This window comes from Pseudomonas nitroreducens, assembly GCF_024170165.1.
Lineage (GTDB): Bacteria > Pseudomonadota > Gammaproteobacteria > Pseudomonadales > Pseudomonadaceae > Pseudomonas > Pseudomonas nitroreducens_C.
Window position 1 is genome coordinate 226157 of the sequence record NZ_JALJXP010000009.1, and the last position, 57671, is coordinate 283827.

Consider the following 57671-nt stretch of genomic DNA (forward strand, 5'->3'; position numbering starts at 1 on the left):
TGCAGCAGCGGGATCACTGCCTGCTTGCACGGGAAGGTGATGTTCAGCCCGGTGTAGCCCATGCGTTCCGCGGCGGCGAGCAGGTCGGGCAGGGCACCGGCATCGACACCCAGTGTGTCCAGGTCGATCAGCCGGTAGAGATAGCGCAGCCCCTGGGCGTCGCCCTCGTGCTCGTGCAGGGCTGGGGTGCGCGAAGCCTGGATGCCGGCACCGATGAGCCCGGCCAGCACGGTGCGGTATTCGTTCATGGCCTTCACCCCTTCAACAGCTTGGCGAAGTGCTGGATGCCGGCGCGATAGCCGTCGCTGCCGAGCCCGGCGATGACGCCCACGGCGATCGCAGAGACGAACGAGTGATGACGGAACTCCTCGCGCCGGTGCACATTGGACAGGTGCACTTCGATTACCGGCAGCTCCACGGCGGCGAGCGCGTCGCGGATGGCTACCGAGGTGTGGGTCCAGGCGGCCGGGTTGATCAGGATGCCGGCGCAGCGGCCGCGGGCCTGGTGAATCCAGTCGAGCAGCTGGCCTTCTCGGTTGGTCTGGCGGAATTCGATGTCCAGACCGTTCTCGGAACCGGTGCGCTGGCAGAGCGCGGCGATGTCGTCGAGGGTCTCGTGGCCGTAGGTGGCGGGCTCACGGGTGCCGAGCAGGTTCAGGTTCGGCCCGTTGAGCACGAGCAGGGTATGAGGCATGAAGGGAGGCTCCGTTGTTTTTGTATGGCCGTGCGGGAAAGGCCTGCAGGAGCAAAATGTACCAAATGGTTAATTTGGTCAATGCCACCGGAGGTTGGTGGTTTTTGTTGAGATATGCTGACTTAAATCGACCTGAGTGGCCGTTTTTGCGCCGATCTTGCGATTACGTGCATGTGGCCGCGAGCGGGAGAAAAACGACAATCCGTGCGGTGATCGACCACCCTGCGTAGGAGCGGACTCCGTCCGTGATCGGTTCGACGCGGCAGTGGGCCCGAAGGCGGACGTTGCCCGCGACCCGCCCAGTGCTGAACCTGCCGGCAAAAAAAGACCCGCCAAGTGGCGGGTCAGAGGGGGAAGCCTGGAAGCCAGGCCAGTTGGAGAGAACCGGTTTCAGACGTGCAAGGCATGTCCCAGCGCACGCAGCGCAGCTTCCTGCACCGCTTCGCCGAGGGTCGGGTGGGCGTGGATGGTGCCAGCGATGTCTTCCAGGCAGGCGGCCATTTCCAGCGACTGCACGAAGGCCGTGGACAGCTCCGACACCGCCTTGCCCACGGCCTGCCAGCCGAGGATCAGGTGGTTGTCCTTGCGCGCCACCACACGAACGAAGCCGTCGCTGGATTCCTGGGTCATGGCGCGGCCGTTGGCGGCGAACGGGAAGCTCGCGGTCAGCACCTCATGGCCGGCGGCCTGGGCCTGTTCCGGCGACAGCCCGACCACCACCACTTCCGGATCGGTGAAGCACACCGCCGGGATCGCCGTGGGGGTGAAGGCGCGGCGCTTGCCGGCGATGATCTCGGCGACCATCTCGCCCTGGGCCATGGCGCGGTGGGCCAGCATGGGCTCGCCGGCGATGTCGCCGATGGCCCAGACATCGCGCATGGAGGTGCGGCATTGCTCGTCGACCTGCACGGCGCGGCCGTTCATGTCCAGGCGCAGGGTGTCGAGGCCCCAGCCGGCGGTGTTGGGGTGGCGGCCGACGGCGACCAGCACCTGGTCGGTCTCGATCACCCGCTGCGAACCGGCGCCATCCTGCACGCGCAGGCCTTTGCCGTCCGGCTCCAGGCCCATCACGCTGTGGCCCAGATACAGCTCGATGCCCAGCTTGCGCAGGGAATTGGCCACCGGTTTGGTCAGCTCCTCGTCATAGGTCGGCAGGATGCGCGGCTGCGCTTCCACCACCGTGACTTCGACGCCGAGCTTGCGGTACGCGGTGCCCAGTTCCAGGCCGATATAGCCGCCGCCCACCACCGCCAGGCGCTTGGGCAGGGTCTTCGGTGCCAGCGCCTCGGTGGACGAGATGACATTGCCGCCCACCGGCAGGAAGGGCAGCTCCACGGATTTCGAACCGGCCGCCAGCAGCAGGTGCTCGGTGTGGATGTGCTGGGTGCCGCCTTCGGCAAGCTCGACCTCGACGGTCTTGCCGTCGACGATCTTCGCCCAGCCGTTCACCACGGTGACGCCGTGCTTCTTCAACAGCGCGGCGACGCCGGTGGTCAGGCGGTCGACGATGCCGTCCTTCCATTCCACGGTGCGCTGGATGTCGATGCTCGGCGCCTGCACGCTGATGCCCAGCGGCGACTTGCCGGCGAACTCGCGGGCCTTGAGGTATTCCTCGGCGGCGTGGATCAGCGCCTTGGAGGGGATGCAGCCGATGTTCAGGCAGGTGCCGCCCAGGGAGGCGCCTTCCACCAGCACGGTGCGGATGCCCAGCTGGCCGGCGCGGATCGCCGCGACATAGCCGCCGGGGCCGCCACCGATCACCAGCAGGGTGGTTTCGAGAGTCTGGTTCTGTTTCACGTGTAGGGCTCCAGTCAATCGATGAACAGGGTGGCGGGGTGTTCGAGCAGGGCGCGCACGGCCTGGATGAAGGCCGCCGCGTCCATGCCGTCGACCACCCGGTGATCGAAGGACGAGGACAGGTTCATCATCTTGCGCACGACCACCTGGCCGTTGACCACCATGGGCCGCTCGACCATGCGGTTGACGCCGACTATGGCCACTTCCGGGTAGTTGATCACCGGCGTGCTGACGATGCCGCCCAGGGCGCCGAGGCTGCTCAGGGTGATGGTCGAGCCGGACAGTTCCTCGCGGCTGGCCTTGCCATGGCGCGCGGCTTCGGCGAGGCGCGCCACTTCCGCGGCGTTGCCCCACAGGTCGCGGGACTCGGAATTGCGCAGCACCGGCACCATCAGGCCATTGTCGCTCTGGGTGGCGACGCCCAGGTGCACCGCGCCGTAGCGGGTGATCACGTCGGCTTCGTCGTCATAGCGCGCGTTGAGCTGCGGGAAGTCGCGCAGGGCGACGACCATGGCACGGGCAATGAACGGCAGCAGGGTCAGTTTGCCGCGTGCCGCCGCGTGCTTGGCATTGAGATGCACGCGCAGCGCTTCGAGATCGGTGACGTCGATCTCCTCGACGTAGCTGAAGTGCGGGATGCGCCGTTTGGCCTCGGCCATCTTCTGCGCGATCTTGCGGCGCAGGCCGATCACCGGGATCTGGTGCTCGTCGTGGCGTGCGGCATAGCCGGAGGCGATGGTCGCGCCGCCGTGTTCCAGGAAGTGTTCCAGGTCTTCGCGCAGGATGCGCCCGGCCGGGCCGCTGCCCTGGACGAACTGCAGTTCCACGCCCAGGTCGCGGGCACGCTGGCGCACCGCCGGCGAGGCCAGTGGCTTCTCGCCCGGCGCGCGGCGCGGCGCCGGTGACGGGGCAGGGCGCGCGGCCGGGGCGACCGGCTTGCTCTCGACGCGCGGCGCAGGCTTGGGCGCTTCGGCGACGGGGGCCGGTTTGCTTTCCGGCTTGGCTGCCGGTACCTCTTCATGGGGGTTGGCTTGCGCGACTTCGCGGTGGTTGCCGTGGCCTTCCACTTCCAGGCGGATCAGCTCGCCGCCCACAGCCATCACCTGGCCGGGCACGCCGCCCAGGGCGATGATCTTGCCGGCCACCGGCGAGGGGATTTCCACGGTGGCCTTGTCGGTCATGACTTCCGCCAGCAGCTGGTCCTCATGGACCTCGTCGCCGACCTGGACATGCCACTCCACCAGCTCGACTTCGGCGATACCTTCGCCGATGTCCGGCATCTTGATGACGTGAGTGCCCATTCAGACCTCCATGGCGCGCTTGAAGGCCGCGCCGACGCGCGCGGGCCCCGGGAAGTAGTCCCATTCCTGGGCGTGCGGGTAGGGGGTGTCCCAGCCGGTCACGCGCGCAATGGGGGCTTCGAGGTGGTGGAAGCAGTTTTCCTGGACCAGCGACATCAGCTCGGCACCGTAGCCGCAGGTGCGGGTGGCCTCGTGGACGATGACGCAGCGGCCGGTCTTCTTCACCGATTCGACGATGGTGTCCAGGTCCAGCGGCCAGAGGCTGCGCAGGTCGATGATCTCGGCATCGATGCCGGTTTCCTCGGCTGCGGTCTGAGCCACGTAGACGGTGGTGCCGTAGGTCAGCACGGTCAGTTCGGAACCCGGGCGGGCGATGGCGGCCTTGTCCAGCGGCACGCTGTAGTAACCCTCCGGCACCTGGCTGGCCGGGTGCTTGGACCAGGGCGTCACCGGGCGGTCGTGGTGGCCGTCGAAGGGGCCGTTATACAGGCGCTTGGGTTCGAGGAAGATCACCGGATCGTCGTTCTCGATGCAGGCGATCAGCAGGCCCTTGGCGTCGTAGGGGTTGGACGGCATGACAGTACGCAGGCCGCAGACCTGGGTGAACATCGCCTCCGGGCTCTGGCTGTGGGTCTGCCCGCCGTAGATGCCGCCGCCGCAAGGCATGCGCACCACCATCGGCACGGTGAAGTCGTTGACCGAGCGGTAGCGGATGCGCGCGGCTTCCGAGACCAGCTGGTCGGTGGCTGGGTAGACGTAGTCGGCGAACTGGATTTCCACCACCGGGCGCAGGCCGTAGGCGCCCATGCCGACGGCGGCGCCGATGATGCCGCTCTCGGAGATCGGCGCGTCGAACACCCGCGAGGTGCCGTATTTCTTCTGCAGGCCCTCGGTGCAGCGGAACACGCCGCCGAAGTAGCCGACGTCCTGGCCGAACACCACGACGTTGTCGTCGCGTTCGAGCATCACGTCCATGGCCGAGCGCAGCGCCTGGATCATGGTCATGCTGGTGACCGCCTGGGCGTTCTCGTGTTGCTGGTTCATGGCATTCATACCCCGAGCTCCTGGCGCTGCCGGCGCAGGTGTTCCGGCAGGTCCTTGTAGACGTCGTCGAACAGGTTGGCGGCGCTGAACACATGGCCGTCCACCAGCGAGCCGTGGCGTTCGGCCTCTTTCTGCGCGGCGATCACTTCGGCTTCCAGTTCCTTCTTCAGCGCTTCATGCTGCTCTTCGGACCAGATGCCGAGGCCGATCAGGTGCTGCTTGAGGCGGGCGATGGGGTCGCCCAGCGGGAAATTGGTCCAGTCATCGGCGGGGCGGTATTTGGACGGGTCGTCCGAGGTGGAGTGCGGGCCCGCGCGGTAGGTGACCCACTCGATCAGGCTCGGCCCATGGCCGCGACGGGCGCGCTCGGCGGCCCATTGCGAGGCGGCGTACACGGCGAGGAAGTCGTTGCCGTCCACTCGCAGCGAGGCGATGCCGCAACCCACGCCGCGGTTGGCGAAGGTGGTGCCTTCACCGCCGGCAATGGCCTGGAAGGTGGAGATCGCCCACTGGTTGTTGACCACGTTGAGGATCACCGGCGCGCGGTAGACGTGGGCGAAGGTGAGGGCGGTGTGGAAGTCGGATTCGGCAGTGGCGCCGTCGCCGATCCAGGCGGATGAGATCCTGGTGTCGCCCTTGATCGCCGAGGCCATGCCCCAGCCGACGGCCTGGATGAACTGGGTGGCGAGGTTGCCGGAGATGGAGAAGAAACCCTTCTCGCGGCTGGAGTACATGATCGGCAGCTGGCGGCCCTTGAGCGGGTCCTGCTCGTTGGAGAGCAGCTGGCAGATCATGTCCTTGAGCGGGTAATCGCGAGTGATCAGGATGCCTTGCTGACGGTAGGTCGGGAAGGTCATGTCGCCGTCGCGCAGGGCCATGGTGTGGGCGGTGGCGATGGCTTCTTCACCCAGGCACTGCATGTAGAAGGACATCTTCTTCTGGCGCTGGGCGGTGAGCATGCGCGCGTCGAAGAGGCGCGTCTTGAGCATCAGGCGCATGCCGCGCAGCAGCTGTTCGTGGCTCAGGTCCGGGGCCCAGGGGCCGACGGCGTTGCCGTCTTCATCGAGTACGCGCACCAGGCTGAAGGCCAGGTCGGTGGTCTGCGCGGGTTCCACGTCGATGTCGGGCTTGCGCACCTCGCCGGCGGGCGACAGGTGCAGGTAGGAGAAGTCGGTCTTGCAGCCCGGACGCCCGGTGGGCTCGGGGACGTGCAGGCGAAGCGGAGCGTAGTCAGTCATGGTCGGTCTCCAGTTGTGATCGTGGGTGTGGATCAGCAGACGGAAGCGGCCATGCCTGGCGGGCGCACCCGGCCGGGTAAGGCTACGGTGCGGGTGCCGCGCGGGGTCGCGTGGCGGGGGGTGACATCACTCATGGTGAGGTCCTCGGTTGTTGTAGTTGTGGTTTCAGTATAGGTGTGACCGATTGGTTTTTTGCTCCAAATTGACTAGCTGTAAGCTTCAGGATTAGTGTGTTTGAACTATAAAAACAGCTCTGGGTAGTACGACGAAAAATGGCTGATCTCGACCGCACCGACCTGAAAATCCTCCGCGCCCTGGCCGACGATGGCCGCCTGTCCTGGCGCGATCTGGCGCAGAACATCGGCCTGTCGCTGACCCCGACCCTGCGCCGGGTGCGCCGCCTGGAGGAGGAGCAGTACATCCAGGGCTACTTCGCTCGCCTCGACGAGGAGCGCCTGTCCGGCGGCATGAGCGTGTTCGTCTCGGTGTCCCTGGAAAAACAGACCGGCGACTACCTCGCGCGGTTCGAAGAACGCATCGTCCAGGCACCGCAGGTGATGAGCTGCTTCCAGATGACCGGCGACGCCGACTACATGCTGCGGGTGGTGGTGAAGGACCTGTCGGCCTACCAGCTGTTCCTGACCAATACGCTGACGCAGATTCCCGGCGTGGCCGGGATCAAGTCGGCGTTCGCGCTGAAGTCGGTGATGCTGCGCTCGGCGCCGCCGATCTGAGCGGGGCCATGGCGCGGGAGCAGTGATTTCGCGGACAAGGTCCGCTAATCCACCCGGCCCATTGCGGACGATCCGGCTGGATTGTAGGAGCGAGCTTGCTCGCGAACCTGCGGCCTGGCGTGGCGCCGACCCAATCGCGGATGAATCCGCTCCTACCGCAGCCGGCACCTGTCTCGCCTGGGCGTAGAAGCGGACTCCGTCCGCGATAGCTATCCGACCATGCGGGAACATCGGCAGAGTGCGGTTCGCGAGCAAGCTCGCTCCTACGAAAAACAAGTCAACCCTCGCGGCGGAACTGCTCGCGGTACTGCGTCGGCGTCACCCCCAGGCGCTGGGAGAACACCAGGCGCATGCGCGCCGCGCTGCCGAAGCCACAGCGCCAGGCGATCATCTTCAGGGCCTGGTCGCTGCCTTCCAGCAACCCGCGCGCCGCGTCGATGCGGGCGCGCTGGACGAATTCCGCGGGCGTCACCCCCGCTTCACGGACGAACACCCGGGCAAAGCTGCGCGGGCTCATCGCCACCTCGGCCGCCAGGTGCGGCACGCCCAGCGGCTGGTCGAGGTGCTCCTGCACGTAGCGCTGGATGCGCGCCACCGGTGAGCCTTCGTCGGCCGGCGCCTGCAGGAAGGGGCTGAACTGCGATTGCCCGCCCTGACGCTGCGCCACCACCAGCAGTCGCTTCGCCACTGACAGCGCTACTGCTGCGCCGTGGTCCTCGGCAACCAGTGCCAGCGCCAGGTCTATACCGGCCGTCACGCCCGCCGAAGTCACCAGCGCGCCATCGCGCACATGAATCCGATCCGGCTCTACCAGTGCCCGCGGGAACAGTTCGGCCAGCCGCCGCGCGTCACTCCAGTGAGTCGTCACACGCTTGCCGTCCAGCAACCCGGCATGGCCGAGCAGGAAGGCCCCGGTGCAGATCGAGCCGTAACGCGGGGCCCGGGCACAGGCCGCGCGTAGCCAGCCGAGCAACTCGGGCGCGGGCGTCCCTTCCGGCAATTGCGGCCCGCCTGGCACCAGCAGGATGTCGGCGGCGCCGTCACCTTGATCGAGACTGAAGTCGGCGCCGAGCAGTTGGCCGTTGGAAGCGCGCAGAGGGCAGGGCGGCGCGGCCAGGGTGACGACCTGGTAGCCCTGGCCCGCAGGGACGAAGGCATTGGCCTCGGCGAACACGTCCAGCGGCCCGGAAACATCCAGCGCCTGCACGCCGGGGAACAGCAGCATGGCTACGCGCTTCATGGCGTCTCCCGATCCGATCGATGGTGTTCATTCTTGCGGGAGAAAATGCTGGCCGCAAACGCTACGTGGGTTCGAATGCTGCCAATCAGCCAACAGTCGGCGTGACAATCGAAAGATGGAATGGCCAGCAGTACGCCTTTGTTGCGTTATCTGCAGTAATGCATTGTCGAAGTCGAGCTGTGTAGGAAAGATCCGGTCAGCTAGATTTATGGCAGTGGGCCACGATCGACGCGACCCGCGTGATCCTGAGGTTCCTGTCATGAAATCCGCGTATAGCGCGCTCTTCGCCATCCCCGCCCTGCTGCTGTCCTTCAGCGCCTTCGCCGACGATGCGGCCGTGTACCACTACGGCATGCCGCTGGACGTGGCCAAGGTGCTGAGCATTTCGCAACCCAACGACCGCTGTGAAGTCAGCCAGGCGACCATGGTCTACCTGGATTCCCAGGGCCGGCAGCACACCGTCAAGTACCTGCGCCAGACCCCGCGCTGCAGCGACATCTGAGTCAGGCGCGGAACTGATCCACCAATCCCTGCTGCCGGCTGGCCAGGTCGTTCAGTGAACGACTGGCGCTGGCGGCCTGCTGTGCCTGATCGGAAATGGTCTGGGTGACGTCGCGGATGCCGGCGATGTTGCGGTTGATCTCCTCGGCGACGCTGCTCTGTTCCTCCGCGGCGCTGGCGATCTGCAGGTTCATCTCGCTGATCAGGTTCACCGCTTCGCCGATCCGACGCAGGGCGTCGATGGCCTGGCGCGCCTGATCGACGTTGCCCTGGGCCTGGGCGAAGCTGCCCTGCATCGCGCTGGTCACTGACTGGCCGCGCGCCTGCAGGTTCTCGATCACTTCGCGAATCTCCTCCACCGACTCCTGGGTACGCCGGGCCAATCCGCGCACTTCGTCCGCGACCACGGCGAAACCGCGCCCGGCATCGCCTGCGCGTGCCGCTTCGATGGCGGCATTGAGCGCCAGCAGGTTGGTCTGCGCGGCGATGCCGCAGATGACTTCGAGGATCGAGCCGATCTGCTCGTTGCTCGCCGCCAGTTGCTGCAACTCGGCCATGGCCTGGTTCATCCCGGCGGCCAGCAGGTCGATGCCGCTGTTGGTGGCGTCGAGGGTGCGGAAGCCGTCGTCGCAGGCCTGTTCCGCGGTGCGTGCGGCATCGGCGGCGCGGGCGGCGCTGCGGGCCGAGTCCTGGGCGGTGGCGGACATTTCCTGGAGCGCCGTGGCGACCATGTCGATCTCGCGGAACTGCTGCTGCATGCCGTCGCTGGTCTGCCGGGCGATCTGCGCCGAGCGGTCGGCGGTGGAGTGCGCCTCGCGGGTCGCCGACTGCACGGCGGCGATGCTCGGCTGCAGCTTGTCGAGGAAACGGTTGAAGGCGGTGGCCAGGCGGCCCAGTTCGTCGCGGCGCGGGTAGTCGAGGCGGCGGGTGAGGTCGCCTTCGCCGTCGGCGATGTCTTCCAGCATCCGCGCCAGGCGCAGGATCGGCCGGCTGATACCGAGCGCGGTGAGCGCCACCAGCAGCATGCCGAGCAGCCCGGCGGCAATGCCGACGCCGGTTTCCAGCGCGGTGCTCTTCCAGCGCAGGTCGTCCAGCGTGCCTTTGAGTCGTTCCGCCGGGGCGAGCATCACTGCGCGGGGAACACTGAGCAGGATGCCCCAGGGCGCGGCGTCCGGCACTGGCGCGAGGCTGTGCAGCACGCTGATGGATTCGCCGTCGTCGGTGGATTGCGAGCGGCCGGCGGCGATTTCGCCAAGCACGCTCTTGTCGTCGAACTTTTGCCCCAGCTTCGAGGCGTCGCCACTGTCGCTGGCAATCAGGCCGTTGGGGCTGAGGATACGGATGCGGCCCTGGCCGTCGAACAGGCTGCGGCTGCCTTCCGCGCTGCTCTGCTGCAGCGCCGCCAGGTCGATGTCGAAGCCCACGGCGGCGATGGCCTTGCCGTTCTCCAGCAGCGGCAGGGTGACGCTGGTGACCAGCCGGCGCTGGCCCGAGGCGTCGTCGAAATACGGGTCGAGCACGCAGGGGCGGGCGTGCCCGGTGGAGCAGGTGAAGAAGGCGTTGTAGGGCTGGCCGCTGGGGCCGGGGGTGGTGTCGCCGAGGACCTGCTCGGTGCCGATCACCCGCTGGGTGTCCTTGCCGTTCTGCAGCAGGTAGAGGGCGAAGCGGCCGGTCTCGTTGCTGCCCAGGTCTTCGCGGGCGGCGAACTGGCTGTCGGCGGCGTCCAGCGCATCGGGCTGGAACACCAGGAACAGGCCGAGCAGTTCCGGGTGTGCGGCGAGGGTGTCGGCCATCGACTGATTGAGCGCGTTGCGCAGCGCGGCGGCGTCGAGGACGCCCTGGTGCTGCTGCGCGCGCAGGGTCTGCACGCTGCGCAGCAGGCCTTCGCCGAGCAGCAGGTTGTTCTGCAGGCGTTCGCGGATCAGCAGGGCCTGCACCTGGCCCTGGGTCTCCAGGTTGTGCCGCGCGGCAACGGCGAACAGTTCGCCGCTGTCGTGCTGGATGGTGCGGCTGTCCTGTCGCGCCTGGTACAGCGAGAGGCCGATCAGGACGCTGGCGACGAGGATCAGGCAGAGGCCCGCCAGCCAGGTGATGCGACCCTGGATGGAGGTCAGGAGGCTGGGCATGGCGGGCATCTTCCCTGGGCTTTAGAACGTGGTGGAGAACATCAGCTGGCTGTAGAGGTTGCTGTTGTCGTTGCCGATCTGGGTGCCGCCTTCGGCCGCGCTTTTCTTCGGCTGGTACAGGCCCACCAGCGGGATGATCATCAGGTGATCGTTGACCGCCCACTCGGCGTAGAGGTCCAGTTCGTTGGCGTCGGTGTTGCCCAGGTCGGTGTCCAGGGTGTGGAAGTCGAACCACTGCAGGCCGACGTTGACGTTCTCCAGCGGGCTGACCTTGGCGCCGATGTTGTTCACGCGGGTGTTGCTGTTGAACGGGCCGGAGTAGTTGCCTGCCACCTCGCCCTGGAACCAGGTGCCGAAGCCGCGGCTGAAGCCGTAGAACAGCGGGTCGTAGCCTTCGGAGAAGCGGCTGAAGCGGTAGCTGACGTAGGGCTTCCAGGCGACGTCGGAGAAGGTCCAGCCGGCTTCCAGGTACCAGGCGTTCTCGTTGTCGGTGTGGCGCTTGTCCTGCCAGGCGTACTCGCCGGAGAGGAACAGGTTCTCCACGCCGGCATTGCCGGTGCCGCGCAGGCTGTAGGTCTTCATGTCCTTGCGGTCGAGTTGGGCGGGCGATGCGTATTGTTCATCGATGTCGTTCACGTCGATGTAGGTCAGGCCGAAGGTAGCTTCCTGGGCGACGTGTTCGAGGGTGGCGACGTACAGCTCGGACTTGGCCTGGGCACGGTTGTCGGACTTCAGGCTCATCAGGTCGCCACGCCAGCCTTCCTTGCCGCCGACGCGCAGCACGGCGGTTTCGTCGAAGTCGCGGCGGCCGGCCAGGTAGTAGGCGCCGCCACGGTTGTACTCGCCGTCAGCCAGGCCGTTACCCATGTTCAGGGCGTCGCCGTCGATCAGGAAGCCATCGCCGACCACGATGTTCTGGCAACCGAAGGACAGGTCGATACCGTCCTCGCCGAGCACCGGGAACAGGCCGCCCGAGCGCCAGCCGGCGTAGGCGTCTTCGATCTTGGTGGTGCGCTCGGAACCGTCGCTGAAGCCGGCGGCGTCGCCGTCGCCCCAGGTCGCGGAGCTGAGCAGGTTGAACGCGCCGTAGGCGGTGCCCGCGTCGCCGAGCTTCTGGTCGCCGCTCAGGCCGTACTTGATGAAACCTTCCTGCCAGGAGGACGAGCCTTCATCCAGGGTGCCGGTCATGTTGTAGCGCTCCTGGCTGTGGAACAGCCCGAAGGTCGCGGAGAGATCGGCGTTCAGGTGCGTATCGTCGGTGGCGTACAGCTGGTAGGCGCTGGCGGAACTGGCCCCGGCGATGAGCAGGGCGAGCAGGGTGGGGCGCAGCACGGCGGCGTGGGTCATGGTGAAGGCATCCGTTTCGTTATTGTCGATTGAGGGGATGTGACTTCTGCCGATGCTAAGTAAGGGCTGGCCCTGTGCCGTTGCTCCTGTCTGCCAAGTGATTGGGTGTGGTTGCCAGATCGGTGGGAGGAGGTTGTCGAGATCCGTGCGGGCTGAAAAACCCTCTCCCCAGCCCTCTCCCTGAAGGGAGAGGGAGCCGAATGTGCCGGCTGATGATCTGGTTTAATCCTGCTCCGATCAGTCCCCTCTCCCTTCAGGGAGAGGGAGAGGGCGTGAGAGCGTCTTCCAGTAGCCTCAACGCGCTCTTGAAATCACCGACGGCTGCTCCGCATACAGGCGCTTGTAGAGGGCCGAGAAATGACTGGAACTGGCAAACCCCAGGTCCAGCGCCAGGTGGGTGATGCTCTGCTGCGGCTCCTGCTTGAGCCGGCGGCGCGCCTCGGCCAGGCGCAGGCTGAGGAAGAACTGTTGCGGCGTGCTCTGGCAGATCTGCCGGAAGCAGTACTGCAGGGTGCGCTGGCTGGTGTTCAGGCTCTGGCTCAGTTCCAGCAGCGACAAGGGTTCGGAGAGATCCGCCTGCATGCGTTCGATAGCCGCCAGCACCAGCCGGCGATGCTGTTGCAGCGAGCGCGGCGTGCCTTCGCGGTCATGGCCCGGGAGGATTTCTTCCAGCGCCTGCAGCACGTGGCTGAGCACCAGCGCGACGGCATGCCCGGCCTGCTGCGGATTGTCCACTCGCCACGGCTCGCTTTCGAAACCGGCGAGGGCATCGCACAGGCTGCGGCGCAGATCGCCCGCACCGGTGGGTGAAAGTTGCAGGCGACGTTGCTGCAGCGCCCGTTCGAACAGTTCGCGCTCTTCGGCACCGAGCAGGCGTTCCAGCTGCGCCTGGCTGAAGGTCAGGCCGAGCATGTGGATTTCCCCTGCGGCGCAGATTTCCAGCTCGCGGCCGCCTTCGAGCACCAGCAGGGTGTCGTCGTGCAGGGCCTGGCCGTTGAAGCGCGAATCGGCACTGGCGCGCAGGGGAATGCCGATCACCAGGTGGCCGGCGGGCGGCGCCATGTTCTCGTGCAGGTGCAGGTTGGAGTGTTCGTAGATCAGCGAGGCGTCGGGCAACTGCACATGCAGCAGCTCCGCCTGCAGGCGGCCGTGGCCGAGCTGGGTGTAGTCCTGGCTCCAGCCGGCGAGGGCGCAGGCCAGTTCATCGGAGTCGGTTGCCTGGTGGCGGGCTATGCCGGTCATGGCGGTTCACCTCGGTTGTGCGCCGAGTATCGGCCAGCGCTGGCGCGCAGGCTTGTGCCTGCGCGCCAGGGTGTTGCGGCGCTCTGCCAGTTTCAGCGACCGGCGAGGTAGGCGGCGGCCAGTGTACAGGCGCGTTCGATCAGCATGGGCGCCAGTTCCCGCGCGGTCTCGCTGTTGCGCCGGGTATGCACCCAACCCAGGTAGGTGGTGCCGCGCAGGGCGAGGAACAGCGGCAGAGCGGCGCGATCGGCGGCGGACAGCGGCTTGACCGAGTCGTAGCCGGCCAGCAGCGCCGCCTGGATCTGCGCCAGGCGCGGGTCGTCGAGGCAGAAGTACAGCGCGGTGGCCAGCTCGAACATGTGCCAGCCGAAGCCGGCATCGTCGAAGTCGATCAGCTGCAGTTCACCGCCTTCGAGCAGCAGGTTCTCCGGCACCAGGTCGGCGTGGATCATGCCGAAGTTGCCCAGGCTGCGGCCGTACTGGCGCAGGTCCAGACGCGCTTCCTGGCGCGCCCGCTGGAGCAGTTCGTGCTGTTCGGCGCTGAGCAGGTCCAGCTCCCAGAAGCGCCCCCAGAACGGGTTGGCGCCGACCAGGCCTTCCTCGTCCCAGGCGTGCCGGGTGAACTCGTTGGGCTGACGCCACTGCGCCGAATTCAGGTGGATACGCGCGGCCACCGCGCCGGCCTGATGAAACAGCGCCTCGATGTCGCCAGCGGCGCTCAGGCCCTGTTCGGCGGAGCCCAGGGTGCTGCCGGAGAGCCAGCCGAGCATGTCGACGAAGCGCGATTCCTCCAGGGCGGCGCTGCGTACCTCGGCCAGGTGCTCGCCGCTGCGGGTGCGGATGATGCTCGGCACGCCGATGCCGCCGGCGGCCAGTTGCTCCATCCAGGTCAGCTCCGAGCGCAGCGCCGCTTCGCTGTGGTAGCCGCCGCGGTGCACGCGCAGGGCGCTGCGTGTGCCGTCGCTGCGGGTGGCGCAGAACACCGCGTTCTCGCGGTACTTGAGCAGTTCCAGGCCGACGAAATCGCCGTCCCAGTGGTGCAGGGCGTCCAGCGCCAGGTCGCGCAGGCAGGCGATCTGCTGGTCGTGATCAAGCTCTGCGAAACAAGCCTTGGCAAAGTCGTTCATGGTGGCTCCTCAGAGTTCGCTCAGGACCTGGTTCAGGGTGTCGATGAAGTGCTCGCCGTGCTCGGCCTCGAACACCAGTGGCGGGCGGATCTTGAGGATGTTGTCGTCGCCACCGATCTTGCTGATCAGCACGCCACGCTGGCGCATGGCGTTGACGATGCGCCGCGCTTCGAGGCCGGCCGGTTCGCGGCTGGCACGGTCGCGCACCAGTTCCACGGCGAAGAACAGGCCCTGGCCGCGCACGTCACCGATGATCGAGTGGCGCTCGGCGAGGCGGTGCAGTTCGGCACTGAGCTTTGCGCCCTGGCGCCGGGCGTTGCCTTGCAGGTCCTCTTCGGCGATCACATCCAGCACCGCCTGGCCGACGGCCGCCGCCACCGGCGAGCCGCCGAAGGTGTTGAAGTACATGTTGCTGCGGCCGAAGGTCTCGACGCGCTCGCGGTTGGTCACCACGCCGGCCAGGGGGAAGCCGTTGCCCATGGGTTTGCCGAGGGTGACGATGTCCGGCACCAGCGGGTGCGACTGGTGGCCCCACATGTGGTCGCCGGTGCGGGCGAAGCCCGATTGCACCTCGTCGGTGATCAACAGGCCGCCGGCCTCGCGCACCAGCCTGGCCACGCGCTCCAGGTAGCCGGCCGGCAGGCGCGGGATGCCTTCATTGGCGAACAGGGTGTCGATCAGCATCGCCGCGAGGCCGACACCGGCAGCCTGCAGTTCGGCGATGGCTTCAGCGACCTTGGCCACGTAACGGTCGGCGATCTGCTCGGGCGTGCCGTCGGCATGGTAAAGGCAGGGGATCGGCACGGCCCGCGCGTGGGCGGAGAACGGCTCGGAGCTGGGCAGCGCGGTAGTCACTGCCGCCAACGTGGTGGTGTTGCCGTGGTAGTTGTAGTCGCTGACGATCACGCCCTTGTTGCCGGTGGCGAAGCGCGCCATGCGCAGGGCCAGCTCATTGGCCTCGCTGCCGGTGCAGGTGAACATCAGGCTGTCCAGCGGTTCGGCGAAGGTTGCGGTGAGGCTCTCGGCATAGCGCACCACGCGCTCGTTGAGGTAGCGGGTGTGGATGTTCAGCGTCGCCGCCTGTTCGGCCATGGCCGCCACCACCGTCGGATGGCAGTGGCCGACGCAGGGCACGTTGTTGTAGCAGTCCAGGTAGCGTTTGCCGGCGGCGTCTATGAGCCAGACGCCTTCGCCCTTCACCAGCTCCAGCGGCTCGTCGTAGAACAGCGGCGAGGCATCGCCCATGACCTGGTGGCGGCGTTGCAGCAGGGTCGGTTCAGACATTCTCGGCATTCTCCAGGGGTTTGCCGGCGCGGCTGGCAGCGCGCAGCAGGTAGTTGAGGATGAGGGCGGCGACCACCAGGGCCAGGGCGCTGAGCATCGCCACTTCCAGCTGGAAGCAGGCGGCGATCACCACCAGCGTCAGCAGCATGCCGACGCTGGCCACGACGGGGCCGCCGCGCAGGCGGAAGGGGCGCACCAGGCCGGGCTGGGTGCGGTGCAGACGCAGGTAGGCGGCGAACAGCACCAGGTGGCAGCTGCCCAGCAGCAGGACGATGCACAGCAGGAGTTTTTCCGGCGGCACCAGGGTCAGCGGCAGGCCGATCACGGTCAGCACCAGCAGCGCCACGTAGGGTGCGCCGCGGCGGTTGGTGCGGGCCAGGGCGGCAGGGAAGAAGCCGTCGCGGGCCAGGGCGAACAGTTGTCGGGAGGCGGAGAACACCACCGAGAAGAAGGTCGCCAGCAGGCCGCACACGGCGCCGGAGCCGACCAGCAGCGGCAGCCAGTCGCGCTCGCCGTAGAGCCCGCCGTGGGTCATCGCGGCATACAGCGGATCCCCCGCATTGCCGACCACTTCCACACCGGCCGCTCCCGGCGCGCTGATCACCACGGTCAGGGCAGTCAGCAGCAGGGTAGCGACGGCGGCGATGATCCCGCGCGGCATGCTGCGGCCAGGGTCTGCGGCTTCTTCGGCGGCCGAGGCGACCTGTTCCAGGCAGATGAACATCCAGATGGCGAAGGGCACGCAGGCGAACACGCCGCCGACACTCACGCCCGGCAGTGCGCTGCCGGAAGTGGCCAGCAGGTTTTCCCAGTGCACGTGGGGCAGCATCGCGCCGCCGAAGGCCAGCAGCGCGATAGCGGCCACGGCGCCGGCCAGCAGGGTCAGCCCGAGGGCCTCACCAACGCCGATGATGTGGATGCCGATGATCACCGCGAACAGGCCGATGCGCACCGGCCAGCCGCCGAAGCCGAACACCGACTCCATGTAGGCGGCGAGGAAGTTGGCGGCGGCGCCGGTGCCGATGGTCAGCGCCAGTGCGCAGGCGGCGCCGACCAGGTAGCCGACGAAGGGCCCGAAGGCCAGCTGCGCGTAGGCGAACACACCGCCGGCGTGGGGCCGCGCGGTGGAGAGTTCGCACACGCACAGCGCCAGGCCGCCGCAGAGCACGGCCATCAGCAGGGTGGCGACGAGCATGTTGGCCCAGCCGCTGCTGGCCAGGCCGTAGTTCCAGCCGGAGAACTGCCCGGCGATGACCAGTGAAATGCCGAGCCCGGCGATCTGGGGCCAGCGGAGTACGCCTTGTTTGAGCATGGTGGTTGTCCCTTGCCTGTGGTTGTCGAATGGGTGAGCGGCAGTCAGCCGCGAGCGCCGGAGCGCAGCGGGCAAGGGAGGTGTTCGGCGAGTACCGAGGGTTGGGTGCGTGGAGTCATGGGGCGGCCCTTCTTGTTGTTTTATGCGGGAGTGCACGCGCCCGCCGTCAGGTGCAGCGGGCAGGGAGAAGGTACGAAGGGTGCGGGGTGGGGCGATATCAGAAATGCGCAAAGTCGCGGAGCGGACTGAACGCCGGGTTTCACCAGCAGGAGCGGGCCTGGCGTGCGGCCACAAAAAAGCCCCGCATGGCGCGGGGCTTTTTCATTCACTCTTCACTCAAGCGTGCGGACGCAGCTCGGTGCTGAGGCCGGCCTGGGCAATCGTTGCAATCGCCTCTTCGCGTGCGGCCTCGGAGTCGTACAGCTTGCTGGTCAGCAGTTCTGCACCGGTGTTATCGCGGATCACGAAGAAATTCTTGCCGCCGGGGGCCATCTGGCGCTTGTAGCGCTCGACGGCCGCACAGGAGCTGCGGAGGCTGTTGATCGCCTGCTCGGCTGCCTCCTGTGTGGGGTAGGCCAGAGTTTCCAGCAGAGTACCGTGGGCAGAGTTCTTGAGCAGAACGCGACGGTTGCCGCTGCTGAGTTCCTTGATTTCATACCAGCCGGGCATGTGTAGCTCCATATAACCGGTGTCAACGTCCTGTGGGTAGTCCCACAGGGTGACAGGCCAGTTTAGGAGGACAGGCGTTCTAATTGCATAGGAAAAGTCCTATTAATCATGGGGTTACTGTATCAATTTGTCTCAGAATCAGCCTGTCTCAGAACGTCGCCTTGACCTGCAGGCCGAGCAGCAGGGCGTTGTCGATGTCCTGGCCGGAGAAGGCGCCGGGCTCGATGACGTACTGCAGGTCTGGGCGCAAGGTCAGCCAGGGTGTGGCCTGGTAGCCGTAGCTCAGTTCGATCAGTTGTTCGCCGCTGTCCAGGTTGGGGAAGGTCTCGCCATTGGCAACGGCGTTGTCTTCCTGCACCTCGCGGCTGCGCGGGTTCAGTACGGCGCGGCCGTAGCCGAAGGCGAGGGTATCTTTCGGACGGCCGTCGAAGGGCTTGTAGAGCACCACGCCGGCGCCATACCACTTGGTGAACGGCGAGGCGGCGCTGCTCGCGGCCGAGGCCTGGCCGAACAGGTGCAGGCTGCGACCTTTCGAAGCCGGGTCGTTCCACACGGCCTGGTCCACCAGCAGGTAATGGCCGCTGCGGCCGGAGACTTCCTTATCGCTGCCGATACGCTGCACGTCGGAGCTGTCGTAATACCAGCCCAGCTTGTACTCGCCGGGCAGCTCGCCCTGTGGCTTGTAGACCAGCTCGATGGGCACCACGGTGCCGGTGGTGTGCTTGGGCGTGAGGTGCCAGGCGCGGCTGGAGTTGCCGTTGCTCTCCGGGTCGACGTTGAAGGCGGCGATACGCAGCTGCCAGTCGGGCGCGAAGCTGTATTTCACCCGCGCACCGAGATGCGCGTTGGGGTAGTTGGTCCAGCCGCTGCCGCCGGACATGTTCAGCGGGTGGCCGCAGAAGCCGGCGTTCATGAAGTTGCAGAGGATGCCGCTGTCCAGCCCGCCGACATCGTTGCCCATGGCCATGTAGCCGAGTTTGAGGTTCACGGCCTGGCTCAGGTCGCGCTCGTAGCTCAGTTCGGTCAGGCGGGTGTAGAGGCCGCCGTAGTTTTCCTGCACCGGCAGGCGGTTGCCCACCAGGTCCTCGGAGGCGCTGTTGCCGCGACGGTCGTTGATGGTCAGCTGGACCTTGCCGCCGTTGTCCAGGCCGTAGAGTTTCGACAGGTCGAACTGCACGCCCAGCTTGATGTTCTGCGAGTAGCGCGCCGAGCGGTGCAGGCCGCCGTGGGCGTTGTAGGCGGTCTCGCCGCTGTAGTCGCCGCTGAACCTGACGCCATCCTGTTCCAGCTGGTGGCGCAGGCCGCCCCAGTCGCCGGTCAGGGTGTTTCTTTCGAGCAGGCCTTCTTCGGCCAGCGCAGGCAGCGAGGCGACGCACAGCAGCAGGCCGGGCGTAAGGCGAAGGGAAGTGCGCATGGGGTTTCCTGAGCTTGAAGCGAATAAAAAAAGGCGCGGTGGTAGTGCCGCGCCGGAAGGAGGCGCCCGCACGAGGCGGGCGCGATGGGAGAGTTACGCGGGGTGGCTCACTGCTTGTCGGGCAGGGCGTAGGCCATCACGTAGTCGCCGCGGTCGGTGGACTGGCGTGCGCCGCCGGCGGTGATGACGATGAACTGCTTGCCGGTCCTGGGCGACACATAGGTCATCGGGCCGCCCTGGCTGCCGACGGGCAGGCGGGCCTTCCAGATTTCCTCGCCGTTGCCGCTGTCGTAGGCGCGCAGGTAGAAGTCCTGGGTGCCGGCGATGAACACCAGGCCGCCCTGGGTGGACAGCGTGCCGCCGAGGGTCGGCAGGCCGATGGGGATCGGCAGGTGCATGCGGATGCCCAGCGGGCCGGTGTCTTCCACGGTGCCCACCGGAACCTGCCAGGCCACCTGGCGGGTCTTCATGTCGATGGCGGTGAGGGTGCCGAACGGCGGCGCCTGGCAAGGGATGCCGGCCACCGAGAGGAAGCGGTTCTTGTTCACCGCGTAGGGCGTGCCCTTGAGCGGCACGGCGCCCATGCCGGTGTTCAGCGCTTCGCCGCCGCCGGCCGCCGCGCCCTGGTTGGCCGAGGGGATCATCTGGATCCACAGGCCCAGGCGCATGTCGTTGACGAAGATGAAACCGTGCACCGGGTCGGTGGAGAGACTGCCCCAGTTCATGCCGCCCAGGGAGCCGGGGAAGCTCAGCGACAGGTCGGTGCCCGGTGCGGTGTAGAGGCCGTCGTAGCGCATCTTCTTGAAGTCGATGCGGCACAGCAACTGGTCATAGGGCGTGGCGCCCCACATGTCCGACTCGGTGAGGGTCTGCGCACCGATCTGCGGCATGCCGACGGATTTCGGCTGGGTCGGCGAGTAGGGCTCGTTGGGAATGTTGCTCGGCTTGACCGGTACATCCTTCACTTCGGTGAGCGGCTGGCCGGTGGCGCGGTCGAGCACGTAGATCTGCCCGGCCTTGGTGCCGATCACCACGGCCGGCACGGTCTTGCCGTCGTCCCGGGTGAAGTCGATCAGGCTCGGCTGCATCGGCAGGTCGAAGTCCCAGAGGTCGTTGTGCACGGTCTGGTAGACCCACTTCTCGGCGCCGGTGCTGGCGTCCAGGGCGAGGATCGAGGCGCCGTAGGTGTGGTCGAGCTTGCTGCGTTCCACGCCATAGATATCGGTGGAGGAGCTGCCCATGGGCAGGAAGACGGTGTTCATCGCCGGGTCGTAGGACATCGGCGCCCAGCTGTTGGGGGTGCTGCGCACGTAGGTCCTGCCGTCCGCCGGGGCCTGCTTGTCCTCCGGGTTGCCCGGATCGAAGGCCCAGCGCATGGCTCCGGTGATGACGTCGAAGCCGCGGATCACGCCGCCGGGCATATCGGTCTGAACGTTGTCCGCGACGCGGCCGTCGACCACCACGGTGGTACCGGCCATCAGCGGGGCGGAGGAGAGCTGGTAGTAGGAATCGGGCACGTCACCCAGGCCGGCCTTCAGATCCACCTGGCCGTTGTTGCCGAAGCCCTGGCAGAACTCGCCGGTGTCGGCGTCCACCGCGATCAGGCGCGCGTCAATGGTGTTGGTCAGCAGGCGACGCTGGCAGTTGGCACCTGCCGGCACGCTGGCGGCGATGACCTGCGAGCTGTTCGGCTGGGTCGGCTGGGCGATCTGTTGGGTGGCATCGAAATAGGCCATGCCACGGCAGCGCTGCCAGACCTTGGACTGGGCGTTGATCTCGTTCTTCCAGAGTTCCTTGCCGGTGTCCGCGTCGAGGGCGATCAGGTTGTTGTGCGGGGTGCAGATGAACACCTTGTCGCCAACCTGCAGCGGGGTGAGCTGGTCTTCCGCGCCGTTGCCGTCGCTGATCGCCACGTCGCCGGTGTGGTAGGTCCAGGCCACCTTGAGCTGGTCGACGTTGCCGCGGTTGATCTGGTCCAGCGCGGCGAAGCGGCTGCCGCCCTCGGTGTTGCCGTAGTGGGCCCAGTCCTTCTGTGCGTGCGCCGGGTCGACGGGAGTCAGGCCAGGACCCTTGCCGGTGGGCGCAACGCTGGGGTGGGCGACGAACATGTTGCCGGCGGCGATCACCACCAGCACTGCCAGCACGCCGGCGATGCCGTATGCACCGCGACCAGCTTCGCGGCCGGCGGGGCGCGCCAGCAGCGGGTAGACCAGCGCAACGACCACGCCAATCGCGCTGAACATGAACAGGCGCGAGAACAGTGGCCAGAACACCAGGCCGGTGTCGGCCACGGCCCAGACCGCGGTGGCCACCAGGAAGGCGGCGAACAGCCAGGCGCCGGCCGGCTTGCGAAGGGCGATCAGCAGGCCGGATACGGCCATGGCCAGACCGCCGATGAGGAAGTACCAGGAACCGCCGAGGCTGACCAGGCGGATGCCGCCGGCGGCCAGGGCGAGGCCGAGGAGGGCGATGACCACGCCCAGGCCGAGGAGGATGAAAGTGCTCACGCGGGAGGCGCGCTGTACCGGTTTCATACAGAAGGTTCTCACTGTTGGATTCGCCGATTATACTCTTAGCAAGCTAATTAACTAGATAGTACAAACGTCGAAGTTAAAAAACCGGATGAATGAAATAGCCTCTCGCACGCTCATTTTCCGCAACATCCCGACCGATCAACCCTCTGTGCAGAGGCTGCCGAGACTGGCAGCATCGCTGCTCGGTCCTACAGAAGAATCCTAGCCGCCGTGCCTGTCTCCCGCTCCGCTGTGCCCGCCCGACTCAAACTGCTGCCGCTGCTGATCTGCGGCGTCGCCCACGGCCAACTGGCCCGCGCCGCTGACTCGCAGAGCGCCGAGGAAGCGCTGGCCGCGCCCATGGTGGTGACGGGTGCCTATGCGCCGGTGTCGAGCTTCGATTTGCCGTTCTCCATCGATACCGTGCAGCAGCCGCAGCTCAGCGACGGCCAGCTCGGCGTCAATGCCTCCGAAGTGCTGCAGCGGGTGCCCGGCCTGGTGGTGCAGAACCGCCAGAACTACGCCCAGGATCTGCAGATATCCTCCCGTGGTTATGGCGCGCGCTCGGCCTTCGGCATTCGCGGGCTGAAGCTGCTCAGCGACGGCATCCCCGCCAGCACACCGGACGGCCAGGGCCAGGCGGCAACGCTGAACCTCGATGTCGCCGACCGCATCGAAGTGCTGCGCGGCCCGGCCTCGACGCTGTACGGCAGCAACAGCGGCGGGGTGATCCAGATGTTCTCCCGCGACGGCTACGGCCCGCCCAAGGTTGGCGCGGAAACCACCTTCGGCAGCGACGGCTTCAACAAGAACCACCTGTATGCCGAGGGCGGCACCGACCAGGCCGGGTTCCTGCTCGATGCTTCGCGCATGGACACCGATGGCTACCGTGACCACAGCGCTGCGCGCCGCGACCAGACCTTCGCCAAGCTCAATTTCAAGCCCGACGAAGACAGCCGCCTGGCGCTGATCTACAGCAGCCTGGAGCAGAACAACACGCAGGACCCGCTGGGCCAGACCTGGGATGCCTATAAGCACGACCCGCGCTCCGTGGCGCCGGCTGCCGAGCTGTACAACACGCGCAAGAGCATCGACCACCAGCAGTTGGGCATGAACTACGAGCGCTACTTCGGTGACGCGACACTGCAGTTCAACCTCTACGCCGGCCAGCGCAGCGTAGTGCAGTACCTGTCGATCCCGCGGGGCGTGGTTTCCAACGCCCAGCGCGGTGGCGGCGTGGTGGATTTCGACCGCGAATTCCACGGCGGCACCCTGCGCTGGATCCAGCCGGTGCACGGCGTGCCGGGCGAGCTGACCGTCACCACCGGGGTGGACTACGACCGCAGCGAGGATGACCGCAAGGGCTTCCAGAACTTCAGCGGCGACCAGCTGGGCGTGAAGGGCGAGCTGCGGCGCAACGAGAACGACATCGCCACCAGCCTCGACCCTTATGTGCAGGCGCGCTGGGAGCTGGGCAACTGGACCTTCGACGCCGGCCTGCGGCACAGCACGATGAAGATGGAAGTGGATGACCACTACCTGGCCAACGGCGATTCCAGCGGCTCGAAGAAGTACCAGCAGAACAACCCGTCGCTCTCGCTGATGTACGCCTTTACCCCCGAGCTGCACGGCTACGTCAGCGCCGGCAAGGGCTTCGAGACCCCGACCCAGGCCGAGATGGCCTACGCGCCGGGCCTGGCCGAGAGCTTCAACTTCGGCCTCGACCCGGCCACCAGCACCCAGTACGAGATCGGCCTGAAGGCCAGGGTCGCGGGTAGTACGCGGGTCAACGCGGCGATCTTCGAGATTCGCACCGATGACGAGATCGTCGTCGCCAGCTCCACCGACGGCCGCACCAGCTACCAGAATGCTGGCAGGACCCTGCGCCGGGGCTTCGAGCTGGGCGTGCAGAGCGACCTCTCCGAGCACTGGCAGGCCAACCTGGCCTACACCCGCCTGGACGCCACCTACGACGAGGACTTCGTCGAGAGCGGCAGCACCATCGAGAAGGGCAATCACCTTCCCGGCGTGCCTGGCAGCAGCCTGTTCGGCGAGCTGGTGTGGAAGCCGCAGGACGGCATCAGCATGGGCTTCGAAGGCCAGTACCGCAGCAAGGTGTATGTCGAGGACAGCAACGAGGACAAACCGGCGCCCAGTTACGCGGTGTTCAACTGGCGCACCCGCTTCGAGCAGCACGTCGGGCCCTGGACCTTCCACCAGCTGGTGCGCCTGGACAACCTGCTGGATCGCCAGTACGTCGGCTCGGTGATAGTCGGCGACAGCAACGGGCGTTACTACGAGGCGGCGCCGGGGCGGTCGTGGTATGCGGGGGCGGGGCTGGAGTACCGCTTCGATTGAGTGGGCGTCGGCTCTGCCGACGGATCGCGGGCACGGCCCGCTCCTGCAATGTTCCGATTGTCGTCTGCGGGGCGCCATAACGCCCCTGAATCCTCTATCCTCGCGTCCTTTGCATTTCCTTGAGACGAGTTGGTAATGGGCAGATGGGCAATGGGCGCACTGTTGATGTGCGTGGCGGGCATGGCGTCGGCGGCTGACCCGCTGTTCGGCAAGTACAACTACGGCGCGGCGCAGAAAGGCTTTGGCAAGCAGCAGGGCTTCGTCGAGTGCCTGCAGCCCATGGGTGTCACCGCGCGCTGCAAGGATGGCGTGGACTACGCCGGCACGCGCTTCCGCCTGGCGCTGACCTTCGACAAGCAGAAACTGGTCGAAGCGGTGCTGTACAGCGAATACAGCGACGCCGCCTACCGGCGCCTGCTGCAGGAGGTGGCCAAGCGTTTCATGCTGGTGGCCATCGCCGACGACAAGAGCGTGGTCGACGTCCTGGCGCACACCCTCAACCCGAACCGCACCGAGGCCGACGCCAAGGCCATCGGTGACTTCGAGACCCATGCCCTGCGCAACGGGATGATCAGCTACCGCCTTTACGAGCAGCTCGACCAGTACATCAAGCCGGGCCTCGACGCCCGCCAGGTGCTGGCCACGGTGCCGTCGAGCATCCGCGTGGCCGAGGTCACGGTGAAACACGGCAAGTCCGATAACTGGCTGATCGTGAAGTTCTCCAAGCCGGGACTCGCCCCCAAGAAGACCCGCAACTGAGGGAAGGAGCGGACCCCGTCCGCGATTGCTACGCCGCGGGCACCTCGCCTTAGCGCGGCCTGAAGAGATCGCGGACGGAATCCGCTTCTACAGGGAGCCCTGCACGAGGGCCAGCCCTCTCCCTAACCCTCTCCCTGAAGGGAGAGGGGACCGTTCGGTGCAGGATGAAACCATGGTGTTAGCTGGCACGCTCTGCTCCCTCTCCCTTCGGAGCGGGGCGCGCAGCCAGGGCGGGGGAGAGGGAAGCCCCAGGCACTGATCTTCAGAAGAAGAGAGTTGTTCCTGCAAAGGCTTCGGCTTCATATCTTCGTATGAGGCCTTCCCCCGGATTGCATGGAATGGACGATTGTTCGCCACTGGCCTGACGCAGGACAGTGGCGCCACTACCGTCCAACCTGGAATCCGCACATGAAACGTTCCCTGTGGCTGGAGGAAATCGCCTCCGAGCTCACTCCGCTGCCCGCGCTGGAAGGCCCGCTCGAAGTCGACGTGGCCATCGTCGGCGGCGGCTTCGTCGGCCTCTGGACCGCGCTGCGCCTGCTCGAACTCAAGCCTGACTGCCGTATCGCCATTATCGAGCGCGACATCTGCGGTGGCGGCGCTTCGGGGCGCAACGGCGGCTTCGTCATGTCCTGGTGGCCGAAGATCAGTTCGTTGGCCGCGCAGTGCGGCAAGGACGAGGCACTGCGCCTGGCCCGTGCCTCGGCGGCGGCCATCGGTGAGATCGAAGACTTCTGCAAGACCCATGACATCGACGCGCACTTCCGCCGTGCCGGCTGGCTGTGGACTGCCACCACCGACGCCCAACGCGGGGCCTGGAAGGGCGTGCAGCAGACCTGCGAGCGCCTCGGCGAGCCGGTGTTCCAGTCGCTCTCCGACAGCGAAGTGGCAAGCCGCGCCGGCTCTGCGAAGCATCTCGAAGGCGTGCTCGAAGCCAGCAACGCCACCGTGCAGCCGGCCCGCCTGGTGCGTGGCCTGCGCCGGGTGGCGCTGGAGAAGGGCGTGCGCATCTTCGAGAACACCCCGATGCTCAGCTTCGATCGCGGCCGGCCGGCAGTGATCCGCACCCCCGGCGGCGAACTGCGCGCGCCGAAGGTGGTAATGGCGACCAACGCCTGGGCGGCGGCGATTCCCGAACTGCGCCGCACCATCCTGCCGGTGACCAGCACCGTGGTCGCCACCGCGCCGATCCCCGAGCGCCTGGAACAGATCGGCTGGACCGGCGGCGAAGCCATCACCGACTCGCAACTGATGGTCGACTACTACCGCACCACGCAGGATGGCCGCATCGCCTTCGGCAAGGGCACCGGGATGATCAGCTTCGCCAGTCGCATCGACGAGCGCTACGACCATAACCCGCAGCTCAGCGAAGACACCGAGCAGGACCTGCGTCGTACCTACCCGCAACTGGGCGACGTGCCGGTGACCCACAGCTGGTCCGGTCCCATCGACCGCACCTACGACAGCCTGCCGGTGTTCGGCCACCTGGAGGGCGCGCCGCACATCGTCTACGGCATCGGCTGGAGCGGCAACGGCGTCGGCCCGAGCCGCCTGGGCGGGCGCATCCTCGCCAGCCTGGCGCTGGGTATCGATGACGAATGGAGCCGCTGCGGCCTGGTTGGCCGGCAACCCAAACGCTTCCCGCTCGAACCGGTGCGCTACGTCGGCGGCCTGATGGTGCGCGGCGCGGTGCAACGCAAGGAGCAGGCCGAGGCGCAGAACCGCAAGGGCGGCTGGCTCGACCGTACCCTGGCCGGCTTCGCTCCGGCAGGGCTCGAAGACAAGGACCTCTAGGAGAAGATCCCATGCCCCAACCCATCCTGCTCACCGGCACCGCCGGCCTCGAACTGCCGGCGCTTCAGCCGGTGAAGGAATCCCTGGGTACTCCGGTCTCCCGCAGCGCGAGCCACGCCGAGGAAGGCGAGGACGGTCTGCTCACCGGCGTCTGGGAATGCACGCCCGGCCGCTGGCGGCGCCAGGTGCTGTCGCGGGAATTCAGCCACTTCATCAGCGGCCACTGCCTGTTCATCCCGGACGACGGCGAGCCGATCGAACTGCGCGCCGGCGACGCCGTGCTGTTCCCGGCGAACTGTCAGGGCACCTGGGATATCCGCGAGACGGTGCGCAAGAGCTTCGTGATCATTCCCTGATCCCGGCAATGTCAGCCGAGCGCAGCGCGATCCAGAGGACGGCCACGTCCTCGGTGCAGTCCAGCGAGCGCTCGGTGATTTCCTCAATACGGCGGATGCGGTAGACCAGCGTCTGCTTGTGCACGTTGAGCAATTGCGCGGCCTTCTGCCAGGAACGGTTCTGCTCGAGGAAGACGCGCAGGGTGTGCTGCAGCTGGCCACCCTGTTGCGCGTCGTAATCCGCCAGCGCACCGAGCACCCGGCGATGTACGCGCCGCGCTTCTTCCAGGCTGGCCGGCAGCCAGGACTGCTCGCCCTGGGCATCGGCATAGGCCACCAGCGGCCGCTGACGGTTGGCATGGGCCAGCGCCAGGCGTGCCTCGCGCAGCGCTTCCACCGCCCGCAGCGCATGGCCCAGCGGGTTGCTATGGCCGAGGGTGCAGTCCAGCTCCGCCTGTAGCGTTTCTGCCTGTGCCGGATCGCTCAGCAGCAGGATCAACTCGTTGCCCTGGTGGCGCACCAACAGGCCCATTCCCAATCGCTGAAGACGTTGCTGCCAGTGCCTTGGCAGCTCACCGGAGGCGCGCGCCAGCACCAGGCAGGCGCCATCCACCGGGCAGTTCAGCTGCGCCAGGCGCTCCTGCGCGGCGCGCTCGGTGAGGCGTTGCTGCAGCAGATCGTCCAGCAGTTCCGAACCGAGCCGCAGCATGCGCTCATGCTCGACCTGGGCGCGCTCCAGCTCGATCCCCAGTACCGCCACGACGTGATGCAGCAGGCCGTAGTCGAGCAGCTCGCCTCCGGTGGCGAGGATCTCGCAGGTCGTCAGCGACGGCAGCGGCATCACCAGCGCTTCCTGCTCGCCATTGCTGCAGCGGGTCACGGTGTCCGGCACCGAGCGGCGCAGGGCAAGGCTCGCCCGCCAGCTGTCGGGCAGTGGCGGCAGGCCTTCCTGCCAGGGTTGCAGGGCGGCTGAATCGAACAGGAACAGCTGCGCGCGCACGTCGCTGCACAGCCGGCGCAACAGGCCGGCGAGGCCGAGACCGCGCAGGCCGATGCGGGCGCTTTCATAGACGCGCGTGACGGCGCTGCGGCGCTCGTGCTCTTCCTGCTTGCTGGCATCGACGATGGCGCGGGTGACGGCGGAGAAGGGCACCGCGTAATCGGTCATCAGCAGCGGGAAACCCAGCTGGCAGGCTTCGTCCCGCAGGGCCTGGATATCCGCCGGGGCCTGCATGTTCTCGCCGATCATCAGCCCGGAGATGCGTGCCCCGGCCAGGCGTTGCAGGTAATCCCGCTGCGCCTGGGCCTCGCTGGGAATACCGATGCCGGTGGTCATCAGCAGGTCGCCTTCGCCCAGCCACTGGGTCGGGTCCGCCAGCTCGCACACGTGCGCCCAGCGCAGGCGCCGGCCGACGCCTTCGCTGCCGCCGAGCAGGCGGGTGCGCAGGGAGGCGTTGTCGAGGATGTCCTGAATATGGAAAGGCATGGCGGGTCCGCGGGCAGGAGTGGCGATCGATCGGGCCGGCAAGCATGCCACCAAGCGCGAGGCCTTGTCGCGTCTGGCTTGGGCGAGCCATGCGGGCTTCGTACCGGGATACGAGCGGGGCCTTCCGAATTGTAGTTCCGTCTGATTGTGGAGCCTGGCGGCGGCCCCAAGACTAGCTGGCAGTGCGCCATGCGAGCCCTTGGAGGCCGCGGATGGCGCCGCCTGCCGTGAGGCGGGCCGTCTACTCACCGGAGACCATAACAATGAACAAGATCCTGAGTTCCTCCATCGCCTGCGCCCTGGGTTGCGCGGCGACTTTCCCTGCTTTCGCCGACCTCACCGTGGTATCCCATGGCGGCGCCAACAAGGCTGCCCAGGTCAAGGCCTTCTACCAACCCTACATGCAGCAGAGCGGCAGCCGCCTGATCGCCGACGAGTTCAATGGCGAGATGGCCAAGGTCAAGGTGCAGGTGGACACCGGCAGCGTCTCCTGGGACGTGGTGGAGATGGAAATGCCGGAACTGGCGCGGGCCTGCGACGAAGGCCTGCTGCAGGAAATCGGCGAGCAGCCGGGCATTGCCAAACTCGCCCCGGATCTGCTGGAAGGCGCGGTACAGCCGTGCGGTGTGGGCTTCTTCGTCTGGTCCACGGTGCTGGCCTACAACGCCGACAAGCTCAAGAGCGCGCCGACCGGCTGGGCGGATTTCTGGGACACGCAGAAATTCCCCGGCAAGCGCGGCCTGCGCAAGGGCGCGATGTACACCCTGGAGTTCGCCCTGATGGCCGACGGCGTGGCGCCGAAGGATGTCTACGCCGTGCTCGGGACGAAGGAAGGCCAGGACCGCGCCTTCAGGAAGCTCGACCAGATCAAGCCGAGCATCCAGTGGTGGGAAGCCGGCGCACAGCCGCCGCAGTACCTGGCTTCCGGTGATGTGGTGATGAGTTCCGCCTACAACGGGCGGATCGCCGCCGTACAGGACGAAAGCCAGCTGCGCGTGGTGTGGAATGGCGGCATCTATGACATGGACGCCTTCGCCATTCCCAAGGGCGCGAAGCATACCGAGGAAGGCCTGCGCTTCATCCAGTACGTGCTGCAGACCGAGCAGCAGAAGAACTATGCGCAGCAGATCGCCTACGGCCCGGTGAACCGCGCCGCCGTCCCGCTGGTGGACGCTGCCCGCCGCACCAACATGCCGACCGACGAGGCCAACCTGGCCGGGCAGGTGGCGATGAACGCCGCCTTCTGGGCCGACCATGGCGAGCAGCTGGAACAGCGCTTCAACGCCTGGGCCGCCAAGCAGTAAAGCTTCACAGTGTGCGGCGAGGCCGCACTTTCAGGCCGCCTTCGGGCGGCCTTTTTTTGTGCGCGCCAGTTCAGCGGACCGTGCGAGGTGTCCCGGTAGGAGCGGGCCATGCCCGCGAACCGTGGACGAAGTCCGCGGCCCCGTCGTGCGTCGGTACCATAAGCCCTGCACGGGGTTCCGCGTCAGGCACAAAAAAGCCCATCGGGTATGCCGATGGGCTTCGGGTCAAGCGCGGGAGCGGATCAGGTCGCCAGGCTCAGCGATGCCGATTGCTGCAGCGAGCGCCCTTTGGTTTCCGGCGCCCACGCCAGGCAGATGAAGAACGCCAGCAGGGTAATTGCCGCACCGATCAGCAGGGTTGCCTGCAGGCCGATGGATTCGATGCCGATGGGCATCAGGTAGGTGCCGGTCGCCGCGCCGATCCGGCTGAAGCCCACGGCTACACCGACAGCGGTGGCGCGTACGGAGGTGGGGAACAGCTCGTTGGGGTAGATCCATTCCAGGATGCTCGGGCCGCCGGAGACGAAGGCGTAGAAGGCGAAGGCGCCGACGATGAACCAGGCCGGGGCGTCTGCCCACAGGCCCAGGGCCAGCAGCGGCAACGCCATCAGTGCGAAGGGCACCACCACCATGGGACGGCGGCCCCAGGTTTCCACCAGCTTCAGCGCCGGGATCACGCCGATGGCGAAGAGGATGGCGATCATCAGCTCGCCCAGGGTCGAGGAGTTCTCGCCTTTGATGCCGGCGGTCAGCAGGATCATGCTGCCGAAGGTGTAGAGCACGTATTGCGGGGTGATCTGCGCGAAGTAGAGCATGCCGCACATGATGGTGCGCTTGAGGTAGCCGCCCGAGGAAATCATCTTCAGGTCGCTTTTCCACGAACGATGGCGACCGCCGTCATTCAGCTCGGCGACATCGGCGGGGGTGATCACCACGTCCTTGTCGTAGACCAGCTTGATGACTTTCTGCGCTTCCTCGATGCGCCCCTTGCTGGCCAGCCAGCGCGGCGACTCCGGGATGCCGCGGCGGATCAGCACGACGATGATGCCCACCACCGCGCCGCTGAACAGCATCCAGCGCCACAGCGAGTGATCACCGGTCCAGGAGACCATGAGGTAGCCGACGATGAACGCGGTCATGGCGCCGCAGGACCAGGCCAGCCCCGACACGCCGATCATGAAGCCGCGGCGCTTGGACGGGGTGAACTCGGTGAGCAGCGAGGTGGCGATGGGGTAGTCCGCACCCACGGCGAGGCCGATGACGAAGCGCAGCACGATCAGTTGCCAGGCCTCGGTGACGAACGCCGACAGGCCGCAGGCGATCACCAGCACGGTGAGGTCCAGGGCGTACATGGTTTCCCGGCCGATGCGGTCGGTGATGGCGCCGAACACCGTGGCGCCGAAGAAAATGCCCAGCAGCGAGGCCGCGCCGATCAGGCCGGTTTCCACCGAGGTGGCGGCGATGTCCTGGCCGAAGCCGATCAGCGCGATGCCGATCAGGCTGAGGATGTAGCCATCGAGGAAGGGGCCGCCGCAGCAGGCCAGCAGCAATTTCCGGTGAAATTTCGATACCGGGGAATGTTCAATGACATCAAACACGCTCATGGGTACAACCTTTGTTGAATTTGTAAGTGGCCGGGCAGGCAGCTTTCCGGGGCCGGCAGCGGGCGGCAGGAGCCCGTTTTCAGGGGCCGGCAAGGGGAGGGAGAGGGTGCAGGGGGAGGCTCGGGCGGACAATTCACCCAAGGTAAGAAGTGCGGCGATGGCGCCTGTACGATCGTATGAGCGGCGCCGCTGTGGGGCTCAGCGCGTGCTGGCCTGTTGCAGCAGCAGGTGGACGGTTGCGCAGCAGCCTTGCCCCGGCAGGTGGGAAACCTGCAACTCGCCGCCGATGCTGTTGATCAGGTGCTGGGCGATATTCAGGCTCAGGCTGTTGCGGGACGGGTTGCGCGCGGGATAGTCGCGGGTCAGTTCGGAAAGGGAGTAGGCGCGCAGTTCGCGGCGCTTGCTGCCCGGAATGCCTTCGAGGGTGATGCGTACGCCCATCTGCTGTTGCTTCGGGCTGGCGGCGATGCGCAGCTGGACGCTGCCGTCGTCGGTCAGGTCGATCACGTAAAGGCCCAGGTGCCGTAGGGCTTCGCGCAGGGACTTGGCGTCCACCAGCAGTTCTTTCCTCGAGCGGCTGTCGGTCTCCAGTTTCAGCGGCAACTGCTTCTGGTCGGCTTGGGCGTGGAGCACGTCGAGGACTTCGGCGGCGAGCTCGTCCAGCCGCGCCGGTAGCAGGGGGACTTCGTCCTGGGCGATGAGCGCACGTTTGAGCGAGCCGCCGTGCACCCGCAGCTCCTCGAGGATCGCCAGGGCCTGGTCGAGATCCGTGGCGTTGGGCTGCGCCAGGGTGCCGGCAAGCGCCTCGATACGTTCGTTGAGATGGGTCGTCGCGCTGGTGAACAGGTCGGTCAGTTGCTGGTGCGCCAGTTCGCTGGCCTCGGCCCGGCTGCGCAGCTCGTTGAGTTGATCGTAGCGCTCGGTGATGTCGGTGCTGCAGCAGATCATTCCGAGCAGATTGCCGTCGCCGTCGCGGTAGGGCGTGCCCCAGTGGTGCAGCACGCGGCGTTCGCCGTGGACCGAGAGCTCGATGTCCTTGCTGAAGGATTGCTCTTCGCTGAGGGCGCGCTGCAGGAAACGCAACATGTTGCGGGCATCGGTCGGCTGGTACCAGTCCACCTCGGTGGTGCGGGTGCCGAGCACGTCGTCCAGGTCCGCCTGGTACAGCTCCAGGTGGGCCGGGTTGGCGTATACCAGGCGCGCTTCGGTATCCCGCACATAAAAGGCCGCCGGCAGACTTTCCACCATGGAGCGCCACAGGGGGGCCTCACCGCCGTCGGCGCCCGCGTCATGGGTATGGCTTGCCGGTGCCGCGAGATGATTGCGGCGGGCGAAGTCGATCAGCTCGAGCATGCTGGAGAGGTTGAGCTTGCTGCGCATGCGTGCGCGGTAGGTGCTGACGGATTTTTCGCTGATGGTCAGCTCGTGGGCGATCTCCTGGTTGCTGTAGCCGCTGGCGAGCAGGCTGAGCACGCTGAGTTCGCGGTTGGACAGCGAAGCGACGCGCTCGGCGTCGTTCTCGTGCAGGCTGGCGCGGTGCACGCTGCCGAGGGTTTCGGCGGGGAAATAGCTGTGTCCGCGCAGGACCACCGCGAGGGCTTCCTTGAGCCGATCGATGTCCTGGTGCTTGCTGACGAAGCCCGAGGCGCCCACCTGCAGGAAACGGCCGACGTAGTGCTCCGAGTCCTGGGTGCTGTAGCCCAGGATCGGCAGCGTCAGGCCGCGGCTGCGCAGGCGCGAGATGACATCCAGGCCGGTGAGCTGCGACAGGTCGATGTCGATGATCAGCAGGTCCGGCGCCAGCCGGGTGGTCAGGCTCAGTGCTTCGAGACCGTTGCAGGCCTCGCCGACCACCGTGTGGCGCTCCGCCTGCAGCAGCATGCGCACCGCGTAGCGGGTCATCGGGTGTTCGTCCGCGATCAGTATCCGCGCCATCTGTTCCCCCTGGGTTGCCCTTCACTCTAGGGCATGGTGTTCGTACTCGTGTAATCATTTTCCTACAAATCGTGACTGGTTTTCGCATCCTCACTTTGAGCGGGCACGCCAAGAATGGGCTCAACCGCTTCCCCTCAAGGTGACTCGCCATGGAACCCCTCACACGCAGTCCCAACCTTTCCCACACGCCGCTGGCGCTGATCATCGCCATGCTCATCGCCGCCCCGGCGCTGGCCGTGGACTTCAATACCCCGCAGGCTTTCACCGCCGGCAGCGCGCAACCCCACGCGCTGGTGCAGTCGAGCGTCGATATCGGCGGCAACGGCCCGGCCATCAACGTGCAGGGCACGGACTTCTCCCTGCGCGCTGTGCTGCTGCGCAATGCCGGTGGCGGCGGGGCGCTGCAGGGTCTTGGCGGCGCACAGCTGACCGCGACGGCGCTGGATGCGCAGACGCTCGGCGGCAGCAGCCCGGCTATCAGCCTGCTCGGCAGCTCCCTGCAACTGGGTGATTCGAATCTGGTGACGCGGGGCATCCAGAGCTTCGGTATCCGGATGACGGGGCCGTCGGCGCTGCAAGTCGAGCGTTCGTACATCGAGACCTTCGAGACCAGCAGCACCGGCATCCTCGTGGAAAGCGACACGCTGCCCGGCCGGGTCAGCCACTCGCAGATCCACACGCACAAGGCCGAGAGCGCCGGCATCGGCCTGAGCGCCAGCGGCCCGCTGGAACTGCTCGGCACACGGATTCTCACCGAGGGCAGCTCCAGCTACGGTGTTTCCGCGAACAACGGCAGCCAGGTGCTGCTGGGCCAGGGCAGTACGGTGAATACGCAGGGTGACTATGCCTCTGCGCTGAACGCCCGGGAAGGGTCGGCCATCGCCATGAGCGACGGCTCGGTGTTCACCCAGGGGCGCCAGTCCGCCGCCGCCTGGGCCGGCCGGTCCAGCCAGATCGAGCTGCAAGACACCCAGTTGCTGAGCGCCGGAGCCCAGTCCCCCGCGCTGGAGATCAGCGGCGACAGCCGCATCGGCCTGCAGGACAGCCAGGCCGCCAACGTCGATGGCAGTACCGTGCTGTTCTCCGGAGGGCAGGGTATCGGCCAGCTGGAACTGACCGGCTCGGCGCTCACCGGCCAGCAGGCCCTGATCGAGACCACCAGCGGCAGCCAGGGCCTGGTCGATGGCCAGGGCGCGCAGCTGCATGCGTTCGCCGGCAGTGCCTTCCTGGTTCGTCCGGACAGCGTGTTGAATGCCACTCTGCAGGGTTCGACCGTCGAGGCCTCGACCCTGGCCAGCGTCGAGGACAACGGCCAGTTCGACCTGCTCGCGAACGGCAGCACCCTGCATGGCAATACGCAACTGCTGGCTCCGTCCCGTGGCCGGCTGGACATGGACCTGGGCACCAGTACCTGGGAGTTTGCCGGCAACCCATCCCTGGGCAATCTGAAGCTGCGCGATTCCACGGTGTTCTTCAGCGGCCCGGGCTACCAGGTGCTGACGGTCAACGGCGACCTCACCGGCAATGGCCGCTTCCGCATGAAAACCGACCTGTCCACCTCCCGGGGTGACCTGCTGCAGGTACTGGGGCAGGCCCAGGGCAGCCACGAACTGCTGGTGGCCGACAGCGGCCGGGACGCCCAGGGCGCCCCGCTGAAACTGGTCGGTACCGGTGGCGGCGCCGGGCAGTTCAGCCTGCAGGGCGGTCATGTCGATGCCGGCGCCTTCCGCTATGGGCTGCAGCAGCAGGGCAACGACTGGTACCTGGTGCAGGCCGGCCAGGTCGCGCCGATGACGGCACTGAACCCTTCACTGCGCCCGCAATTGGTTCCGCAGCCCAATGGCAGCAGCATCCCGATGACCTCGCTCAACCCTTCGATCCCTCCGCAGAAGGTGCCGCAACCCAATGGCAGCAGCGTACCCATGACGCCGCTGAATCCGTCGATGCGTCCGCAACTCGTCCCGCAGCCCAATGGCAGCAGCATCCCGATGACTTCGCTCAACCCTTCGATCCCTCCGCAGAAGGTGCCCCAGCCCAACGGCAGCAGCGTGCCCATGACGCCGCTGAATCCGTCGATGCATCCGCAACTCGTCCCGCAGCCCAAGGTCGATACGCTGCCGATGGCGGCACTCACGCCGGCGACTCAACCCACAGTCGCCACCGGTGCCCCGTCCATGGCGATGAGTACACTGACCCCGGCATCGCGTCCGGCCGGCCAGGCGCAGCGCCTGTCCAAGGGGGCCAACGCCGCACTGGGCATGCAGACCGCCGCCGCCAACCTCTGGCAGAGCGAGCTGGGCACCCTGACGCGCCGGCTCGGCGAGCTGCGCCAGGGCCATGACCAGGGCGGCCTCTGGACCCGCGCCATGGGCGGCAAGCTGAATGTCGATACTGGCGACAGCCGCGCTTTCGACCAGCGCGTGAGCGGTGCCGAGATCGGCGCTGATCGCGCCATCGAACAGAGCCAGGGCACCCTCTATGTCGGCGGCATGCTCGGTGTCGGCCATGCCGACCAGGACTTCGGCGAACACAGCTCCGGCGATCTCGACAGCCGCAGCGTCGGCCTCTACGCCACCTACGTACGCGAAGACGGCTGGTACCTGGACTCGGTACTCAAGTACGACCACCTGCGCGGCGAAGTGAAGGTGCCGACCAATGTCGGCGGCCAGGTGCGCGGTCACTATGACTCCGATGCCTACGGCGCCAGTGTCGAACTGGGCCGTACCCTGCCACTGGGCCAGGGCTGGTTCGTCGAACCGCAGGTGCAGCTGGCCGCGGCCCATCTGCAAGGCCCGCAGTACACCAGCAGCGACGAGCTGAAGGTCGACGGCGACGCCGTGGACTCCGTGCAGGCGCGAGCTGGCGGCCGCTTCGGGCGCAACTGGCAGCTGGAATCCGGCACGCAGGTGGAGGGTTACCTCAGCGCCTCGTGGATCGACGAGCTGGCCGGGGACAGCACGGTGAAGGTCAACGGCCACGCGCTGGACAACCAGCTTCCCGGCTCGCGCGCCGAACTGGGCGCCGGCGCTTCGCTGCTGGTCAGCGCGCACCAGAAACTGATGGTCGAGGCCCACTACGCCAACGGCCACGAGATCGAACAGCCGCTGTCGCTGACCCTCGGCTACCGCTACCTCTGGTAACCGACCATCCCCGCTCGGGCGCACGCCGTGCGCCCTCTGGAGGCTCATCATGAGTCGCGCGCGCATTCTCAGGGCCGGCATCGCCGCCAGCCTGCTGGGTGTTGCCCTGGTACTGGCCGGCACCAGTTACCTGGCCTGGCGTCTGGTCATGCAACACACCGCCGAACGCCTGGAAACCCTGGCCCGGCTGGCTTCGCAGCGAGCCGACGATACCTTCGCCCAGGCCGCCACGGCGCTGCGCGAACTGAATCGTTCGCCGCTGCCGGCGTGCTCCGTGGAAGGCATCGAACAGATGCGTCTGATCGCCATCGACACCCTGGCGGTGAAGGCGGTGGGCTACGTCGAGGAGGAGGTGTTCGTCTGCAGCTCCTGGGGGCTGGCCGACAGTGGCGCGCAGCGCTGGCCGGCGGAGTTCCGCACCCGCGAGGGGCTGGACGTGGCGGTCAACGTGCCGCCCTTCGTGGCGCCAGCCAAGCCGATGCTGTCGCTGCAGGACGCGGCCTTCAACCTGCTGATCGACCCCGAGCATTTCCTCGAGACCTCGCTGGCGCCCGGCGTCAGCCTGGCCCTGGGCACGCCCACCGGACAGTGGCTGGGCAAGCCGGCCGCGGGTTTCGCCCAAGTACTCACGCGCATCCATGGCGAGCCGCACACCGCGCTGCGGGACGGCTACCTCTATACGCGGATCAACCACGGCAACTGGCAGACGGTGGCTGCGGTCAGCCGCGACAACCTGGTCCGTGATCTGTGGCGCGAACTGCTCATGCTCATGCCGCTGGCCCTGTTGCTTTCCGGCCTGTGGTGCTGGGTGGTCGCGCGCCGCGTGCGGGCCTACCTGTCGCCTCTGGCAGTGCTGACACGGGCGGTGGCAAAGGACGAGTTCACCGCCTTCTACCAACCCATCCTCGACCTGCGCGACGGCCGCTGCATCGGCGCCGAAGCCCTGGTGCGCTGGCGCCGCGCGGACGGCTCGGTGAACCTGCCCGAGAGCTTCCTGCCCCTGGCCGAATCCAGTGGGCTGGTCGAGTCGATCACCGCGCAGGTCATTTCGACGGTCTGCCGCGAGCTGGGCACCAGCCTCGCCTCGGGTCAGTTGCAGCACGTGTCGATCAACCTCTCGGCGCTCGACGTGGCGAGCGGGAACTTCCTGCCGCATCTGCTCCAGGCACGGCAGCAGGCAGGCATCGACCCCGGCAGCATCTGGCTGGAAGTGACCGAAAGCTGCCTGTTGAGTATCGACGCGGCGCACCGGACACTGGCGCAAAGCCGCGAAGCGGGCCACCCGATCGCCCTGGACGACTTCGGCACCGGTTACTCCAGCCTGCAATACCTGCGGCGCCTGCCGCTGGACCTGCTGAAGATCGACCGCTCCTTCGTCCAGTCGCTGTCGGCCGGCGCACCTTGCCCGGTGACCGACCACACCATCGCCATGGCCCGCCAGCTGGCGCTGCGGATGGTAGCCGAAGGCGTCGAGACCGACGAGCAACTGCAGTACCTGCGCCAGCGCGGTGTGCAGTACGGCCAGGGCTGGCTGTTCGGCAAGGCAATGCCACTGAACGAATTCCTCGCCTACCTCGCCGGCCAGACCTGGCTGGTGGCCTCATGATTTCCAATCCCTGACCACAGGATGATCACCATGAAAACCTCCCTCCTGCTGTTCTGTCTGCTCAGTGCCACCCCTGCGTTTGCGCTGGCTGCCGACACCGTCACCACGGTCCCGGTGCACTTCGCCAAGGGCGCCAGCAGCTCCACCGTCAAAGGCAGTTTCAAGGGCTACGACACGGTCCTCTACACGCTCTCGGCGAAAGCCGGCCAGCACATGAAAGTGGCTGTCAGCGGCAGCAGCAACGCCAACTTCAACCTGTTCGCGCCGGGCGACAAACCGGGCGAATCCACCGCCCTGGGCAGCGGCGCCGTCGGCCAGGACTGGAGCGGCGCGCTGCCAGCCTCCGGCACCTACAGCGTGCAGGTCTACCAGATGCGCGCCACCGCCCGGCGCGGGACCAAGGTGGACTACAGCATTCACATTGGCATCGAGTGACGATCAAACCTGGCGGTTGCTGCGCAGAGCCAGCGCGGCCACCGCGCAGGCCAGCAAGGCGAGGAAGGACAGGTAGAACGCATCCCCGTACGCCATGAGAAATGCCTCATGGCGAATGTGCGCGCCGAGACGGGCAAGGGCTTCGGCCTGCGCCGGCAACCATTCGTTGAGGCCAAAGGCACCGCCCGGATCGTCTTGCAGGCGCTCCTGCAAGGCGGGCGAGAAAAGCGTCACCTGTTCGCCGATGCGCTCGGAATGGAAGCGCTCGCGCTGCGAGACGATCTGCGTCAGCGCCGCCGTACCCACCGCGCCGCCCAGGTTGCGCAACATGGAGAACAGCGCCGAGGCCGAGCCGGCCTGCTGCTTGGACAGGCCCGAGACCGCCAGCACCGACAGCGCCACCATGATGAAAGGCTGGCCGACGCCGCGCACCACCGTGGATGGAATGATCACATTGGCGGCGCTGTCGGCATCCAGGTGCGCGCCGAGGTAGCAGCCCAGCGCCATGATGGCGAAGCCGCTGGTGACCATCAGCTTGGGGTTCAGCCAGCGCATCAGGCGCGGCATCAGCGGCGCCAGGAGCAACTGCACCAGGCCATAGGCGATCAGGCTGACGCCGATCTCGCTGGCGTTGTAGCCGTGCAGCTGGGACAGGTAGTTGGGCACCAGGAACACCAGGCCGAAGGTCGCTGCGCCGAAGATGAACATCGCCGCGCTGGCCACACCGAAGTTGTAGCCGGCCAGCAGGCGCAGGTTGATGAACGAGCGCCGGCCGAACAGCTGCGTGCAGATGAACAGCAATAGCGCAATCACGCCGACGACCAGCATCCAGACGATGAAGTCGGAACCGAACCAGTCCTTGCGGCCGCCTTCCTCCAGCACGATCTGCACCGCGCCCAGGCCGACGATCATGCTGGCGATGCCCAGCCAGTCGCCGTTGCGCAACTTCTCCAGCTGCATGGCTTTCGGCTCGATGGCCCAGGCCACGGCCGCCAGCAGCAGCACGCCGGGGATCAGCTGCAGGTAGAAGATCCAGCGCCAGCTGTAGGCGTCGGTCAGCCAGCCGCCGATGGACGGGCCGGCGGCCTGGGCGACGCTGTTGGACAGGCTGAACAGTGCCATGCCCATGGCCACCCGCGAGGCCGGCAGCTCGGTGATGATCAGCTGGAACGACAACGGAATCAGCACCGCGCCGGCAGCCCCCTGGATGACGCGGATGGCGATCAGGGTGGCGAGGTTGGGCGAGAACGAGCACGCCACCGAGGCCGCCAGGAAGATCGCCGAACCCACCAGCATCACCCGGCGCAGGGAGAACACCTCCACCAGCCAGGCGGTCAGCGGGATCATCACGATCTCGGCGACCAGGTAAGCCGTGGAAATCCACGAGCCTTCCTCGAAACTGGCGCTCAGCGAGCCCTGGATTTCCGGCAGGGCGGCGCTGGTGACGTGGACGTTCATACCCGCCATGAAGCAGCCGAACAGCCCGCCGATCACCGCCACCCAGGCCTTGAACGAGGTCTTTTCGCTGTCATCGCCCGCTCTACTCATGGGGCTGTGCCTCGCCGCCGCGGGTGTCCACTTCGGCAATCACCGACATGCCGGGCAGGATCGGTACCTGCAGGCGTGCGTTGGGCTCCAGCGCGATACGCACCGGGAAGCGCTGGACGATCTTGGTGAAGTTGCCGGTAGCGTTGTCCGGCGGCAGCAGGGCGAACACCGCGCCCGAACCGGGCGAGAAGCTTTCCACGCGGCCGTGCAACACGGCACCGGGGAAACTGTCCATGCGCACCTTCACCGGCTGGCCGGGGCGCATGCGGAGCAGTTGGGTTTCCTTGAAGTTGGCTACCACATAGGACTGCGCCACCGGCACCAGCGCCAGCAGCGGCAGGCCGGGCGTGACGTACTGGCGCTGGCGTACGCGGCGCTGGCCGACCACGCCGGCAATGGGGGCGCGGATCAGTGTGTCGTCCAGTTCATGCTGCGCCAGGGTGAAGCCGGCATCCGCTTCGGTGGCTCGGGCCTGCTGCTGGCGCAACTGAGCGGCGGCCTGTTCGCGATTGGCCTGGAGCACGCCAAGACGAGTGCGCTGCCGGATCGCTGCGGCGTCAGCGCGGCTCAGTGCGGAGCGCGCGCGGGCGAACTCGGCGGTGACGCTTTCCAGTCGCTGGGTGCTGGCCGCCTGCTGGGCCACCAGATCGCGGTAGCGCTGGAAGTCCAGCTGTGCGCGCTGGCGTTCGGCGCGGGCGCTGTCGATATCGGCGGCAGCCTGGTCGATCAGCGCTTGCTGCTCCTTCAACTGCGCATCGAGCGTTACCAGTGCCGCCTGCTGTACGGCGATGGCGGCCCGGGCCGCAGTCTGCCGCGCCCGTGCCTGCTGCAAGCGGGCCCGGTAATCGCGGTCCTCGATGCGCACCAGCGGAGTACCGGCGGCGACGCTCTGGTTGTCCGCCACCAGCACCTCGGCGACGTAGCCGGAAAGCTTCGGGCTGATGGCGATCCAGTCGGCACGCACGTAGGCGTCGTCGGTTTCTTCCAGGTAACGGCCGACACCGGCCCAATAGAGGCTGTACGCCAGTGCGGCGAATGCGAGCAAGCCGCCGCCCAGCCACAACAATCGGCGCTTGCGGTTGATCCTGCTGGCCTGTTCGGCGGAGGTGGCTTGTTGTTCATCGACGGCCATGTTCATCGGGCGGGTCCTGTGGAATGGGGAGTGTGCCGGGCGAGTTCCCGGGCCGGCGATTCCTGCCAGCCACCGCCAAGGGCATGGAAGAGGTCGATCTGGCGCTCGACCAGTTGCCGGTCGGCTTCGGCCTTGTCCGCTTCGAGGCGGACCATGGCGCGCTCGCTGTCCAGCACGTCGAGGAAGTCCAGGGCGCCGGCCTGGTAGTTCAACTGCGCCAGGTGGTAGGCATTGCGGCTGCTGTCCAGGGCGCCGGCCAGCGCATCGCGGTGGCCGCTCTCGCCGTGGTAGCGAGCCAGGCTCTGGCGAACCTCCTTGAGCGCAACCAGCGCCTGCTGCTGGAAGCGTGCGAGCTGCTGGCGCTCCTGGGCCTGTGCGCCCTCGAGGCGGGCACGGGTGGTCAGCAGGTTGGGAAAGCTCCAGCTGATCAGCGGCCCGACCGCATAGGTGATCGCCTCGTGCCCGCCGAGGTCATGCAGGCGCTGGGCGGACGAGCTGATCGACGCACCGAAGGACACGCTCGGGTAGAAGTCGGCCTGGCGCACGCCGACTTCATGCCCGGAGGCAGCCAGCGCGCGTTCGGCGGCGCGGATGTCCGGCCGGCGTTGCAGCAGCGCCCAGCCATCGCCGACCGGCAGGGCCTGACTCAGTTGCGGCACGCTTCGGCAGTTGCCGACGGCCACCGGCAGTTGCCCCGGCTCGCTGCCGGTGAGTACACCGAGTTCTTCCAGCGCCGCCTGGTGTTCGGCCTGGAGGCGCGGCAGCAGGGCGCGGGTTTCCTCCAGCAGGCTGCGCACGCGGTCCACTTCGAGCTCGGTGACCAGCCCGGCGCGACGCTGGCGGAGGGTGAGGTCGAGGCTGCGCTCCACGGTCGTGAGCGAGTGCTGCTGGATGGCAGCCCGTGCTGCGTAAGCGCAGGCATTGGCGTAGGCGCGGGCGGTGCCGGCGGCGACGTTCACCCGCAACTGGTCATGGGCGGCCTGCGCCGCCCCGACGTTGGCCTGTGCGGCAAGAATCGACTGGCGTACCCGGCCCCAGAGGTCGAGTTGGTAGTCCAGCGCGAACCCGGGCACCTGGTTCCACTGCGAGCCGGCGCGGCTGCCGGTGGCCTTGGCTTCGGTCTGGTCGTCGCTGGTGCGGCCGTAGAAGGTCTGCCAGCTTGCCGTGGTGCTCGGCCAGCGTTGCGCGCGGGCCTGGCCCAGCAGGGCCAGCAATTCGTCGACGTGGGCGAGGGAGGCCTGCAGGTCCTGGTTGTGCTGCAGCGCCCGGGTTACCAGCTGATCGAGTTGCGGATCCTGATACAGCCGCCACCAGTCAGTGGGTGGGTCCTGCCCGGCGGTGCCGGCAGCGAGCGCCTGCCAGTCGCCGCCAGCGGGCAACTGGGCAGCCGGGGCTGGATGTTCGCTGACCGCCGTGCAGCCGCTGACCAGCAGGCCGGCACAGGCCAGCGCGAGCAGCGAATGTCGCAGGTTGAAAGAGGGTATGGGCATGTCGGGGAGTCACTTGGTTTCGGACTCCCGCAGGTTAGGGATTCAGCCAGTACGGCTCTCTCGCAAGGCCGACAACCAGCCTCGCGAAAATGACAAGCTGCTCAGCCGTGTGCCGCCAGGTAGTGGCTCGGCAACCGCCCGAGAACCCGCTTGAAGGTCTGCGAGAACGCACTCGGGCTCTGGTAGCCGTGCTCCAGCGCCACTTCCAGCACCGAGGCGCCGGCGATCAGGCGTTGCAGGCTGAGGACCATGCGCACGCGGGTGCGCCAGTCGCCGAAGTTCATCCCCAGCTCGCGCTGGAACAGCCGGGCGAGGGTGCGGCTGCTCATGTTGAGTTGCTGCGCCCAGTCCTCCATGCCGGTTTCGTCCGCCGGTGCGGCGATCACCGCGTTGCACAGCCGCAGCAGGCGCGGGTCCTGCGGCATGGCGAGGTGAATACCGACGGTCTGTGCCGCGTCCATTTCCACCAGCAGCATCTCGTGCAGGCAGCGACGTCGGTGCTCATTGCCCGCACCGGCCTGCAGCGCACTGGCGGCCACCAGCAGTTCCCGCAGCAGTGGCGGTACCGCGATCAACTGGCACTGCTGGCCGCCCCAGGGCCAGGTGGAAGCGGGCATGAACAGGGTGCGCATGCGTACGCTGCCGAACATGCGGATCTGGTGTTCGGTGCCCGGTGGTACCCACAGCGCGTGGCCGGGCGGCACGACCCAGTTCTTCTGTGCAGCGCCCACCAGCATGACCCCGGAAATCGAGTGGATCAGCTGCGCCTGGGTGTGACAGTGCGGCAGGATTTCCTCGCCATCCCGATGGTCGTAGGCCAGCGCTTCGAGGGAGAGGGCGCAGGTCATGCTGTCTTGCCTGCGGGGCAGGGGGAAGTGTCGAGCGGTTTCATGCAGGGCTCCTGGGGGAGTCAGCATTCTAAGTGAAACGTGCGGCAGGAAATCGGCGATACATGGCTGTGATTGTCTAGTTCCAGCAATAAATGATCGCCAAATGGCGGGATATTGGAATTCTCACAAAGCTTCCCACCTCAGTGGGACGAGATGTAGGTCGAAGCTTCCTGCGCTGGCGGAATCGCGAAGTTCTCCCGCATGCGCTGTGCCTCTGCCAGCGGCGTGCGGCCGAACAGGCGCTTGAACTCGCGGTTGAACTGCGAGGCGCTGGCGTAGCCGACGGCCAGGCTTGCCGCCTGCGCCGTCATGCCCTGGCGCACGATCAGCAGCCGCGCCTGGTGCAGCCGCGTGCACTTGAGGTACTGCATGGGCGAGGTGCGGGTGATGGCCTTGAAGTGGCTGTGGAAGGACGGAACGCTCATGCCGGCCTCGCTCGCCAGTTGCGGCAGGTCGATGGGCTGCGCGTAGCTCGCGTGGATACGTTGCAGGGCCTTGGCGATGTTGCCGAAGCGACCGCGCATGGCCAGTGCGGCGCGCATGGCATGGCCCTGGGCGCCAGTCAGCACGCGGAAATACAGCTCGCGCAGCAGGGCGGGCGCGAGGATGGCGGTTTCCAGCGGATCGCCCAGGGCCTCGAGCAAGCGCAGCACGGATTGCGTCAGCGCCGGGTCCATCGGGCTGGAGAACAGGCTGCGCGGCGAGTCCGCGGCCAGCGGCTTGCCTGACTGGTCGATCTGCAACATCAGCTCGGCGGCGAGCTGGAAGTCCAGGTGCAGGTAGAGCGCCAGGAGCGGGCGTTCTGGCGTGGCATCGGTTTCCATGGTGAAGGGCACCGGCACCGCGACGGCCAGGTAGTGCTGTTCGTCGTAGAGGTAGATTTCTTCGCCGAAATAGCCGCGCTTGCAGCCCTGGCAGACGATCACGATGCCGGGGTCGTAGAGCACCGGCGTGCGTGCCAGCGGTCGATTCGAGCGCAGCAGGCGCACGCCCGGCAGCGCAGTGAGGTTGTAGCCTTCCTGTGGAGCCAGTGCGGCCAGCAGGGTGGCCATGCGTGCCTGCGTGGCGCGGAAGTCTTTGATATCCGTATTCATAGAATCAGGCAATAAACGCAGAGTTTGAGGTCTCTGAAAGACAGATGGGGCTACGTATTGTGCATTCAATCCCCCTGCAATGGAGTCACCCCATGTCATCTTCCCAGACCCTGCTGATCACCGGCGCCAACAGCGGCTTCGGCCTGGCGCTGGCTCGCGAGGCGCTCGCCGCCGGCCATCACGTCATCGGCACGGTGCGCACCGAACAGGCCCGCGCCGACCTGGAAGCCCTGGCGCCCGGCCGGATATTCGGCCGGCTGCTCGACGTGACCGACGTCGATGCCATCCCCGGCATGGTCGCGGAAATCGAAGCCAGCGTCGGCCCACTGGACGTGCTGGTGAACAGCGCCGGCTACGGTCACGAAGGCATCCTTGAGGAATCACCGCTGGAAGCGATGCGCCGGCAGTTCGAGGTGAATGTCTTCGGCGCCGTGGCGATGATCCAGGCCGTGCTGCCCTGCATGCGCGAGCGCCGGCGTGGGCACATCCTCAACATCACCTCCATGGGCGGCTACATCACCCTGCCCGGCATCGCCTATTACTGCGGCAGCAAGTTCGCCCTGGAGGGCATCAGCGACGCACTGGGCAAGGAGGTCGAAGGCTTCGGCATCGCCGTGACCGCCGTGGCGCCGGGGTCATTCCGCACCGATTGGGCGGGGCGCTCCATGGTCCGCAGCCCGCGCTCCATCGCCGACTACGATGCGCTGTTCGACCCGGTGCGCCAGGCGCGGCAGGAAAAGAGCGGCAAGCAGCTGGGCGACCCGCAGAAAGCCGCGCAAGCGATGCTGGCGGCCATCGAAGCGCCGGTGCCGCCACGGCATCTGCTGCTGGGCAGCGATGCGCTGGGGCTGGTGCGGCAGAAACTGTCAGCCTTGCAGGACGAGATCAGTCACTGGGAAGCGCTCAGCCGTTCCACCGACGGCTGAGCGGCGCATCAGTAGCCGGCGTTGCGCTCCTCGGGACGCAGGGTGAGGACTTCGAAGCCGCTGGCGGTAACTGCCACGGTGTGCTCGAACTGCGCGGAGAGCTTGCCGTCGAGGGTGACCACGGTCCATTCGTCCGCCAGGGTTTTCACCCCGGAATGCCCCTGGTTGAGCATCGGCTCGATGGTGAAGGTCATGCCTTCGCGCAGCACCTGCCCGGTGCGCGGACGGCCGAAGTGCAGCACCTGTGGCGGCTCGTGCATTTCGCGGCCGATGCCGTGGCCGCAGTAGTCTTCGACCACGGTGTAGCCGTGCTGCCGGGCGTGCCGCTCGATGGCGTGGCCGACGTCGCCCAGGCGTGCGCCGGGCTTCACCGCACGGATGCCTTTCCACATCGCCTCGTAGGTGATCTCCACCAGGCGCCGGGCGGCGGGCGAGACGTTGCCGATCAGGTAGGTCTTGCTCGAATCGGCAATGAAGCCGTTCTTCTCCAGGGTGATGTCGAAGTTGACGATGTCGCCGTCCTGAAGTCGGTCCGCCTCGGACGGCACGCCATGGCAGACCACCTGGTTGCGCGAGGAGTTGAGCACGTAGGCGAAGCCATACTGGCCTTTGCTGGCCGGCCGCGCCTGCAGCTCATCGACGATGTAGCGCTCGACCCGGTCGTTGACTTCCAGGGTCGTCATGCCGTCCAGCGGCAGGCTGTCGACGAAGCCGAAGACCTTCGCCAGCAGCCGGCCGGATTCGGCCATCAGCGCCAGTTCCGCAGGCGTCTTGGTCACTTGGCGCCTCCCGCAGCGGAGTACTTGACCCCGGCTTCCTGCAGTTCGCGGGTGATGATCTCGTTGAAGCTCAGGGTCGGTTCCAGCTCGCAGAGCATGCCGATCTTGATCCAGAACGCCGCCTGGGCGTTGATCGACCGGCAGGCCACGGAGCTGGCGCGGCGAAGCTGGTCGTGCAGGTCGTCGTCCAGGTTGATGATGCCCATGATTCTCTCGCCTCTCTCTGACGCAATTCGCTATGAAGCATAACAAAACATATATGCATCATATTGACCGAGGCGAGGGAATGCAAAGCCGGCGGCTCAGCCCACCTTCGAAACAGGCTCCGCCAGTGGCTGGGCCAGGGCAATCGCGCCCTTGCCAGCCAGCTCCGTCAGTTGCTCGGTGGCCAGCCCCAGTTGCTCGGCCAGCACCTGCGCGGTGTCCTGGGCGAACATCGGCGGCGCCAGGCGGTAGGTGGGCGGCGAGGCGGAGAAGCGTGCCGGGTAGCCGAGCAGGGTGACTTCGGTGCCGTCCTGCCGGGTCAGGGTCTGCAACAGCCCACGGGCCTGTACCTGCGGGTCGGCCAGGGCCTGCTGCAGGTTGTTGATCGGCCCGCCGGGCACGCCGGCCTTTTCCATGGCCGCGAGCAGGTCGGCGGCTTGCCAGCCGGCGATGCTTCTTGCCAGTTCCACTTCCAGCTCGCGGCGATGCTGGCTGCGGCCGGGGTTGCGGGTGAAGCGCGGGTCGCCGCCGAGGTCGTCGCGGTCGAGCAGGCGGCACAGCGCCTGGAACTGCCCGTCGGAACCACAGGCAACGAGGATGTAGTCGTCGTTGCAGGCGAAGTCGCGGTACGGCACCACGTTGGGGTGGGCGTTGCCCAGGCGTTGCGGCACCTGCCCGCTGACCAGGTGGTTCATCGCCTGGTTGGCCATCAGCGACAGCTGGCTGTCGAGCAGCGCGCAGTCGATGTGCTGGCCTTCGCCGCTGGCGTGGCGATGGTTCAGCGCGGCGAGGATCGAGATGGTCGCGTACAGCCCGCAGAACAGGTCGCTCACCGGCAGGCCGACCTTCAGCGGCCCGGCGCCGGGTTCGTCGTCGCGGCGTCCGGTGATGCTCATCAGCCCGCTCATGCCCTGCACCAGGAAGTCGTAGCCGCCGCGCCCGGCGTACGGGCCGGTCTGGCCGAAGCCGGTGACCGAGCAGTAGATCAGCTTCGGGTTCAGGGCCTTGAGGGCCGCGTAATCCAGACCGTAGCGCGCCAGGGTGCCGACCTTGTAGTTCTCCACCAGGACGTCCGCCGAGGTGGCCAGACGGCGCAGCAGTGCGGCGCCGTCGGGGTGTCCGAAGTCCACGGCGATGGCGCGCTTGTTGCGGTTGGCGCAGAAGTAGTAGGCGGCATCCCAGGTGGGGCTGCTGTCCTCGAGGAACGGCGGTCCCCAGGTGCGGGTGTCGTCGCGCCGGCTGGGGCGCTCCACCTTGATCACGTCCGCGCCCAGGTCGCCGAGGATCTGCGTGGCCCAGGGTCCGGCGAGAACCCGCGAGAGGTCGAGGACGCGCAGGCCCGCAAGCGGGCCCTGTGGGGTGGCTTGGGTGTTGCTCATGCTTTTCTCCAGTTCGCTGCAGGGCTTCAGTGCAGGTCTTTACCGCGGGTTTCGGGCATGCGCACGAACGCCACCAGGGTGATCAACGCCATGACCGAGACGTAGACCAGGAACCACTGCTCCTGGCCGCGGCTCTGCAGCCAGGTCATCAGGTAGGGCGTGGTGCCGCCGAAGATCGCCACCACCAGGTTGTACGGCAGGCCGATGCCCAGGGCGCGGATATCGGTGCTGAACAGCTCCGACTTGATCGCCGGGGCGATGGCCGAATACAGCCCGTAGAGCAGCAGGCCGAACAGTTCGACGGCGAGGATCGAGGCAAACGAGGCATTCATCGAGCGCACTACCGGATAGAGCAGCGCGGCGTAGCCCAGGGCGAAGACGATCAGCTGCGGGCGCCGGCCGATGCGGTCGGACAGCCAGCCGAACAGCGGCTGGGAGATCATGAACACCACCAGCGCCAGGCTGCTGGCAGCGTAGGCGGTGCCCGGCGCCACGCCGAGGGTGCGGATGGCGTGCACCGGCAGGTAGCTGACGAACAGGTAGAAGGCGAAGGCCCCCAGCAGGCTGATGCCGACCAGGCGTTTCACCGCCTCCGGATGGTCACGCCAGAGGGTGCGCAGCGGCTGCTCGACGCGTTGGCCATGGCGTTGCTCCTGGCCCTTGCGGAACGCTGCGGTCTCCTCGACGCCATGGCGAATCCAGAAGCCGGCCAGGCTGCCCAGGCCGCCGATGAAGAACGGAATGCGCCAGCCGAAGTCGATCAACTGGTCGCGGCTCAGCCATTGGCTCAGCGCCCAGGCCAGGCCCGAGGCGAACAGCAGGCCGAGGGCGATGCTGGCGAAGAAGAAGCCCGAGTACAGGCCGCGCTGGCCGGCCGGCGCCGATTCGGCGAGGAAGGTCGCGGCGGCGCCGTACTCACCGCCGACCGAGAGCCCCTGGACCATGCGTGCCAATACCATCAGCACGGGTGCGGCGATACCGATGGTGGCGTAGGTCGGCATCAGGCTGATAAGCAGCGAGGGCAGCGCCATCATCAGGATGGTCAGGTTGAGCGCTGCCTTGCGCCCGGCGCGGTCATTGAAGATGCCGATCAGCCAGCCACCCAGCGGGCGCATGGCAAAGCCGATGGCGAACACCGCGAAGGAGGCGAGCAGGGCGGTGGTCTCGTTGTCCGAGGGGAAGAACTGGTGACTGAAGTAGAGGGCGAAGGCGGTGTAGACCGTCCAGTCGAACCATTCCACGGTGTTGCCGACGCTGCCGGCGATGATGGTGCGCCAGGCGATGGGTCGGCTGCTGGACGCCGCGCCCGTTGAGGTGGCGCGGTGCGGTTGGCTGAGAATGTGGGCCATCGGTGTTCTCCATTGTCATTGTTTTGAGAAGCACGGTTTTGAGAAGCACGGTTGTGAGAGGCACGGTTCAGGCGGCGGGCAGGTGGCGGCGCAGGAAGGCCAGGCTGTCGCCGCTCTCCCGCAGCGCCGCACGGCCGATCAGCGGTTGCCAGTACGCCTCGCTGCCGAAGTCCGCGCGCCAGGCATACAGGCGGCGGGTGTAGAGCTGCAGGTCGCATTCCTCGGTGACACCGATGGCGCCGAAGACCGCATGGGCGATGTTGCAGATGCGCACCGCCGCGCTGCTGCAGCGCGCCTTGGCCACGGCGGCCGGGATGCCCTGCGGCCAGTTCGGCCCGCGCAGCGCCAGTTGCGCCGCCATGCACGCGGCGAAGGCTTCTTCGGCGAGCGCGCTGATCTGTTGCTGCACGGCCTGGAAACCGCCGACCGGCTTGCCGAACTGCTGGCGGGTAGTGGCGTAGTCCAGGGTCAGGTGCAGTACCCGTTCTGCGGCGCCGGCGATCAGCGCCGCACTGTAGGCCGCGCCCAGGGCGCGCCAGTCCCGCTCCGCTGGCAGACGCAGGGCGTCGGCGGGCACTTCGGGCCAGAAGAGTGCTTCGGTGGCGCTGGCGTGGACGCCGTCCGCCCGGCGTTGCGCACTGTCCACCGGCAGCAGCCAGGCGCCTTCCGCCAGGGTTGCCAGCACCCAGCGCGACTGCGCGGCGAAGGGCACCGCATGGCAGCGCAGGCCTTGGCCGTCGCGCTCGCCGCTCGCCAGGGCGATGGGGCCTTCGGGCAGCGCAAGACCGGCTTCGGCCAGCGCCAGGCGCGCCCACCAGGTGCTGGCGAGCGGCAGCGGCAGCGCTGCGCCGCCGGCGGCGAGCAGCAGGTGGCAGGCGGTTTCCGCACTGGCCGCCGCGCCGCCAAGTTCCTCGGGTAACAGCAGGTCGGCAAAACCGTGTTCAGCCAGCGAGCGCCACAGCCCGTCGGCGGGCTCGCCCAGGTCGATGCGGCGCACGCGCTCGGCGCTGACTTCGCCTTCCAGCCACTGGCCGAAGGCGTCGATGATGAGGGTGTCGAGGCTCATGGGGGGTTCCTATCGCAGGCCGAGGCCGCGGGCGATCACGCCGCGGAGGATTTCGCGGGTGCCGCCGCGCAGGGAGAACACCGGGGCCATGCGTTCCAGGTAGGCCAGGGTGCGTTGCAGCAGGTGCGGGACGGCGCCGCCATCCACCGCGCCGAGCAGGTCGCCAAGCAGGGTCGGGATGGACTGCTCGAAGCTGGTGCCCAGGTCCTTCACCAGCGCCGCTTCCACCACCGGGCTGCGGCCGTCCGCCAGTTGCGCGGCGAGGCTCACCGACAGCGCACGCAGCACCATCAGCTCGCTCAGCAGCTGGCCCAACAGACGCTCCTGGCCCGCCTGTGGGTGGCTGCGCAGCCAGTCCAGCCAGGCATCGAGCAGGGCGATGCTGGAGTAGATGCGCTCCGGTCCGCTGCGCTCGAAGGCCAGTTCGGCGGTTACCTGTTTCCAGCCATCGCCTTCCTCGCCGACCAGTGCCGCGGCCGGCAGCTGCACGTTGTCGAAGAACACTTCGCAGAAGTGCTCGGCGCCGGTGAGGTCGCGGATCGGGCGGATGCTGATGCCGGGCAGCGACAGGTCGACCAGCACCTGCGACAACCCGCGATGGCGGTCCTGGGCGCTGCCGGAAGTGCGTACCAGGGCGATCATGTAGTGGCTGTGCTGGGCGTAGGTGGTCCAGATCTTCTGGCCGTTGAGCAGCCAGCCGTCGGCATTGGCTTCGGCGCGGGTGCGCACGCTGGCCAGGTCCGAGCCAGAATTCGGTTCGCTCATGCCGATGCAGAAGAACTGTTCGCCACGGCAGATCGCCGGCAGGTGCAGGCGCTTCTGCTGCTCGCTGCCAAAGCGCAGCAGCAGCGGGCCGCTCTGGCGGTCGGCGATCCAGTGGGCGGCCACCGGCGCGCCGGCGCAGAGCAGTTCTTCCACCACCACGAAGCGCGCCAGCGGGTCGAGGCCGGCGCCGCCGTACTCGCGCGGCAGGGTCAGCCCGACCCAGCCGCGCTCGGCCAGGGCACGGCTGAAGTCGGCGTCGAAGCCTTGCCAGCTGCGCGCCCGCAGGTCGGTGGGGTAATCGCGCAGGCGCCCGGCGAGGAAGCTGCGCAGCTCCTCGCGCAAGGCCTCGTGCCGCGCCGGTAGCGCGCGGAAGTCGAGGGCTTCGAGCATCAGCCTTCACCCCGTTCGGGGCGGCCGGCGAGCAGGCGCTTGACCTGGTATTCCATCACCGTCTCCTCACGCTGGTTGAGCACGAAGACCCGGGAGGTGACCACGGCGCGGTTGTGCTTTGAGGTCGGGCGGACTTCCTCGATCTCCACCACGGCTTCCAGGGTGTCACCCACGACCACCGGGCCTTTCACGCTCTTGTGCAGTTCCAGCAGGGCCAGGCCGGTGCCTTGCAGCATGGTCTGCATGAGGATGCCTTCGATCAGGCTGTAGCTCAGCGCAGCCGGCACCGGGCGGCCCTGGATGGCACCATTGAAGGTGCTGTCGATGAAGATCACTTCGGTCTGCCCGGTGACGCCGACGAAGCCGATCAGGTCAGCCTCGGTGACCGTCCGGCGGAAGGTGCGGAAACGCTGGCCGGCTTCGATCTGCTGCCAGTAATAACCTTGCCCGAGGGCGATTTCGTGGTGCGCCATGCAGCACTCTCCTGTTGGGATTGTTGTCGTCGAGTGGGGTCAGGCTATGGGCAGGGCTGGTAGTCATCCAATATTATTTGGAGAACGATTGATACATACGGAGTATCAGTATGGAGCTGCGCCAGATTCACCAGTTCCTCGCCCTGGCCGAGACCCTGAACTTCCGCGAGGCCGCCGAGCGCCTGCACATGTCCCAGCCGCCACTGTCGGTGTCGATCCGCAAGCTGGAGGAGGAGATCGGCCTGCCGCTGTTCGAGCGGACTACGCGCCAGGTGGCGCTCACCGAAGCCGGTGAGGCGGTCCTGCCGGAGTTGCGCAAGGCATTGCTGCACCTGCAGCAGGCGCGGCGCTACGCGCTGGAGGCGGGGGCGGGGGAGCGCGGGCAACTGACCCTGGGCTCGGTGGGTTCGGCAACGCTGTCGCTGATTCCGCGGCTGATCCCGGAATTTCGCCGGCGCTATCCGGGCATCACCCTGGAGCTGCGCGAATTACCCTCCAGCGGCGTGCTGGAGCTGGTGGAGAACGGCGCTGCCGATGTCGGCCTGGTGCGTTTCCCGCTGCCGCAGCCGAGCACGCTGAAGCTGATTCCGCTGGTGTGGGAGCCGATGATGCTGGTCGTCCCGCTGGACAGCCCGCTGGCCCTGAGCGGGCGTAGCCGCGTGCATCTGGCAGAGGTCGCCGACCAGCCGCTGATCGACTACCCGCACACCGAAGGCCTGCACTACGTGCTGTTGCAGCTGTGCCAGGCGGCGGGCTTCGTCCCGCAGCTGGTGCACTCCACGACTCAGGTGCAGGCGGCGATCAGCCTGGTGGCATGCGGCCTGGGCGTGGCGCTGGTGCCGGCGCTGCATGCGCGCAATTCGTCGGCACCGGTGTGCTTCCTGGAATTGGAAACACCGCATCAGGAGCGCACCGTGGCGCTCGCCCTGGTCTACAACCCGGACAACGAGAGCCGCGTGGTGCGGCAGTTCCGTGACATGGCGGTGGAATTGCTGGCGGCTGGAGACGGGCAGGACGCCTAGAAAAAGCGCCGGCCCCACACGGGGCCGGCCCTTGTTCAGTTGCCGTGGGCCTGCTGGCGGGCCTTCTCGGCGATCTTCTGGTACACGGCCTGCTGCACCTGGTCGATGGTGAAGCTGGCCGGGCGCTGGCTCGGCGGCCACTCGACGAAGGTCTGCAGGAACTGCGTGGACTTCAGGGTGGCGATGCCCAGCAGGTAGGCGTTCTTCACCACCCAGTCGCTGTACTGGTCGGAGACGATGTCAGCGGTTTCGTAGGGGTCCATGCGCAGGTTGAACAGCTTGGGGATGCGCAGGCAGACGAAGGGCTCGCTCCACACCTCGAACCCACCGGGCTTGCGCTGTTCGCAGAACACCGCCTTCCAGTCACCGAAACGCATGGCCACCAGTTGGCCGTCGTCGTTGAAGTAGTAGAACTCGCTGCGCGCGCTGTCCTTCTGCTTGCCGGTCAGGTAGGCCAGCTGGTCGTAGCCGTCCAGGTGAACCTTGAAGTTCGGCCCGCCCGCCGTGGGTGCCCAGCCCTTGAGCAGGCGTTCCTTCGCATCGGGAATGCCGACCGCCGAGAGCAGGGTGGGGAACCAGTCCAGCCCGGAGAACAGCCCATTGGAAACCTGGCCTGCTTCGATGTGTCCCGGCCAGCGGATCATCGCCGGCACGCGGAAGGCCCCTTCGTAGTTGGAGTTCTTCTCGTTGCGGAACGGCGAGGTGGCGGCATCCGGCCAGGTGAAGCGGTTCGGGCCGTTGTCGGTGGTGTAGATGACGATGGTGTTGTCGGTGAGTTTCAGGTCATCCAGGCTCTTGAGCAATTTGCCGACGTCGCCGTCGTGCTCGAGCATGCCGTCGGCGTACTCGTTGCCCGGCATGCCGCTCTGGCCCTTCATCGAGTCGCGCACGTGGGTGTAGAGGTGCATGCGCGTGGTGTTCATCCAGACGAAGAACGGCTTGTCGGCCTTGGCCTGCTTGTCGATGAAGTTGATCGCCGCCTGGGTAGTCTCGTCGTCGATGGTTTCCATGCGCTTCTTGGTCAGGGCCCCGGTGTCCTCGATCTTGCCGTCGGCGTAGGAGTGGATCACCCCGCGCGGCGAGAAGTGCTGGACGTAGGGATTGCCCGGGTCCTTGGGCCAGTACGGGCGCTCGGGCTCTTCCTCGGCATTGAGGTGGTAGAGGTTGCCGAAGAATTCGTCGAAGCCATGTCTGGTCGGCAGGTATTCGTCGCGATCACCCAGGTGGTTCTTGCCGAACTGCCCGGTAGCGTAGCCCTGGCCCTTGAGCGCTTGGGCCAGGGTGATGTCGCGGTCCTGCAGGCCGACTGGCGATCCGGGCACGCCGACCTTGGTCAGCCCGGTGCGCAGCGATGCCTGCCCGGTGATGAAGGTCGAGCGGCCGGCGGTGCAGCTGTTTTCGGCGTAGTAGTCGGTGAACAGCATGCCTTCCTTGGCGATGCGGTCGATGTTCGGCGTGCGGTAACCGACAACGCCCTGGGAATAGGCGCTGATGTTGGTCTGGCCGATGTCGTCGCCGAAGATCACCAGGATGTTCGGCTTGTCGGCTGCCTGGGCGCCGGCTCCGGCCAGCAGGCCGACGGCCAGGGTCAGCCGCGGCAGCCAGCTGCGTTTGCGGGTCATAGCACGGTTCTCCGTGATGCTTGTTGTTGTGGTTTGCAGGCCCTGGCGCAGGTGGCCGGGCACAGGGCGCCATTGAACGCGGCAAGGGGTGGGGTGCAAATCACCCGTTGGGGTGGTTCGCCGGATTGTCATGAAAGGGTGATGCCCGGGGGTGTTACGTGGGGTATCGCGGGGGCGGCCCGCTCCCGTGGAAAGGCTCGCGGGAACGCAGTCGGATACGGCTGAAAAAGCCGGAATCACCTGCTCGGGTGAGGGCGAAAATCACCTGATCGGGCGGTTTTTGCGCGCCCCACGCGCTGCCAGCATGCGCACTCCAACACCTGGACCACCTGGAGTACCGCATGCCAACAATAACAATGCGCGGACACTTTCGACCGCAGGCGCTGGCCCTGGCCATCGCCCTGGCGAGCGCACCCTGCGCACACGCCGTCAACTTCAATATCGGGGAGATCGAAGGGCAGCTGGATTCCTCGGCGTCCCTGGGCATGAGCTGGGCCCTGAGCAACCCGGACCCGAAGTTCATCTCCAACTACAACGTGGTCGGCGCCAAGGGCAAGGCCGCCTCGCGCACCGCCGACGACGGCCGGCTGAACTTCAGCAAGGGCGACGTGTTCTCGAAGATCTTCAAGGGCACCCACGACCTCGAACTCAAGTACGGCGACTCCGGCGCCTTCCTGCGCGGCAAGTACTGGTACGACTTCAAGCTCAAGGACGAGGACCTGCGCTACTACAACATCGACGACCATGGCCGCGACCAGTCGGCCAGGGCCTCTGGCGGCGAGTTCCTCGACGCCTTCCTCTACCACAACTACCAGCTGGGCGATCTGCCGGGCAACGTGCGCTTCGGCAAGCAGGTGGTGAGCTGGGGCGAGAGCACCTTCATCCCCAACTCGATCAACTCCATCAACCCGGTGGACGTCTCGGCCCTGCGCCGCCCCGGCGCCGAGGTGAAGGAAGCGCTGGTGCCGATCCAGCTGCTGTACTTCTCCCAGGGGCTCTCCGAGAACGTCACCGCCGAGGCGTTCTACCAGATCAAGTGGGACAAGACGGTCACCGAGAACTGCGGCACCTTCTTCGCCGTGGATGCCGTGGCCAAGGGCTGCGACGACCGCCTGGTGATCGCCGGTCCCGATTTCGCGCCCAATGACCCGCGATCCAATGCCGGCACCATCCTCGACGTCGCCACCAACCGCGCCAACGCCTACATCCCCCGTACCGACGACCACGAACCGGGCGACTCCGGGCAGTTCGGCCTGGCCATGCGCTGGTTCCTGCCGGACTTCAACGACACCGAACTGGGCGCGTACGTGATGAACTATCACAGCCGCAACCCCTTCCTGAGCTTCACCCGCACCACCTACGCCGGCGCCTCCAACGCGCTGACCACTGCCAGCCGTGTGCGCGGCGCCAGCTACTTCGTCGACTACCCCGAGGACATCCGCCTGTACGGCCTGAGCTTCCAGACCAACCTGGCCGGCGTCGCGCTCAATGGCGAGGTCAGCTTCCGGCCGAACATGCCGATGCAGATCAACACCGCCGACCTGAACCTCGCCGCGGTCAACCAGGTGGGCCTGGTCAATGGCGTGGCGACCGCGGTGTCGCCGGTGTTCGTCGACGGCCAGGCGGTGAATGCGCCGGGCGCGAACATCGAAGGCTACAAGCGCCTGCCGTTCACCCAGGTGCAGGTCAGCGCCACGCAGTTCTTCGACCAGGTGCTGGGCTCCGAACGCCTGACCCTGGTGGGCGAGGTGGGTTACGACCATATCAGCGGCATCGGCAACTCGGTGGGTGACCTGCGCTTCGGCCGCAGCCCGACCTTCGGCGCCGGCGAGCTGCTCGACCAGTCGGTGTGCGTCGGCACCGCCGCCGGCACCGCCACCGCCAGCAACCCGCAGCAGGAGTGCAACAACAAGGGCTTCTACACCACCAGTTCGTGGGGCTACCGCGTACGCGGCATCCTCGACTACCCGAACGTCATCGCCGGCATCAACTTCAAGCCGAACATGGCCTGGTCCCAGGACATCAATGGCACCGGCCCGAGCTTCGAGGAAGGCGCCAAGGCCATCAGCCTGGGCGTGGATGCCGACTACCAGAACACCTACACGATGAGCCTGAGTTACACCAACTACTTCGGCGGCGATTACAACACCCTGACCGACCGCGACTACATGTCGGTCAGCGTCGGCGTGAACTTCTGAGCAGGTGAACAGCACATGCAAGCAACCACAATGATCAAGGGCGCCATCCTCGGCCTCAGCCTCCTGGCCTGCTCGGTGCAAGCCGCCGTCTCCGCGCAGGAAGCGGACAAACTCGGCAGCGCGCTGACCCCCATGGGCGCGCAGAAGGAAGGCAACGCCGACGGCAGCATCCCGGCCTGGACCGGTGGCCTCAAGCCCGGCGCGGCGAAGGTGGAGAACGGCTTCCTCGGTGATCCTTTCCCCACCGACAAGCCGCTGTTCGTGATCACCGCGGCCAACGCCGAGCAGTACAAGGACAAGCTCACCGCCGGCCAGCTGGCGATGTTCAAGCGCTACCCGGACAGCTACAGGATGCCGGTGTTCACCACCCGCCGCAGCGCCGCGAGCCCGCAGGCGGTGTACGACGCAGTGAAGCAGAGCGCGGTGACCACCCAGGAAGCCAACGACGGCAACGGCCTGGCCAACTTCAGCTCGCACTACTACGCCTTCCCGATTCCGCAGAACGGCGTGCAGGTGATCTGGAACCACATGACCCGCTACCGCGGCAGCAACCAGCACCGCGAGACCGTGCAGGCCACGCCGCAGACCAACGGCTCCTACAACACGGTGAGCATGGTCGAGGACATCGCCTACCCGCAGACGCTGACCGGCGGCGCCGACAGCAAGCAGAGCGAGAACGTGCTGTTCTACTACAAGCAGCAGGTGACCGCGCCGTCGCGCCTGGCGGGCAACGTGCTGCTGGTCCACGAGACCATCGACCAGGTCAAGGAGCCGCGCCTGGCCTGGATCTACAACGCCGGCCAGCGCCGCGTGCGCCGCGCCCCGCAGGTGGCCTACGACGGCCCCGGCACTGCTGCCGACGGCCTGCGCACCGCCGACGACCTGGACATGTACAACGGCGCGCCGGACCGCTACCAGTGGAAGCTGGTGGGCAAGAAGGAGATGTACGTCCCGTACAACAACTACCGCCTGTGGTCCACGCAGCTCAAGTACGACGACATCCTC

General features: G+C 67.0%; 46 protein-coding genes and 1 pseudogene (2 of these 47 running past the window's edge). 14 read left to right on the forward strand and 33 right to left on the reverse strand.

Annotation, left to right across the window (positions count from 1 at the left end; genetic code table 11):
• The 6 genes from J2T47_RS19305 to J2T47_RS19330 form a co-directional block, all read right to left on the reverse strand.
• Positions 1-248 carry the beginning of a shikimate dehydrogenase gene (locus J2T47_RS19305; RefSeq protein WP_253450261.1) on the reverse strand. The gene continues 601 nt to the left of window position 1, outside the view, so 248 of the gene's 849 nt are visible here — the first part of the coding sequence; it begins with the start codon at positions 246-248; its stop codon lies beyond the left edge, outside the window.
• A 5-nt stretch (positions 249-253) separates the two neighbouring features.
• On the reverse strand, positions 254-694 hold the full coding sequence (aroQ, locus tag J2T47_RS19310; RefSeq protein ID WP_253450264.1) for a type II 3-dehydroquinate dehydratase: 441 nt from the start codon (positions 692-694) through the stop codon (positions 254-256).
• 390 nt (positions 695-1084) lie between these two features.
• Complete coding sequence (gene lpdA / locus J2T47_RS19315; RefSeq protein WP_253450267.1) at positions 1085-2491, reverse strand: dihydrolipoyl dehydrogenase; 1407 nt, start codon at positions 2489-2491, stop codon at positions 1085-1087.
• 14 nt (positions 2492-2505) lie between these two features.
• Positions 2506-3792 (reverse strand): dihydrolipoamide acetyltransferase family protein, encoded by a 1287-nt coding sequence (locus J2T47_RS19320; RefSeq protein ID WP_253450270.1) that lies wholly within the window; start codon positions 3790-3792, stop codon positions 2506-2508.
• Positions 3793-4845, reverse strand: a complete 1053-nt coding sequence (locus J2T47_RS19325) for an alpha-ketoacid dehydrogenase subunit beta (RefSeq protein WP_081519779.1) — start codon at positions 4843-4845, stop codon at positions 3793-3795. It lies immediately after the preceding gene.
• Positions 4842-6074 (reverse strand): 3-methyl-2-oxobutanoate dehydrogenase (2-methylpropanoyl-transferring) subunit alpha, encoded by a 1233-nt coding sequence (locus J2T47_RS19330; RefSeq protein WP_253450274.1) that lies wholly within the window; start codon positions 6072-6074, stop codon positions 4842-4844. The genes J2T47_RS19325 and J2T47_RS19330 overlap by 4 nt, the downstream gene beginning before the upstream one ends.
• Positions 6075-6346: 272 nt before the next feature.
• Between J2T47_RS19330 and J2T47_RS19335 the strand changes: the two genes are divergently transcribed.
• Positions 6347-6808, forward strand: a complete 462-nt coding sequence (locus J2T47_RS19335) for an Lrp/AsnC family transcriptional regulator (RefSeq protein ID WP_015477328.1) — start codon at positions 6347-6349, stop codon at positions 6806-6808.
• Positions 6809-7085: 277 nt separating this feature from the next.
• On the opposite strand, the gene J2T47_RS19340 is transcribed toward J2T47_RS19335, so the two are convergent.
• The gene (locus J2T47_RS19340) at positions 7086-8048 is read right to left on the reverse strand and encodes a GlxA family transcriptional regulator (RefSeq protein ID WP_253450277.1); all 963 of its coding nucleotides are present in this window, start codon (positions 8046-8048) and stop codon (positions 7086-7088) included.
• A 259-nt stretch (positions 8049-8307) separates the two neighbouring features.
• Between J2T47_RS19340 and J2T47_RS19345 the strand changes: the two genes are divergently transcribed.
• Positions 8308-8550: a DUF2790 domain-containing protein gene (locus J2T47_RS19345; RefSeq protein WP_253450280.1), complete on the forward strand. Its 243-nt coding sequence runs from the start codon at positions 8308-8310 to the stop codon at positions 8548-8550.
• Between the two features lies 1 nt (position 8551).
• Here the strand turns inward: J2T47_RS19345 and J2T47_RS29475 are convergent, their stop codons facing one another.
• The 10 genes and pseudogenes from J2T47_RS29475 to J2T47_RS19390 form a co-directional block, all read right to left on the reverse strand.
• Complete coding sequence (locus J2T47_RS29475; RefSeq protein ID WP_437180999.1) at positions 8552-9307, reverse strand: methyl-accepting chemotaxis protein; 756 nt, start codon at positions 9305-9307, stop codon at positions 8552-8554.
• Positions 9308-9409: 102 nt separating this feature from the next.
• Positions 9410-10684: pseudogene (locus J2T47_RS29480) on the reverse strand (HAMP domain-containing protein); the annotation flags it as partial.
• Positions 10685-10696: 12 nt separating this feature from the next.
• Positions 10697-12022, reverse strand: coding sequence for an alginate export family protein (locus tag J2T47_RS19355; RefSeq protein WP_253450286.1), 1326 nt, complete (start codon positions 12020-12022; stop codon positions 10697-10699).
• Between the two features lie 294 nt (positions 12023-12316).
• Positions 12317-13264 (reverse strand): helix-turn-helix domain-containing protein, encoded by a 948-nt coding sequence (locus J2T47_RS19360; protein WP_253450289.1) that lies wholly within the window; start codon positions 13262-13264, stop codon positions 12317-12319.
• Between the two features lie 92 nt (positions 13265-13356).
• Positions 13357-14391, reverse strand: a complete 1035-nt coding sequence (locus J2T47_RS19365; protein ID WP_253450292.1) for a phosphotransferase enzyme family protein — start codon at positions 14389-14391, stop codon at positions 13357-13359.
• A 9-nt stretch (positions 14392-14400) separates the two neighbouring features.
• Positions 14401-15675 (reverse strand): aspartate aminotransferase family protein, encoded by a 1275-nt coding sequence (locus J2T47_RS19370; protein WP_253450295.1) that lies wholly within the window; start codon positions 15673-15675, stop codon positions 14401-14403.
• Positions 15668-16987: an amino acid permease gene (locus J2T47_RS19375; RefSeq protein WP_253450297.1), complete on the reverse strand. Its 1320-nt coding sequence runs from the start codon at positions 16985-16987 to the stop codon at positions 15668-15670. Before J2T47_RS19375 ends, J2T47_RS19370 begins: the two co-directional genes overlap by 8 nt.
• Positions 16988-17323: 336 nt before the next feature.
• Positions 17324-17656 (reverse strand): DUF1508 domain-containing protein, encoded by a 333-nt coding sequence (locus J2T47_RS19380; protein ID WP_253450299.1) that lies wholly within the window; start codon positions 17654-17656, stop codon positions 17324-17326.
• Positions 17657-17804: 148 nt separating this feature from the next.
• Complete coding sequence (locus J2T47_RS19385) at positions 17805-19070, reverse strand: carbohydrate porin (RefSeq protein WP_253450301.1); 1266 nt, start codon at positions 19068-19070, stop codon at positions 17805-17807.
• A 107-nt stretch (positions 19071-19177) separates the two neighbouring features.
• Positions 19178-21604 (reverse strand): glucose/quinate/shikimate family membrane-bound PQQ-dependent dehydrogenase, encoded by a 2427-nt coding sequence (locus J2T47_RS19390; protein WP_253450302.1) that lies wholly within the window; start codon positions 21602-21604, stop codon positions 19178-19180.
• Positions 21605-21943: 339 nt separating this feature from the next.
• On the opposite strand from J2T47_RS19390, the gene J2T47_RS19395 reads away from it, so the two are divergent.
• From J2T47_RS19395 to J2T47_RS19410, 4 genes are all read left to right on the forward strand, one after another.
• A complete protein-coding gene (locus J2T47_RS19395; protein ID WP_253450405.1) occupies positions 21944-23941 on the forward strand; it encodes a TonB-dependent receptor family protein in 1998 nt (665 codons plus the stop codon).
• Positions 23942-24076: 135 nt separating this feature from the next.
• Positions 24077-24700, forward strand: coding sequence for a hypothetical protein (locus J2T47_RS19400; RefSeq protein ID WP_253450304.1), 624 nt, complete (start codon positions 24077-24079; stop codon positions 24698-24700).
• Between the two features lie 408 nt (positions 24701-25108).
• Positions 25109-26494, forward strand: coding sequence for an NAD(P)/FAD-dependent oxidoreductase (locus J2T47_RS19405; protein WP_253450306.1), 1386 nt, complete (start codon positions 25109-25111; stop codon positions 26492-26494).
• 11 nt (positions 26495-26505) lie between these two features.
• Positions 26506-26850 (forward strand): cupin domain-containing protein, encoded by a 345-nt coding sequence (locus J2T47_RS19410; RefSeq protein ID WP_253450308.1) that lies wholly within the window; start codon positions 26506-26508, stop codon positions 26848-26850.
• Here J2T47_RS19410 and J2T47_RS19415 read toward each other — a convergent pair.
• Positions 26840-28315: a PucR family transcriptional regulator gene (locus J2T47_RS19415; RefSeq protein WP_253450310.1), complete on the reverse strand. Its 1476-nt coding sequence runs from the start codon at positions 28313-28315 to the stop codon at positions 26840-26842. The two genes, J2T47_RS19410 and J2T47_RS19415, sit on opposite strands and share 11 nt — an antisense overlap.
• Before the next feature lie 263 nt (positions 28316-28578).
• Here J2T47_RS19415 and J2T47_RS19420 point away from each other — a divergent pair, with 263 nt between their 5' ends.
• On the forward strand, positions 28579-29619 hold the full coding sequence (locus tag J2T47_RS19420; protein ID WP_253450312.1) for an ABC transporter substrate-binding protein: 1041 nt from the start codon (positions 28579-28581) through the stop codon (positions 29617-29619).
• A 242-nt stretch (positions 29620-29861) separates the two neighbouring features.
• Here the strand turns inward: J2T47_RS19420 and J2T47_RS19425 are convergent, their stop codons facing one another.
• Both J2T47_RS19425 and J2T47_RS19430 read right to left on the reverse strand, forming a co-directional pair.
• A complete protein-coding gene (locus J2T47_RS19425) occupies positions 29862-31223 on the reverse strand; it encodes an MFS transporter (RefSeq protein WP_045217956.1) in 1362 nt (453 codons plus the stop codon).
• A 198-nt stretch (positions 31224-31421) separates the two neighbouring features.
• Positions 31422-33158 (reverse strand): response regulator, encoded by a 1737-nt coding sequence (locus J2T47_RS19430; protein ID WP_253450315.1) that lies wholly within the window; start codon positions 33156-33158, stop codon positions 31422-31424.
• 149 nt (positions 33159-33307) lie between these two features.
• Here J2T47_RS19430 and J2T47_RS19435 point away from each other — a divergent pair, with 149 nt between their 5' ends.
• From J2T47_RS19435 to J2T47_RS19445, 3 genes are read left to right on the forward strand one after another with little or no spacing between them, the layout of a single operon-like run.
• A complete protein-coding gene (locus tag J2T47_RS19435; protein WP_253450318.1) occupies positions 33308-36298 on the forward strand; it encodes an autotransporter outer membrane beta-barrel domain-containing protein in 2991 nt (996 codons plus the stop codon).
• Between the two features lie 49 nt (positions 36299-36347).
• Positions 36348-37904 (forward strand): EAL domain-containing protein, encoded by a 1557-nt coding sequence (locus J2T47_RS19440; protein WP_253450321.1) that lies wholly within the window; start codon positions 36348-36350, stop codon positions 37902-37904.
• Positions 37905-37934: 30 nt separating this feature from the next.
• Complete coding sequence (locus tag J2T47_RS19445) at positions 37935-38339, forward strand: hypothetical protein (RefSeq protein ID WP_253450324.1); 405 nt, start codon at positions 37935-37937, stop codon at positions 38337-38339.
• Positions 38340-38342: 3 nt separating this feature from the next.
• On the opposite strand, the gene J2T47_RS19450 is transcribed toward J2T47_RS19445, so the two are convergent.
• From J2T47_RS19450 to J2T47_RS19470, 5 genes are all read right to left on the reverse strand, one after another.
• Complete coding sequence (locus tag J2T47_RS19450; RefSeq protein WP_253450327.1) at positions 38343-39887, reverse strand: MDR family MFS transporter; 1545 nt, start codon at positions 39885-39887, stop codon at positions 38343-38345.
• Positions 39880-41025: an HlyD family secretion protein gene (locus J2T47_RS19455; RefSeq protein WP_253450330.1), complete on the reverse strand. Its 1146-nt coding sequence runs from the start codon at positions 41023-41025 to the stop codon at positions 39880-39882. Before J2T47_RS19455 ends, J2T47_RS19450 begins: the two co-directional genes overlap by 8 nt.
• Positions 41022-42509 (reverse strand): efflux transporter outer membrane subunit, encoded by a 1488-nt coding sequence (locus J2T47_RS19460; protein WP_253450333.1) that lies wholly within the window; start codon positions 42507-42509, stop codon positions 41022-41024. The genes J2T47_RS19455 and J2T47_RS19460 overlap by 4 nt, the downstream gene beginning before the upstream one ends.
• Before the next feature lie 101 nt (positions 42510-42610).
• Positions 42611-43357 carry an AraC family transcriptional regulator gene (locus J2T47_RS19465; protein ID WP_253450336.1) on the reverse strand — a complete coding sequence of 249 codons (747 nt, stop codon included), beginning with the start codon at positions 43355-43357 and terminating at the stop codon, positions 42611-42613.
• A gap of 182 nt (positions 43358-43539) precedes the next feature.
• Positions 43540-44493 (reverse strand): AraC family transcriptional regulator, encoded by a 954-nt coding sequence (locus J2T47_RS19470; RefSeq protein ID WP_253450340.1) that lies wholly within the window; start codon positions 44491-44493, stop codon positions 43540-43542.
• 92 nt (positions 44494-44585) lie between these two features.
• Between J2T47_RS19470 and J2T47_RS19475 the strand changes: the two genes are divergently transcribed.
• Positions 44586-45419 (forward strand): oxidoreductase, encoded by an 834-nt coding sequence (locus J2T47_RS19475; protein WP_253450342.1) that lies wholly within the window; start codon positions 44586-44588, stop codon positions 45417-45419.
• An 8-nt stretch (positions 45420-45427) separates the two neighbouring features.
• Here J2T47_RS19475 and map read toward each other — a convergent pair whose 3' ends face one another.
• The 7 genes from map to J2T47_RS19510 form a co-directional block, all read right to left on the reverse strand.
• Positions 45428-46198 (reverse strand): type I methionyl aminopeptidase, encoded by a 771-nt coding sequence (map, locus tag J2T47_RS19480; protein WP_253450345.1) that lies wholly within the window; start codon positions 46196-46198, stop codon positions 45428-45430.
• Entirely contained in the window at positions 46195-46404 is a 210-nt protein-coding gene (locus J2T47_RS19485) for a ParD-like family protein (protein WP_081520395.1), read from the reverse strand. The genes map and J2T47_RS19485 overlap by 4 nt, the downstream gene beginning before the upstream one ends.
• Before the next feature lie 96 nt (positions 46405-46500).
• A complete protein-coding gene (locus tag J2T47_RS19490; protein WP_253450348.1) occupies positions 46501-47781 on the reverse strand; it encodes a CaiB/BaiF CoA transferase family protein in 1281 nt (426 codons plus the stop codon).
• A 26-nt stretch (positions 47782-47807) separates the two neighbouring features.
• A complete protein-coding gene (locus J2T47_RS19495; RefSeq protein WP_253450351.1) occupies positions 47808-49130 on the reverse strand; it encodes an MFS transporter in 1323 nt (440 codons plus the stop codon).
• A 67-nt stretch (positions 49131-49197) separates the two neighbouring features.
• Entirely contained in the window at positions 49198-50196 is a 999-nt protein-coding gene (locus J2T47_RS19500) for an acyl-CoA dehydrogenase family protein (RefSeq protein ID WP_253450354.1), read from the reverse strand.
• Positions 50197-50205: 9 nt separating this feature from the next.
• Positions 50206-51354 carry an acyl-CoA dehydrogenase family protein gene (locus J2T47_RS19505; RefSeq protein ID WP_437181000.1) on the reverse strand — a complete coding sequence of 383 codons (1149 nt, stop codon included), beginning with the start codon at positions 51352-51354 and terminating at the stop codon, positions 50206-50208.
• Positions 51351-51824 (reverse strand): MaoC family dehydratase, encoded by a 474-nt coding sequence (locus J2T47_RS19510; protein ID WP_253450359.1) that lies wholly within the window; start codon positions 51822-51824, stop codon positions 51351-51353. Before J2T47_RS19510 ends, J2T47_RS19505 begins: the two co-directional genes overlap by 4 nt.
• Positions 51825-51934: 110 nt before the next feature.
• Here J2T47_RS19510 and J2T47_RS19515 point away from each other — a divergent pair, with 110 nt between their 5' ends.
• Positions 51935-52846, forward strand: a complete 912-nt coding sequence (locus J2T47_RS19515; protein WP_253450362.1) for a LysR family transcriptional regulator — start codon at positions 51935-51937, stop codon at positions 52844-52846.
• A gap of 35 nt (positions 52847-52881) precedes the next feature.
• On the opposite strand, the gene J2T47_RS19520 is transcribed toward J2T47_RS19515, so the two are convergent.
• Positions 52882-54468: an arylsulfatase gene (locus J2T47_RS19520; protein ID WP_253450365.1), complete on the reverse strand. Its 1587-nt coding sequence runs from the start codon at positions 54466-54468 to the stop codon at positions 52882-52884.
• Between the two features lie 341 nt (positions 54469-54809).
• Between J2T47_RS19520 and J2T47_RS19525 the strand changes: the two genes are divergently transcribed.
• Positions 54810-56666 (forward strand): DUF1302 domain-containing protein, encoded by a 1857-nt coding sequence (locus tag J2T47_RS19525; protein ID WP_253450368.1) that lies wholly within the window; start codon positions 54810-54812, stop codon positions 56664-56666.
• A gap of 15 nt (positions 56667-56681) precedes the next feature.
• Positions 56682-57671, forward strand: the 5' portion of a protein-coding gene (locus J2T47_RS19530) for a DUF1329 domain-containing protein (RefSeq protein WP_253450371.1). It continues 378 nt past the right edge of the window; 990 of the gene's 1368 nt are visible here — the first part of the coding sequence; it begins with the start codon at positions 56682-56684; its stop codon lies beyond the right edge, outside the window.

Bases quoted from the DNA above. Each gene is read 5' to 3' on its own strand.
- aroQ (WP_253450264.1), bottom strand. From the start codon at position 694: ATGCCTCATACCCTGCTCGTGCTCAACGGGCCGAACCTGAACCTGCTC.
- J2T47_RS19320 (WP_253450270.1), bottom strand. From the start codon at position 3,792: ATGGGCACTCACGTCATCAAGATGCCGGACATCGGCGAAGGTATCGCC.
- J2T47_RS19325 (WP_081519779.1), bottom strand. From the start codon at position 4,845: ATGAATGCCATGAACCAGCAACACGAGAACGCCCAGGCGGTCACCAGC.
- J2T47_RS19330 (WP_253450274.1), bottom strand. From the start codon at position 6,074: ATGACTGACTACGCTCCGCTTCGCCTGCACGTCCCCGAGCCCACCGGG.
- J2T47_RS19335 (WP_015477328.1), top strand. From the start codon at position 6,347: ATGGCTGATCTCGACCGCACCGACCTGAAAATCCTCCGCGCCCTGGCC.
- J2T47_RS19340 (WP_253450277.1), bottom strand. From the start codon at position 8,048: ATGAAGCGCGTAGCCATGCTGCTGTTCCCCGGCGTGCAGGCGCTGGAT.
- J2T47_RS19345 (WP_253450280.1), top strand. From the start codon at position 8,308: ATGAAATCCGCGTATAGCGCGCTCTTCGCCATCCCCGCCCTGCTGCTG.
- J2T47_RS29475 (WP_437180999.1), bottom strand. From the start codon at position 9,307: ATGCAGCAGCAGTTCCGCGAGATCGACATGGTCGCCACGGCGCTCCAG.
- J2T47_RS19355 (WP_253450286.1), bottom strand. From the start codon at position 12,022: ATGACCCACGCCGCCGTGCTGCGCCCCACCCTGCTCGCCCTGCTCATC.
- J2T47_RS19360 (WP_253450289.1), bottom strand. From the start codon at position 13,264: ATGACCGGCATAGCCCGCCACCAGGCAACCGACTCCGATGAACTGGCC.
- J2T47_RS19365 (WP_253450292.1), bottom strand. From the start codon at position 14,391: ATGAACGACTTTGCCAAGGCTTGTTTCGCAGAGCTTGATCACGACCAG.
- J2T47_RS19370 (WP_253450295.1), bottom strand. From the start codon at position 15,675: ATGTCTGAACCGACCCTGCTGCAACGCCGCCACCAGGTCATGGGCGAT.
- J2T47_RS19375 (WP_253450297.1), bottom strand. From the start codon at position 16,987: ATGCTCAAACAAGGCGTACTCCGCTGGCCCCAGATCGCCGGGCTCGGC.
- J2T47_RS19380 (WP_253450299.1), bottom strand. From the start codon at position 17,656: ATGCCCGGCTGGTATGAAATCAAGGAACTCAGCAGCGGCAACCGTCGC.
- J2T47_RS19385 (WP_253450301.1), bottom strand. From the start codon at position 19,070: ATGCGCACTTCCCTTCGCCTTACGCCCGGCCTGCTGCTGTGCGTCGCC.
- J2T47_RS19390 (WP_253450302.1), bottom strand. From the start codon at position 21,604: ATGAAACCGGTACAGCGCGCCTCCCGCGTGAGCACTTTCATCCTCCTC.
- J2T47_RS19395 (WP_253450405.1), top strand. From the start codon at position 21,944: ATGGTGGTGACGGGTGCCTATGCGCCGGTGTCGAGCTTCGATTTGCCG.
- J2T47_RS19400 (WP_253450304.1), top strand. From the start codon at position 24,077: ATGGGCAGATGGGCAATGGGCGCACTGTTGATGTGCGTGGCGGGCATG.
- J2T47_RS19405 (WP_253450306.1), top strand. From the start codon at position 25,109: ATGAAACGTTCCCTGTGGCTGGAGGAAATCGCCTCCGAGCTCACTCCG.
- J2T47_RS19410 (WP_253450308.1), top strand. From the start codon at position 26,506: ATGCCCCAACCCATCCTGCTCACCGGCACCGCCGGCCTCGAACTGCCG.
- J2T47_RS19415 (WP_253450310.1), bottom strand. From the start codon at position 28,315: ATGCCTTTCCATATTCAGGACATCCTCGACAACGCCTCCCTGCGCACC.
- J2T47_RS19420 (WP_253450312.1), top strand. From the start codon at position 28,579: ATGAACAAGATCCTGAGTTCCTCCATCGCCTGCGCCCTGGGTTGCGCG.
- J2T47_RS19425 (WP_045217956.1), bottom strand. From the start codon at position 31,223: ATGAGCGTGTTTGATGTCATTGAACATTCCCCGGTATCGAAATTTCAC.
- J2T47_RS19430 (WP_253450315.1), bottom strand. From the start codon at position 33,158: ATGGCGCGGATACTGATCGCGGACGAACACCCGATGACCCGCTACGCG.
- J2T47_RS19435 (WP_253450318.1), top strand. From the start codon at position 33,308: ATGGAACCCCTCACACGCAGTCCCAACCTTTCCCACACGCCGCTGGCG.
- J2T47_RS19440 (WP_253450321.1), top strand. From the start codon at position 36,348: ATGAGTCGCGCGCGCATTCTCAGGGCCGGCATCGCCGCCAGCCTGCTG.
- J2T47_RS19445 (WP_253450324.1), top strand. From the start codon at position 37,935: ATGAAAACCTCCCTCCTGCTGTTCTGTCTGCTCAGTGCCACCCCTGCG.
- J2T47_RS19450 (WP_253450327.1), bottom strand. From the start codon at position 39,887: ATGAGTAGAGCGGGCGATGACAGCGAAAAGACCTCGTTCAAGGCCTGG.
- J2T47_RS19455 (WP_253450330.1), bottom strand. From the start codon at position 41,025: ATGAACATGGCCGTCGATGAACAACAAGCCACCTCCGCCGAACAGGCC.
- J2T47_RS19460 (WP_253450333.1), bottom strand. From the start codon at position 42,509: ATGCCCATACCCTCTTTCAACCTGCGACATTCGCTGCTCGCGCTGGCC.
- J2T47_RS19465 (WP_253450336.1), bottom strand. From the start codon at position 43,357: ATGACCTGCGCCCTCTCCCTCGAAGCGCTGGCCTACGACCATCGGGAT.
- J2T47_RS19470 (WP_253450340.1), bottom strand. From the start codon at position 44,493: ATGAATACGGATATCAAAGACTTCCGCGCCACGCAGGCACGCATGGCC.
- J2T47_RS19475 (WP_253450342.1), top strand. From the start codon at position 44,586: ATGTCATCTTCCCAGACCCTGCTGATCACCGGCGCCAACAGCGGCTTC.
- J2T47_RS19485 (WP_081520395.1), bottom strand. From the start codon at position 46,404: ATGGGCATCATCAACCTGGACGACGACCTGCACGACCAGCTTCGCCGC.
- J2T47_RS19490 (WP_253450348.1), bottom strand. From the start codon at position 47,781: ATGAGCAACACCCAAGCCACCCCACAGGGCCCGCTTGCGGGCCTGCGC.
- J2T47_RS19495 (WP_253450351.1), bottom strand. From the start codon at position 49,130: ATGGCCCACATTCTCAGCCAACCGCACCGCGCCACCTCAACGGGCGCG.
- J2T47_RS19500 (WP_253450354.1), bottom strand. From the start codon at position 50,196: ATGAGCCTCGACACCCTCATCATCGACGCCTTCGGCCAGTGGCTGGAA.
- J2T47_RS19510 (WP_253450359.1), bottom strand. From the start codon at position 51,824: ATGGCGCACCACGAAATCGCCCTCGGGCAAGGTTATTACTGGCAGCAG.
- J2T47_RS19515 (WP_253450362.1), top strand. From the start codon at position 51,935: ATGGAGCTGCGCCAGATTCACCAGTTCCTCGCCCTGGCCGAGACCCTG.
- J2T47_RS19520 (WP_253450365.1), bottom strand. From the start codon at position 54,468: ATGACCCGCAAACGCAGCTGGCTGCCGCGGCTGACCCTGGCCGTCGGC.
- J2T47_RS19525 (WP_253450368.1), top strand. From the start codon at position 54,810: ATGCCAACAATAACAATGCGCGGACACTTTCGACCGCAGGCGCTGGCC.